Consider the following 56446-nt stretch of genomic DNA (forward strand, 5'->3'; position numbering starts at 1 on the left):
ACCAGGTGGCGGAGGCGTCACCGGAGGAGTCCTTCGAGCTGTTCCTGTCCGACGAGACCCAGAGCACGTCTACGACGAGCGGTTCGTCGCCGAGGACGGCAACGTCTACGCGATCGCCGCGTACGGCCCCGACGCGGACGGCCGCGAGGACGAACCGGAGCTGCTCACCACGGCGTTGTCCGGGTTCTGCCCGCCCTACGCCTGCGACCCGGCATCGATCGGCTGAGGCGGCCCCGGCGACCGGGGCACACGCTCTGCGGCTCCTCCCGGAGCTTGCCGATGCCGACCGCATGTTCAGTGACCCGCCCCACTTTCGTCGTGGATCGCGCATGCATCAGCGGGCCGAGGGCATGTGCTCACGGTCCCGAGGGTGACGCATGTGTGACTCAGGGGTACTGAACAGGAACGGAGGGCAATACCGGTCATGGCAAGGCAGCAGGCGCAACGGACGATCCACGTCGACGGCCAGTGGCGGGAAGCGGTCTCCGGCGCCACCCGCGAGATCCTCGACCCGGCGGACGCCCTGCCCTTCGCCGTGGTCGCGGAGGGGGACGGGAAGGACACCGATCTGGCGGTCGAGGCCGCGCGCCGCGCCTTCGACGCAGGCGCGGGGGACTGGCCGCGTACCCCCGTCGCCGAACGCGCCGCGCTGCTGCGTCGCGTCGCCGACCTCCTCGCCCGCGACCGTGAGCCGCTCGGGCTGCTGGAGAGCCGTGACGCGGGCAAGACCGTGGAAGAGGGCCGGATCGACATCGACTGCGTCGCCGACGCCTTCCGCTACTTCGCCGATCTGGTGGCGGCGGAGGGCGCGGGCCGGGTGGTCGACGCGGGCTCGCCCGACATCCACAGCGTCGTCGTGCACGAGCCGGCCGGCGTCTGCGCGCTGATCACGCCCTGGAACTACCCCCTGCTGCAGGCCAGCTGGAAGATCGCCCCGGCGCTGGCGGCCGGCAACACCTTCGTGATCAAGCCGAGCGAGATCACCCCGCTCACGACGATCGCCCTGATCGACCTGCTGGCCGAGGCCGGTCTGCCCGCCGGGGTCGCGAACATCGTCACCGGCCCCGGCCACACCGTCGGCGCCCGCCTCGCCGAGCACCCCGACGTCGACCTCGTGTCCTTCACCGGCGGCCTGACCAGCGGCACGAAGGTCGCGCAGGCCGCCGCCGTGACCGTCAAGAAGGTCGCCCTCGAACTCGGCGGCAAGAACCCCAATGTCGTGTTCGCCGACGCCTGTTCGACCGACGAGGCCTTCGACACGGCCGTCGACCAGGCCCTGAACGCCGCGTTCATCCACAGCGGGCAGGTGTGCTCCGCGGGCGCGAGGCTCATCGTCGAGGAGTCGGTCCGGGAGCGTTTCGTCGCCGAACTCGCCCACCGGGCCTCGAAGATCCGCCTCGGACGCGGCACCGAGGACGGCGTGGAGTGCGGTCCGCTCGTCTCCGAGCAGCAGCGCGCGAAGGTCGAGTCGTACGTCGCCTCCGCGCTGGAAGAGGGCGCGGTGCTGCGCTCCGGCGGCAAGCGCCCCGAGCCGAGCGCCGAACGCCCCGCCACCGGCTACTTCTACGAGCCGACGGTCCTCGACCAGTGCGACCGCGAGATGAAGGTCGTACGCGAAGAGGTCTTCGGTCCGGTGCTCACCGTCGAGACGTTCCGCACCGAGGACGAGGCGGTCGCGCTCGCCAACGACACGGAGTACGGGCTCGCGGGCGCCGTCTGGACCGCCGACGCCGCACGCGCCCGCCGGGTCGCCGCGCGGCTGCGGCACGGCACCGTCTGGATCAACGACTTCCACCCCTATCTCCCCCAGGCGGAGTGGGGCGGCTTCGGCAGGAGCGGGGTGGGCCGTGAGCTGGGTCCCGCCGGACTCGCCGAGTACCGGGAGAGCAAGCACGTCTACCAGAACCTGGCGCCGAGGCCGGTCCGCTGGTTCGCCGGCTGACATTGCGCTCGGCCGGGTGCCGCGATGTGCCGTCGGTTGTCTGCCGCGCCCCCATGGGGGCGCGTTCGGTCCCCCTTGAGCCTGATCCCCTTGGAGTAACCACCCATGTCCGAACTCCCCCACCTCTACGACTACGTTGTCATCGGCGGCGGCACCGCCGGCTCCGTCATCGCCTCTCGTCTCACCGAGAACCCGGACGTCACCGTCGCCGTCATCGAGGGCGGGCCGAGCGATGCCGGACGCGACGACGTGCTGACGCTGCGCCGCTGGATGGGCCTGCTCGGCGGCGAACTGGACTACGACTACCCGACCACCGAGCAGCCCCGCGGCAACTCCCACATCCGGCACAGCCGTGCCCGGGTCCTCGGCGGGTGTTCGAGCCACAACACCCTGATCGCGTTCAAGCCGCTGCCGTCCGACTGGGACGAGTGGGAGGCGGCCGGCGCGCAGGGGTGGGGCGCGGTGCCGATGGAGGCGTACTACGCCCGGCTGCTGAACAACATCGTCCCGGTCGACGAGAAGGACCGGAACGCCATCGCCCGCGACTTCGTCGACGCAGCCCAGGCCGCGCTGGGCGTCCCGCGCGTCGAGGGCTTCAACAAGAAGCCGTTCACCGAGGGCGTCGGCTTCTTCGACCTCGCCTACCACCCGGAGACCAACAAGCGGTCGAGCGCGTCGGTGGCGTACCTCCACCCCGTGATGGACGAGCGCCCGAACCTGACGATCCTGCTGGAGACCTGGGCGTACCGGCTGGAGCTGGACGGCACCCGGGCCGCGGGCGTGCACGTACGGGACAAGGACGGCGCGGAGTTCGTCGTACGGGCCCGAGGCGAGGTCCTGCTCTGCGCCGGCGCGGTGGACTCACCGCGACTGCTGCTGCACTCGGGCATCGGGCCCCGCGATGACCTGGAAGCGCTCGGCATTCCCGTCGTCCACGATCTGCCCGGCGTCGGTGAGAACCTGCTCGACCACCCCGAGTCGGTGATCGTCTGGGAGACCAACGGCCCCATCCCGGAGAACTCCGCGATGGACTCCGACGCGGGCCTGTTCGTGCGCCGCGATCCCGAACACGCGGGCCCGGACCTGATGTTCCACTTCTACCAGATCCCGTTCACGGACAACCCGGAACGACTGGGCTACGAGCGGCCGGAGTTCGGCGTCTCGATGACCCCGAACATCCCCAAGCCGAAGTCCCGTGGCCGCCTGTACCTGACGAGCCCGGATCCCTCGGTCAAGCCGGCCCTCGATTTCCGCTACTTCACGGACGAGGACGACCACGACGGCCGGACCCTGGTCGACGGCATCCGCATCGCCCGCGAGATCGCCGCGACCGAACCCCTCGCGGGCTGGCTGAAGCGCGAGGTGTGCCCCGGCCCGGAGATCCTCGGCGACGCCGAACTCAGCGAGTACGCCCGCAAGGTCGCGCACACCGTGTACCACCCGGCGGGCACCTGCCGTATGGGAGCGGCGAGCGACGAACAGGCCGTGGTGGACCCGCAGTTGAGGATCCGCGGCCTGGACGGAATCCGGATCGCCGACGCGTCGGTCTTCCCGGCGATGCCCGCCGTGAACCCGATGATCGGGGTGCTCATGGTCGGGGAGAAGGCCGTCGACCTGATCAGCGGTGATGCGTGACGAGTACGGCCCGAACACGTCCGTCGGTACGCCGAGCAGACGCGCACCGCCGATGGCGGTGGCAAGGGCCGGCAGTACAAGGAGGAACGAGGTCTCCATGATCATCGCCGACCTGATGACTGTCGCGACAGCACCGCACCGGGCGCCCTTGATCGGACGTGCACCCGATGCCGCCGCCGCACCCGCACCCGGAGTGTGACACTCTCGCGGACGCGGAAGGTGTCACACTTCCTCGGGGTGCACACGTGTCGTCACCCGTGATCCCCCGGCGTGTAGTGCCCCGGCACCATCCGGCAGGTCACACCGAACCGGTTCCATGCGTTGATCACCGTGATCGCGGCGATCGGCTGCGCCGGCTCCGCCTCCTCGAACTGCTTGGCGGCCGTCTCGTGCACCTCGTCCGGCACGAAGCCGTCGGTCAGGACGGTCACGGCGTCCGTCTGCTCCAGCGCCGCCAGTTCCTTCTCCGTGTAGAAGTGCCGGGACTCCTGCCAGGCGCCCAGCTGGATGATCCGCTCGACGCTCTCACCGGCCGGCTGCCCTCCTCCCGCACCCTCGCCGCCGACCTGGGCATCGCCCGCAACACGGTCGCCGACTCCCCCACGCTCGAATGCGCTCACGCGGGGGACCTCCCATCGCCGACCTCGTCGCGGAGGGCTGGCTCACCCACCGCCCAGTTGAAGACCCTCTGCCGGGCCGGGAAGGGCGCCGGCGCCACGACCCACGAGCCGGGCAAAGCGCTACGCCCCCAGCACGCCCCGCAGCTGCGCCAGCCCCCAGTCCAGGTCCTCCTTGCCGATCATCAGGGGCGGCGCGATGCGGATCGTCGCCCTGGGGGCACCGCCCGCGCCCTTAAGACTGTGGGGGAGGGTGTCCTTCACCAGCACACCCCGCTCCATCAGCTTCTCGGACACCTCCCGCCCCGTCCCGTACGCCCGGGCGATGTCGACGCCCGCCCACAGCCCGCGCCCCCGCACCTCCGTCACCCGCCCCGTGCCGACCAGCGCCGCCAGCTCCCGCCGCAGATGTTCGCCCAGCTCCGCGGCCCGCGCCTGGAACTCGCCCGTCCGCAGCATCGCCAGCACCTCCAGCGCCACCGCACAGGCCAGCGGATTCCCGCCGAACGTCGACCCGTGCTCCCCGGGCCGGAACACCCCCAGCACCTCGGCGCTCGACACCACCGCCGACACGGGCACGACACCACCGCCGAGGGCCTTGCCCAGCACGTACATGTCGGGCACCACCCCCTCGTGCTCGCACGCGAAGGTACGTCCCGTCCGCCCCAGCCCCGACTGGATCTCGTCGGCGACGAAGAGAACGTTCCGCTCCCGCGCCAGCTCCCGCACCGCCGGCAGATAACCCTCGGGCGGCACGATCACCCCCGACTCGCCCTGGATCGGCTCCAGCAGCACCGCCACCGTGTTCTCGGTCATCGCCTCCCGCATCGCCGTCAGATCCCCGTACGGCACGATCGCGAAGCCCGGCGTGTACGGACCGAAGTCCGCGCGCGCCTCGGGGTCCGTGGAGAAGCTGATGACCGTCGTCGTACGGCCGTGGAAATTACCGCCCGCGACCACGATCTTCGCCATCTCCGCCGGCACGCCCTTGACCCGGTACCCCCACTTCCGGGCCGTTTTCACGGCCGTCTCCACCGCCTCCGCGCCCGTGCTCATCGGCAGCACCATCTCCATGCCGCACAGCTCGGCCAGCTCCGCGCAGAACGCGGCGAACCGGTCGTGATGAAACGCCCGCGACGTCAGCGTCACCCGCTCCAGCTGCGCCTTAGCCGCATCGATCAGCCGCCGGTTGCGGTGACCGAAATTGAGCGCCGAGTACCCGGCCAGCAGATCCAGATACCGCCGGCCCTCGACATCCGTCATCCAGGCCCCGTCCGCCGTCGCCACGACGACCGGCAGCGGGTGGTAGTTGTGGGCGCTGTGGGCGTCGGCTGCTTCGATGAGGCTTTCCGTAGCGGTCACGGCAACTCCCGAACATGAGGCGGACCCCCTTCCTATCGTCGCTCGGATGCCGGACGCGGGAGCCAAGCCGACTCATGCGCCCGGTAGGCTGATCGCGGGCCGTGACTGGCGCGCTGGGATGGGACCGACCATCGGGGAGCGGCCCTCGACGGCCTGACCCCTGGGGCTGACGAGCGAGTGCCGTGCGCCTGGGCCGAACCGTGAACCGTGACCGCTTCAAGCCACGCCGCCGGAGGCCGACGAACATGTCAGAGCAGCAGCCCCTCTCCACCGAGTCCACCGCCTTCCGCGCCGCTCTCGACGTGATCCGCGCCGTCGAGCCGCGCGTCGCCGACGCCATCGGCCAGGAGGTCCACGATCAGCGCGAGATGCTCAAGCTGATCGCCTCCGAGAACTACGCCTCCCCGGCCACCCTGCTCGCCATGGGCAACTGGTTCAGCGACAAGTACGCCGAGGGCACCATCGGCCGCCGCTTCTACGCCGGCTGCCGCAACGTCGACACCGTCGAGTCCCTGGCCGCCGAGCACGCCCGCGAGCTCTTCGGCGCCCGCCACGCCTACGTCCAGCCGCACTCCGGTATCGACGCCAACCTCGTCGCCTTCTGGTCCGTCCTCGCCCAGCGCGTCGAGACCCCCGCCCTGGAGAAGGCCGGCGTCCGCCAGGTCAACGACCTCTCCGAGGCCGACTGGGCCGAGCTCCGCCAGGCCTTCGGCAACCAGCGCATGCTCGGCATGTCCCTGGACGCCGGCGGCCACCTCACCCACGGCTTCCGCCCGAACATCTCCGGCAAGATGTTCGAGTCCGCAGTATACGGAGCCGACCCGGTCACAGGCATGGTCGACTACGACGCCATGCGTGCCACGGCCCGCGAGTTCAAGCCGCTGATCCTCATCGGTGGCTACTCGGCGTACCCGCGTCTGGTGAACTTCCGGATCATGCGCGAGATCGCCGACGAGGTCGGCGCGACGCTCATGGTCGACATGGCGCACTTCGCCGGCCTGGTCGCGGGCAAGGTCCTCACCGGCGACTTCGACCCGGTCCCGCACGCCCAGATCGTGACGACGACCACCCACAAGTCCCTCCGCGGCCCCCGCGGCGGCATGGTCCTGTGCGACGACTCCCTCAAGGACCAGGTCGACCGCGGCTGCCCGATGGTCCTCGGCGGCCCGCTCCCGCACGTCATGGCCGCCAAGGCCGTCGCCCTCGCCGAGGCCCGTCAGCCCTCCTTCCGTGACTACGCCCAGCGCATCGTCGACAACTCCCGCGCCCTCGCCGACGGCCTGATGCGCCGGGGCGCGACCCTGGTGACCGGCGGCACCGACAACCACCTCAACCTGATCGACGTCGCCTCCTCCCACGGCCTCACCGGCCGCCAGGCCGAGGCCGCCCTGCTCGAATCCGGCATCGTCACCAACCGCAACTCCATCCCGGCCGACCCCAACGGCGCCTGGTACACCTCCGGCATCCGCATCGGCACCCCCGCGCTCACCACCCGCGGCCTGGGCACCGCCGAGATGGACGAGGTCGCCGCCCTCATCGACCGCGTCCTCACCACCACGGAGCCCGGCACCACCAAGTCGGGGGCCCCCTCCAAGGCCGCCCACGTCCTCGACCCCAAGGTCGCGGACGAGATCTCCCACCGCGCCACCGACCTGGTCGCCGGATTCCCGCTCTACCCGGAGATCGACCTCGGCTGAAGCGCCCTGTAAGGAGCGCGGGGCCGCATCGAATATGCGGCCCCGCGCGTGGGCGCGACCAGCCCCTGTGGCCCGCAGTTCCCCACGCACCGAACCACCCGAGCTCTCTGAGAGAATGGTGAGCATGGCCTCTGATCGACCTCGCGTGCTCTCCGGAATCCAGCCCACCGCAGGCTCGTTCCACCTCGGCAACTACCTCGGCGCCGTCCGCCAGTGGGTTGCGTTGCAGGAGACCCACGACGCGTTCTACATGGTCGTCGACCTGCACGCGATCACGATTCCGCAGGACCCGGAGGAACTGCGGGCCAACACCCGCCTCGCCGCCGCACAGCTCCTGGCCGCGGGGCTCGACCCGGAGCGCTGCACGCTCTTCGTCCAGAGCCATGTCCCCGAGCACGCCCAGCTCGCCTGGATCATGAACTGCCTCACCGGCTTCGGTGAGGCGTCCCGCATGACCCAGTTCAAGGACAAGTCCGCCAGGCAGGGCGCCGACCGCGCCAGCGTCGGCCTCTTCACGTACCCGGTCCTCCAGGTCGCGGACATCCTGCTCTACCAGGCGAACGAGGTGCCGGTCGGCGAGGACCAGCGCCAGCACATCGAGCTGACCCGTGACCTCGCCGAGCGCTTCAATGGCCGCTTCGGCGAGACGTTCACGATCCCGAAGCCGTACATCCTCAGGGAGACGGCGAAGATCTACGACCTCCAGGAACCGTCGATCAAGATGAGCAAGTCGGCATCGACCCCGAAGGGGTTGATCAACCTGCTCGACGATCCCAAGGCCACCGCCAAGAAGGTCAGGAGCGCGGTCACCGACACCGACACGGTCATCCGCTACGACGCCGAGAACAAACCGGGCGTCAGCAACCTGCTGACCATCTACTCGACCCTCACCGGCGCCGGAATCGCGGAACTGGAGCAGAGGTACGAGGGGAAGGGCTACGGTGCGCTCAAGACGGACCTCGCCGAGGTCATGGTCGAGTTCGTGACGCCGTTCCGCGAGCGCACCCAGCAGTATCTGGACGACCCGGAGACGCTCGACTCGATCCTGGCCAAGGGGGCGGAGAAGGCGCGTGCCGTCGCCGCGGAGACCCTCTCCCAGGCGTACGACAAGGTGGGCTTCCTGCCCGCCAAGCACTGACCGCTCCACGGCACAGCCGCAGGCACGAGAGCCGTACCACCGACAGCGCTGCACATCACTACGGTTGCGCCTGCCCGCAGGACAGCCGTGGCCGTACAGTCGATAGCCGGATGGCCGCACCAGCGGTCACCCCTGTTCACCGGACGAACCAGCAGCACGACAGAACGACAGGAGACGACGTGGGGACCGTAACGATCGGTGTGTCGATCGCGGTCCCGGAGCCTCACGGCAGCCTGCTCCAGGAGCGGCGCGCGGGCTTCGGCGACGCCGCGGCGTACGGCATCCCCACGCACGTCACCCTGGTGCCGCCGACGGAGGTCGACGCCAGCGAGCTGGCCGCGATCGAGGCCCACCTCGTTGGGGTCGCCGCGGCCGCGCGCCCCTTCCCGATGCGGCTGTCCGGCACGGGCACCTTCCGTCCCCTGTCCCCGGTCGTGTTCGTCCAGGTCGTCGAGGGCGCCGCAGCCTGCACCTGGCTGCAGAAGCAGGTCCGCGACGCCTCCGGGCCGGTGGCGCGCGAACTGCAGTTCCCGTACCACCCGCATGTCACCGTGGCGCACGGCATCGACGACGAGGCGATGGACCGCGCCTTCGAGGAACTCGCGGACTACACCGCCGCCTGGCCCTGCACCGGCTTCGCGCTCTACGAACAGGGCGCCGACGGCGTATGGCGCAAGCTGCGCGAGTTCACCTTCGGGGGCGCGGTGGTGCCCCCGCAGCCGGGCCATGTGGACCGGGGCTCCCTGCCGACCCGCTAGTTCCCCGGCACCCGAGCCTCCCCCCGCCGCCTCCCGGGGCGCCGACACTCGGCACTAGGCCGGCAGCCGCCGGAACACCGCCCGCGGTGCATGCCGCAGCGCCGACATCACCAGACGCAGTGCCCCCGGCACCCATACCGTCTCCGAGCGCCGCCTCAGGCCCAGCTCGATGGCGGTGGCGACCGCCTCGGGGGTCGTGGCGAGGGGGGCTTCTGCCAGGCCGGCGGTCATCTTCGAGCGTACGAAGCCGGGGCGTACGACCATGACGTGCACGCCGGTGCCGTGGAGGGCGTCGCCCAGGCCCTGGGCGAAGGCGTCGAGGCCGGCCTTGCTGGAGCCGTAGATGAAGTTGGCGCGGCGGGCGCGCTCGCCGGCGACGGAGGAGAGCACGACCAGGGAGCCGTGGCCCTGGGTCTGCAACGCGCGCGCGGCGACGAGCGCCGAGGACACCGCGCCCGTGTAGTTGGTCTGCGCGACCCGGACCGCGGCGGCCGGTTCGCGCTCGTCGTGCGCCTGGTCGCCGAGGATGGCGAAGGCGAGCAGCACCATGTCGATGTCGCCCTCGGCGAAGACCTTGCCGAGCACCGTTTCGTGGGAGCCGGGGTCGAGCGCGTCGAAGGGGACGGTGTGCACCTCGGCCCCGAGGGCGCGCAGTTCGGCGGCGGCCCCGTCGAGCGCGGGCGTCGGGCGGCCCGCCAGCCACACCGTGCGGGTGCGGCGGGCGATCAGGCGCCGCGCGGTGGCGAGCGCGATCTCGGACGTACCGCCGAGGACGAGCAGGGACTGGGGGAGGCCGAAGGCGTCCTTCACGACAACTCCTGGGGTGTGCCTAGAGGGTGAGGCGGCGCGACAGGTCCGACACGAACACCCCGCGGGGGTCCAGTTCCGCGCGCAGGGCGCGGAACTCGTCGAGCCGGGGGTACATCGAGGTGAGCAGCTCCGGACGCAGCCGGGCGTCCTTGGCCAGGTAGACCCGCCCGCCCGCCGCGGCCACCTCCCCGTCCAGTTCGTCGAGGAAGGCGCCGAGGCCGGGCAGTCCGGCAGGGATGTCCAGGGCCAGCGTCCAGCCGGGCACGGGGAAGGAGAGCCAGCCCGGGTCGGCGTCCCCGAAGCGCTTGAGGACGGCGAGGAACGACGGGCAGCGGCGGGCCGAGATGCGCCGCACGATCCGGCGCAGGGCGTCCTCCTGACCGTATCCGACGACGAACTGGTACTGCACGAAGCCGCCGCGGCCGTAGACGCGGTTCCAGTGGGGGACGCCGTCGAGGGGGTGGAAGAAGGCGGAGATCTTCTGCAGTTCGCCGGTACGCGCGCGTGGCGCCTTCCGGTACCAGAGTTCGTTGAACAGGCCCACGGTGGTGCGGCTGAGCAGTCCTTCCGGGAGGAAGGCGGGGGCGGGCGGCAACCGGGAGGGGCGGAAGGAGAGCGGGGCTCTGCGCACGCGTGCGGGCAGCGTGTCGAGCGGTGCGTGGTCGCCGCGGGTCAGCACCGCGCGGCCCGTCGCCGCGCCGCGGGCCAGGAGGTCGATCCAGGCCACCGAGTAGCGGTAGAGGTGGTCGGTCGCGGTCAGACGGGCCATCAGGTCGTCGAGGTCGGCGGCCCGTTCGGTGTCGACGGACATGAGGGAGGTCTGTACCGCCTGCAGCTGGACCGTCGCGGTCAGGATGACGCCGGTCAGGCCCATGCCGCCGGCCGTCGCGTCGAAGAGGGGGGTGCCGCGGCCGACGGTGCGGATCTCGCCGTCGGCGGTGAGGAGTTCCAGCGACAGGACGTGCCGGGAGAAGGCGCCGGACACATGGTGGTTCTTGCCGTGGATGTCGGCGCCGATCGCGCCGCCGACCGTCACCTGGCGGGTGCCGGGCGTCACGGGGACGAACCAGCCGAGCGGCAGCAGGACTTCCATCAGGCGGTGCAGCGAGACACCCGCGTCGCACAGGACGGTGCCGCCGGAGGCGTCGATGGCGTGGATGCGGTCCAGGCCCGTCATGTCGAGCACGGTCCCGCCGGCGTTCTGCGCCGCGTCCCCGTAGGCCCGCCCCAGCCCTCTGGGGATGCCGCCGCGGGCCCCGCAGCCCCGGACGGCGGCTGCGGCCTCCTCGTACGTCCGTGGCCGGATCAGCCGGGCGACGGTGGGAGCGGTGCGGCCCCATCCCGTGACGGAAACGGTGTCGGCAGACATGCGGTGACCGTATAGCCGGGGTTTGGCAGGCTGTTTCGTAACATTCCGTTACTCCCCGAAATGGGTGATTAATGGGATGTCGCTCAATATTGCCGTAATTCCGGCCGGGGTGACGTGAACAGTGAGTCCAGTGGACGACTTCGAGACCATGGACCACCGAATCCTTTCCGCGTTCCATGCCTACGGTGCGGACCCGCGCGTAGGGGCAGCCGCGCGGGCCCTGTCCTGGGCGGGCGAGCACGGTGCGCTGTGGATCGCGGCCGGACTCGCGGGCGCTGCCGTGGACGGCGGGCGACGTGGCGCCTGGTTGCGCGGTACAGCGCTCACGGTGGGCGCGCACGTCGCCAGCATGGGTGTGAAGCGCGTCGTACGCCGCAGGCGCCCCACGCATCTCGCCCCCCGTGTGCGCACCGCCGGCCGCCACTCCTTCCCGAGTTCGCACGCCACCTCGGCCGCCGCGGCAGCCGTCGCCTACGGCACACTCGGCGCCGCGTTCGTCCCCCCGCTCGCCGTCGCCATGTGCCTCTCCCGTCTGGTCGTCGGTGTGCACTATCCCTCCGACGTGGCAGCGGGCGCGGCCCTCGGGGTGCTCACGGTGCGGATCGGATCGCGCTGGATTCGAGGGGGCCCGCATGACTGAGACAGCGCCGCTCACGAACACCGCGCAGGCGGCCACAGGCGCGGCCCGCACCATCAGCGGTGCGCCCCGTAAACGCACCCTCCTGGGCGGCCTCCTCAAGACCGCACGCCCCAAGCAGTGGGTCAAGAACGCCCTGGTCGTCGCCGCGCCCGCCGCCGCCGGCCGGCTGCTCGCACCGGGCGCACCCACCCGCATCGCGCTGGTCTTCGCGCTGTTCACGGCCTGCGCCGCCGCCGTGTACCTGATCAACGACGCCCGCGACGCCGAGGCCGACCGCGCCCACCCCACCAAGTGCCACCGCCCGGTCGCCGCCGGCCAGGTCCCCGTACCGGTCGCGTACGCCGTCGGCGGCGCCCTCGCCGTCCTCGCGCCGGCCGCGGCGGCCTGGCTGACCACGCCCGCCCTCGCAGCGCTGCTGACCGCGTACCTCGGCATGCAACTGGCGTACTGCATCAGCCTCAAGCACGTCCTGGTCGTGGACCTCGTCGTCGTCACGACCGGGTTCCTGATGCGGGCCATGGCCGGCGGGCTCGCGCTAGGCATCCCCCTGTCGCGCTGGTTCCTGATCACCACCGGGTTCGGCGCGCTGTTCATGGTGTCGGCCAAGCGCTACTCCGAAGCCGTCCAGATGGCCGGCACAGCGGGCGCCACGCGCGCGTTGCTCACCGAATACACCACCGGCTACCTGCGTTTCGTATGGCAGCTGGCGGCCGGCGTCGCCGTCCTCGGCTACTGCCTGTGGGCCCTGGAGGAGGGCGGCGTCCCGAACACCGGCGTGCTGCCGTGGCGGCAGCTGTCCATGGTCGCCTTCATCGTGGCGATCCTCCGCTACGCCGTCTTCGCCGACCGCGGCACCGCGGGTGAACCCGAGGACGTCGTCCTCCACGACCGAGCCCTCGCACTCATCGCCTTGGCGTGGCTGGCGATGTACGGCTTGGCGGTGGCCAATTGGTGAATGTGCGGCCACCGCGGCGCCGCACCCGACCGACGACCCATCCCGGCACAATCCGCGAAGCGCTGGGGTTCGCCGCCGCCGGCCTCCTCGCCTACGCCGTCGACCTCGCCCTGTTCATGTGGCTGCGCGGTCCCGCCGGACTCGGACCGCTCACCGCCAAGGCGGTCTCCTTCGCGGCGGGCTGCTCGGTGGCCTACGTGGGCAACGCGTTCGGCACCTACCGCGACACCAGACCGCGGGGCCTGCGCCCGTACGCCATGTTCTTCGCGGTGAACGCCGCGGGGGCGCTCGTCCAGCTCCTGTGTCTCACCGTCAGCCACTACGGCCTCGGCTTCACCTCGCAGCGCGCGGACACCGTGTCCGGCGCGGGAATCGGCATGGCGCTCGCCACTGTCCTGCGTTTTTGGGGCACTCGGACACTGGTCTTCCGAGACGAGGGCAGAGTCGGATCATGGACTGGCTGAAAAAGCTCCCTGTCGTCGGGCCGCTGGTGGCCCGATTGATGTCCACGCACGCGTGGCGGTCGTACGAGCGTCTGGACCGGGTGAAGTGGACGCGGCTGGCCGCCGCGATGACCTTCATCAGCTTCGTGGCGCTCTTCCCGCTGCTGACGGTGGCCGCCGCCATCGCCGCCGCGACCCTCACCAGGTCCCAGCAGAACGAGCTGGAGGACAAGATCGCCGAGCAGGTGCCCGGCATCTCCCAGCAACTCGACATCGACGGCCTGGTCGCCAACGCCGGCACCGTCGGCCTCATCGCCGGCGTCGTCCTGCTGTTCACCGGCATCGGCTGGGTCGGCTCGATGCGCGACTGTCTGCGCGCGGTGTGGGAGCTGCCCGACAGCGAGGAGAACCCGGTCTTCAGCAAGGCCAAGGACGCGGGCATCCTCGTAGGGCTCGGCGGCGCGCTCCTGGTGACGCTCGCCGCCTCCACCGTGGCCTCCGCGATGGTCGGCTGGATCACCGAGCAGATCGGCATCGAGGAGGGCGGCTGGGGCGGGGTCCTGCTGCACATCGCCGCGTTCGCCGTCGCCGTACTCGCCGACTTCCTGGTGCTCCTGTACGTCCTCACCCTGCTGCCCGGCGTCGAACCGCCGCGCCGTCGGCTGATGGTGGCCGCGCTGATCGGCGCGATCGGGTTCGAACTGCTCAAGCTGATGCTCAGCGGCTATATGCAGGGGGTGGCCGGGAGGAGCATGTACGGCGCGTTCGGCGTCCCCGTCGCCCTGCTGCTGTGGATCAACTTCACCTCGAAGCTGGTCCTGTTCTGTGCCGCGTGGACGGCGACGGGGAGCAAGGAGACCGAGGAGACCGAGGAGACCGAGGTCAGGGACGAGTCCGGCGACGTACCAGGTCAGGCAGCGGCCACCGGCGGTTGACCAGGAACGAGCCCGCCGCGAGCAGCACCAGCACCCCGCCGGTGATCGCGAGCGCGACCCCCATCCCGCCGGAACCGCTCTCGGCCGCCGCGCCCGTCACCGGCTCCGCGGACACCTCGCTGTCGCCGGAACCACCGGCCTCACCGCCGTCGTCCGCCCCCGGCTGGGCGCTGGCCTGCGCGGCACTCTTCGGCGGCACCAGCTCGCCCACCGGCTCCACCTTGCCGGCCGCCTTGAACCCCCAGTCGAAGAGCGCGGCGGTCTCCTTGTAGACCTGGTTGTGCTCGTCCTTCTGCGGGTTCATGACGGTGACCAGCAGGACCCTGCCGTCGCGTTCGGCGACGCCGGTGAAGGTGGAGCCGGCGTTGGTCGTGTTGCCGTTCTTGACGCCCGCGATGCCCGGGTACTGGTCCAGGCCGCTGTCGCCGGTCAGCAGCCGGTTGGTGTTCTGGATCTCGAAGGACTCGCGGACCGTCCTGCCCTTGCTGTTCTTGGTCGTCTCGCCCGGGAACTCCGCGGATACCGTGGAGGAGTACTCGCGGAAGTCCTTCTTCTGCAGCCCGGAGCGGGCGATCAGCGTCAGGTCGTACGCGGACGAGACCTGCCCGGGGGCGTCGTAACCGTCGGGGCTGACGACGTTCGTGTCGAGGGCCTGGAGCTCCTCGGCGTGCTCGTTCATCTGCTCGACGGTGTCGGAGACGCCGCCGTTCATGGCGGACAGCACATGCACCGCGTCGTTGCCGGAGCGCAGGAAGACGCCGAGCCACAGGTCGTTGACCGTGTAGGTCTCGCCCTCCTTGATCCCGACCAGGCTGGACCCGGCGCCGATGTCGGCCAGGTCGCTGGGCGCCACGGTGTGCTTCATGGTCTTCGGGTACTTCGGCAGCAGGGTGTCCGCGAACAGCATCTTCAGCGTGCTCGCCGGGGGCAGCCGCCAGTGCGCGTTGTTCGCGGCCAGCACGTCACCCGACTCGGCGTCGGTGACGATCCACGACCGCGCGGACAGGTCCTTGGGGAGCACCGGCACCCCGCTCGCGAGATTGACTTGCGCCCCGGCCTCGCCGAGCCGGGCGCCGCCCACCGTCGACATGTTCGCCGGGGGAGTGACCGAGGGTGAGGGCGAGGGCGTTGGCTCGGGTGCCGCCAGAACCGGCGCGGCGGTCAGCGAGAAGGACAAGAACGTGGCGGAAGTGACCAGCAGGGATCGCCTGGCGGTCTTCATGGGTGCGGGCACGGTCGAGAACGTACCTGCCGCGGGCCGGGAAGTCCCGTCGCCCACCCCACCCCGGCGGCGGATCCGGACAGGCGGCGGTGATACTGAACGCATGAAGCTCAGCCGCCCCGTCTCCTGGTTCCTGCTCGCTTTCGGGGTGTGGAGCTGGATCATCTGGATCACTTTCGTCAACAACCTGGTCGAGGACGGCAGCGGGCTCGCGTTCGACGACGCGGGCGACCCGACGGGATACTTCTGGGTGCACCTGCTGCTGGCCGTCGTTTCCTTCGTACTGGGGACGGCCGTCGGGGGCATCGGGTTGCGCGGACTGCGCGCACTGCGCGGGAACTCATAGCCGTCCCCAAGGAGTTTGCATACCGTGATGATCGTTTTCGCGCTGCTGGCCGTGGCCCTCGCCGTGGCCGTCCTCGTGACGTCCAACTGGTACCTGTGGCGCCGTCTCTTCCGCGACACGACCACCGGCCCCGGCTGGGCCCGGCGCGCGGGCGCGGCGGTCGTCGCGGGCGGCTGGGTACTGGCGGTCGGCGCCCTCGTGGCAGAGCAGACCCATGCGCCCTTCTGGCTCCAGCAGGCGGTGGCATGGCCCGGCTTCATGTGGCTGGCCCTGTGGGTCTACCTGCTGCTGGGCGTGGTGGCGGGCGAGGTCGTACGACCCCTGCTGCGGCGTTTCCTCGACCGCCGGGACAGCCGGAAGGAACCGGCCCCGACCGCCGTACGGCAGCCGGAGGCGGTACCGGCCGCCGGGATACCGGCGCGGGAGCCGCAGGAGGCCGCGGCGCCAGCGGACCCGCAGCCGGACGGCACCTCCGGCGCGGAGCCGGAGCAGCCCGCTCACCCGCAGGCTGAGCCGCCCCGCCCGCCTTCCCCCGTGGCCGCCCCCAGCCGCCGTCTCTTCGTCTCCCGCGTCGCCGCCGGAGCCGCCGCCGTGGCCGCCGCGGGAACCGTCGGCTACGGCACCTACGGCGTCATGCGCGGACCGAAGGTCAAGCGGGTCACCGTGCCGCTGGCCAAGCTCCCGCGCGCGGCGCACGGTTACCGGATCGCGGTGGTCAGCGACATCCACCTGGGCCCGATACTGGGCCGGAGCTTCACGGAGAAGGTCGTCGACACCATCAACTCCACCCAGCCCGACCTCATCGCGGTCGTCGGCGACCTGGTGGACGGCAGCGTCGAGGACCTGGGCCCGGCCGCGGCGCCCCTCGCGCGGCTGAAGGCCCGCCACGGCAGCTTCTTCGTCACCGGCAACCACGAGTACTTCTCCGGTGCCGAGCAGTGGGTCGAGGAGGTACGCCGGCTCGGCCTGCGCCCGCTGGAGAACGCCCGTACGGAACTGCCCCACTTCTACCTCGCGGGCGTCAACGACGTATCGGGCGAGAGCGAGGGCGAGGGCCCCGACTACGAGAAGGCGCTCGGCGACCGGGACATGGCACGCGCGTGCGTGCTCCTCGCCCACCAGCCCGTCCAGATCCACGACGCCGTCGACCACGACGTCGACCTCCAGCTCTCCGGCCACACCCACGGCGGCCAGCTCTGGCCCGGCAACTACCTCGCCGAGCTGGCCAACCCGACCGTCGCGGGCCTGGAGCGCTACGGCGACACCCAGCTCTACGTCAGCCGCGGCGCGGGCGCCTGGGGACCGCCGACGCGGGTGGGGGCCCCGTCGGACATCACGGTGGTGGAACTGGCCTCGCGCCAGGCGTGACGGCCGCTCCGCGGGCCGTGCCGCGACAGGCCGTCGCCCTGGCAGACGTGCCGAGACGCGACTCCCTCCGACTGGGGACACGGCCCGCGGGACCCGGCGATGGGGCCACACGGAGGGAGCGAGCTGGCGGGCACCGGCGGCCTGGCGGCGGCCGTCGCCCTGGACGCCTTACGCCTTCATCGTGCGCACGGCGTCGGTCCCGGCCGCGACGCACCTGCCCGGCGACTCCGACTGCCGGCTCCCGGCAGGCCCGGAGAAGCGGCTCCCGCATCCGGCCGTGGTCGCTCGATGTCCCCTTCGAGCCCCTTCACCCGAAAGCGATCACCGGGCCCGCCCCGGCGCCCGCCCCAGCTCAGGCCGCTTGGTGTAGTCGGTGAACCCGATGACGTTCCCCCACGGATCGGCGATCTCGACGGTCCAGCCGGTGGCCGCGGAGAACGGCTCGTCGAGCGGGGCGATACCGGCACCGAGCAGTTCCCGGGCGGCGGTCCGGGCGTCCGGCACCTCCAGCCACACCCGGGGAGAGGGCCACAGCGGCGGCCGGTGCCCGAACTCCTCCTCGACCCGCAACAGGATCCCCGGCGTCTCACCCCCGACCCTCAGCAGCGCGATCCCGGCCTCGTCGAACCGGAACGCCACCGTGAACCCGGCCTGCGCGTAGAAGTCGACGGCCTCACCGAGGTCCCCGACCGGCAACAGCACGTTGTCGAACCCGAGCAGTTCGTACGACTCGTCATCTGACATGCGATCAGATTAGGTACGGCGGTTCGGACGGCCTCGGGGGCTTACCGTGGGGTCACTCGGCTGGACTCGGCTGGACGAGGTACCGGTGCGACCGCCGACGTGTGTCAGCCCCCGCAGCCCCCCACCCTCCCCGTACTCACCGCGATGTCATCCATCCGGATGTCGTACGACGAAGGGGCCGGGTCCGCCTGGTACAACTGCCAGCCCAGCCTCAGCGTGTCGAAGGTCGGGAAGGTGAAGGGGTCCGACGTGCCGCCGTGCCGGCTTGTGGACACCGTCAGATCGGGCTGCTCGACACCGTCGAAGTAGACCGTGACGCGATTGTCGGTGGCGTCCAGGTGGAACTCGACGCAACTCCACTCGCCGGCCGTCGCCGGAGCCGAGGTCCTCCAGGACGTCCAGTCGCCGGTGGGTCCGAGGTCGGAGCCGACGCCCCAGAAGTTGCCATTGTCGGTGGGGGCGTACTGGCCGCCGAGGGGACGGACCAGAGTGGGGGAGTCCGAGCCGGATGCTTCCGCGAGTGTCCAGTGGGCCCAGTCGGGGGCGGTGGGGAAGGCGTCCACGCGGAGGCGCAGGCGGGCCCAGTAGCTGTTGCCGGGGGCGGTCAGCTCGGGGAAGACGAGGAAGGCCCGGCCGTTGCCCTCGGTGTGGATGCGGAGTTCGCGACCGGGGCCGGTGGTGCTGGGGGCGATCGCCAGAGTGCCGCCCGCGGTGTCCGCGGTCCAGCCGTGCCCCTCGGAGACGGGGCCGAGGGGGAGACGGTCGAAGGTCTCCCGGGCCAGCGTTCCGGAGGAGGTGGAGGCTGCGGAAGCAGGGAGGGATGCCGAGAGCAGTACGGCCGCTGCGGCGGAGAGAGCGGCTGCGGCTTTCCTCAGGAGTGCCATGGGAGCAGTGTGCAACTGGAGCCACACAAGTAACAGACTGCGCAGGGGAGTTGGCTGGTGCGGGTACCTTGCGTGTCTTGATCCCCTGACCTCTCAACCAGTCGAGAGCATCATCGCAGGCCGGACGGCGCCCGTGCGGCCTACGCAGCCACGTTCGCCCAATGGCGTGGCCATATGCCCGAGGGCCCCGCTTCCAGCGGAAACGGGGCCCTCACAGCCGTACGGAAAGCCGTACTGGACACGACCTCAGAACCGGCGCGTGATCAGCGCCTTCTTCACCTCCGCGATCGCCTTCGTGACCTCGATGCCGCGCGGGCAGGCGTCCGTGCAGTTGAAGGTCGTGCGGCAGCGCCAGACGCCGTCCTTGTCGTTGAGGATCTCCAGGCGCTGTTCGCCCGCCTCGTCGCGCGAGTCGAAGATGAAGCGGTGGGCGTTGACGATGGCGGCCGGGCCGAAGTACTGGCCGTCGTTCCAGAAGACCGGGCAGGACGAGGTGCAGGCCGCGCAGAGGATGCACTTCGTCGTGTCGTCGAAGCGTTCGCGGTCCTCGGCCGTCTGGAAGCGTTCGCGCGTCGGCTCGTTCGTGTCCTTGGTGATCAGGAACGGCATGACGTCGCGGTACGCCTGGAAGAACGGCTCCATGTCGACGACCAGGTCCTTGAGGACCGTGAGGCCCTTGATGGGCTCTACCGTGATCGGCTTCTCGGGGTTGATGTCCTTGATCAGCGTCTTGCAGGCCAGGCGGTTCTTGCCGTTGATCCGCATGGCGTCCGAGCCGCAGATGCCGTGGGCGCAGGAACGGCGGAAGGTGAGCGTGCCGTCGACATCCCACTTGATCTTGTGGAGGCCGTCGAGGACGCGCTCCTTCGGGTCGATCTCCAGCTGGAAGTCTTCCCACACAGCCTCTGCGGAGACTTCCGGGTTGAAGCGGCGGACGCGGAAGGTGACCGTGATGTAGGGGGACGCGGCGGACTCCGCCTCCACCTTGTCCAGAACAGGGGTTGCCATCAGTACTTACGCTCCATCGGCTGGTAGCGGGTCTGGACGACCGGCTTGTAGTCGAGACGAATGGACTCCGTGCCGTCGTCGCCCACCGCGCGGTACGCCATGGTGTGGCGCATGAAGTTGACGTCGTCGCGGTTGGGGTAGTCCTCGCGGTAGTGACCGCCGCGGGACTCCTTGCGGGCCAGCGCCGACACCGCCATGACCTCGGCCAGGTCCAGCAGGTTGCCCAGCTCGATGGCCTCCAGCAGGTCCGTGTTGAACCGCTTGCCCTTGTCCTGGATCGAGACGTTCTTGTAGCGGGCGCGCAGCTCCGCGATCTTCTCGACCGCGGTCTTGATCGTCTGCTCGGTGCGGAACACCATGACGTTCGCGTCCATGGTCTCCTGCAGTTCGCGACGGAGGATCGACACCCGCTCGGTGCCCGTCGAGGAGCGCAGGTGCTCGATCTGGGAGGCCACCAGCTCCGCCGGGTTCTCCGGCAGCTCCACGAAGGCCGCCTTCTGGGAGTACTCGGCGGCTGCGATACCGGCCCGCCTGCCGAACACGTTGATGTCCAGGAGGGAGTTGGTGCCGAGACGGTTCGCTCCGTGCACCGACACGCAGGCGACCTCGCCCGCCGCGTACAGGCCGGGCACGACCGTCGTGTTGTCCGCCAGCACCTCACCCTCGACGTTCGTCGGGATGCCGCCCATCGCGTAGTGGGCCGTGGGCTGGATCGGGATCGGGTCCGTGTACGGCTCGATACCGAGGTAGGTACGCGCGAACTCCGTGATGTCGGGCAGTTTCGCGTCCAGCTGCTCCGGCGGGAGGTGAGTGAGGTCGAGGTAGACGTGGTCGCCCTCGGGGCCGCAGCCGCGGCCCTCGCGGATCTCGGTGTAGATGGAGCGGGACACGACGTCACGCGACGCCAGGTCCTTCATCACCGGCGCGTACTTCTCCATGAAGCGCTCGCCGTCCTTGTTGCGGAGGATGCCGCCCTCACCGCGGGCGCCCTCCGTCAGCAGGATGCCCATGCGCCAGATGCCGGTCGGGTGGAACTGGAAGAACTCCATGTCCTCCAGCGGCAGACCCCGGCGGTACACGGCCGCCTGGCCGTCACCGGTCAGCGTGTGCGCGTTCGACGTCACCTTGAAGAACTTGCCGCAGCCGCCGGACGCGTAGATCACGGCCTTCGCCTGGAAGACGTGGATCTCACCGGTCGCCAGCTCGTACGCCACCACGCCGGCCGAGCGCTTCACGCCGTCGACCTCGGTGATCAGCTGGTCGAGGACGTAGAACTCGTTGAAGAACTCCACGCCATGTTTCACGCAGTTCTGGTACAGCGTCTGGAGGATCATGTGGCCGGTGCGGTCGGCCGCGTAGCAGGAGCGGCGGACCGGCGCCTCGCCGTGGTTTCGGCTGTGCCCGCCGAAGCGGCGCTGGTCGATGGTGCCGTTCGGGGTGCGGTTGAACGGCAGGCCCATCTTCTCCAGGTCGAGGACCGAGTCGATGGCCTCCTTCGCCAGGATCTCCGCGGCGTCCTGGTCGACCAGGTAGTCACCGCCCTTGACCGTGTCGAAGGTGTGCCACTCCCAGTTGTCCTCCTCCACGTTGGCCAGCGCGGCGGCCATACCGCCCTGCGCGGCGCCCGTGTGGGAGCGGGTCGGGTAGAGCTTGGTCAGCACCGCGGTCCGGCTGCGCTTCGTCGACTCGATGGCGGCGCGCATGCCGGCGCCACCCGCGCCGACGATGACTGTGTCGTACTTGTGGATCTTCATTGGTCTCGTAGCCCCGGATCTAGCGGATGTTCGGGTCGAAGGTGAAGATCACCAGCGTGCCCAGCAGGATGGTGAACACCGTGGCGGTGTAGAGCAGGCCCTTCAGCCACAGCCGGGTGTTCGCGCGCTCCGCGTAGTCGTTGATGACCGTACGCAGGCCGTTGGCGCCGTGCAGCATCGCCAGCCACAGCATCAACAGGTCCCAGACCTGCCAGAAGGGGCTTGCCCAGCGGCCGGCCACGAAGGCGAAGCCGATCTTCGACACGCCGCCGTCCAGCACCAGCTGGATCAGCAGGTGGCCGAGGACCAGGACGACCAGCACCACCCCGGACAGGCGCATGAACAGCCAGGCGGCCATCTCGAAGTTGCCCCGCGTGGACTTCGGGGTCTTCTTGGTGCGCTTGCGCGGGGCCTCGATCAGCGGCGCCGGGTTGTCGACGGTGTAGAGGGGCGTGCCCTCCACGGGGCCGATCCCGGTAGCGGTGTTTTCGGTGATGGACATGCGCGTCAGCTCCCGAACAGTTCACGAGCGGCGTGACCGAGGACGGGGTAGACGGCCCCGATCATCAGCACGAGCCACAGGCCGACGACGGACCAGAGCATCTGCTTCTGGTAGCGCGGGCCCTTGGACCAGAAGTCGACGGCGATGACACGCAGGCCGTTGAGCGCGTGGAAGAGGATGGCGGCGACGAGGCCGTACTCCAGCAGCGCGACGACCGGCGTCTTGTACGTGGCTACGACGTCGTCGTAGGCCTCGGGGGAGACACGGACGAGAGCGGTGTCCAGCACGTGAACGAACAGGAAGAAGAAAATGAGGACGCCGGTGACTCGGTGAGCCACCCAGGACCACATTCCTTCCCGGCCGCGGTACAGCGTTCCAGCCGGCACGGAAGTTCCTCCGGGAGCGGGGATTGGGGCCGCGCCGGCTTGTGCTGTCGGTCGGGCCCGGCCGGGTACGGTCCACCGGCCCCCAGCATCGTAGCGATGCGCTGCCGCCGGGCTTAGCGGGGGGCTGGCGGTGTGATCAAAGTGGCACGCGGATGGGTGATCGGCGGCTTATGGGGTGATGTGTCCTGCTATTTGCCGGGTGCGGCGCCATGGGGGCTGGTCGAGCCCGCGCGGCGGCAGCCGCAAATCGACTACAGCCCCGCGCCCCTCAGGTGCGTCACCAGCCTGCCTCGTGCGAGGTGCCGGAGCTCCTCTGCTGCTACCACCCGTTCGTCTTCCGGATCGTTTGTCAATCGTGACCGGATTCCTGCCAGGACCTGGTCGAGGACTTCGGCGGGCGGCAGGTGGTCGACACAGATGACAAACGCATGCCCGAATCGCGCCTCGTATGCGGCATGCGCGGCACTGAGTGCTGTGTGCGCGGCTGAGTACGTTCCGCTGGGAAGCTCGGGAAGCGTTTCTTCTGACAGCGCCTTCGCCAGATCCGCCGCCGTCAGGTCGTACGCCGCCTCGTCGGACGCGGCCAGGAGGGATTCGAGGTCCGGGTACGGGCGGTGGTCGGCCACGCGGTGGGCCCAACGGGGGCTGTGGAGGCAGGTGAGGAGGGTGTGGCGGACGTCTTCGAGGGGGGCCGTGTTGAAGTGGTCCAGCGGGGAAGACGTGCTCCGGGTCTGCTCGGGTATGGCGACTTGGCCAGGAAGGTGTGTGGGCGTCACGTGATTCGGCAGGGGATGGTGTGCGAGATGTGGCATCACGTTATCGAGATCGGACATGACGTGTCCGACGGATGCCCGAATTTCACTCGCACGGGAGAGTTTCAGAACGCGTGGTGGACGGATGTCGCGTTGCTCAGGGCCTAGGTTGGCGCCGTGAGTCAGCACAGGCGCAGGATCTCGGCATGGACGGACAGGCGGCGGATGCTGGTCGCGTCGGCGACCGTGGTGGCGCTCGGGCTCGGTCTCGGGATCTGGGCCGCCGCGGGCGACGAGGGCGATCCGGGAGCGGGTACGGCGTCCCGGCTGCCCGCGGCCGGTACGACGACCACGTCGGCGGCGGCCCCGTCGCAGACTCCGAGTCCCCGTCCCCGCCCGAGCCGCACCTACCCGCTGTCGCAGACGCCCCGCACCGTCCCCGCCGTACGCGCGCACGCTCCCGCCCGTGGGCCGGGCTGGAAGCCGGCGCGTGGTCAGCGGGTGGTCGTGAACGACGCGGAACTCGTCGACGAGGGGCGGCTGCTCGCGGGTGAGCTGGGGCTGTCGTACGCGGGGGAGCGTGACGACGTGCGCGCCGGGGACGTACGGCTGGCGCTGAACGACGACGAGGGCGCGGATCCGGAGTCGTACGCCATGACCGTGCGGGGCGGGCGGGTGAACATCAGCGGGCCCGCCGACTCGGGCGTGTTCTACGGCACCCGGACGCTGAAGCAGGCGGTGCGCGGCGGTGGTGCGGCGCCGGAGGGCGTCGTACGCGACGAGCCGGCGAAGCCGCAGCGGGGGCTGATGCTCGACATCGCCCGCAAGCACTTCACGGCCGGCTGGATCGAGGACCAGGTGCGCCGGCTGGCGGACCTGAAGTTCAACCAGCTGGGGCTGCACTTCTCGGACGACCAGGGGTTCCGCATCGAGTCCGACACCCATCCGGAGGTCGTGTCCGAGCAGCATCTGACCAAGGCGCAGGTGAAGAGGATCGTCGAGCTGGGGGAGCGGCTGCATGTGACGGTCGTGCCCGAGATCGACTCTCCCGGGCACCTCGGGGCGGTGATCGCCGCCCATCCCGATCTGCAGTTGCGCAGCGCGCAGGGGACGGCGCCGCGGGGCGCGATCGACATCTCCAAGGACGAGGCCGCCACCATCGTCGACGATCTGCTGAACGAGTACGCCGACCTGTTCCCCGGCGCCTACTGGCATCTCGGCGGCGACGAGTACGCGGCGTTGACCTCGGACGATCCCGAGGCGGCCTATCCGCAGCTGGCCTCCGCCGCCACCGAGGCGTACGGCTCCGGCGCCACCGTCGCCGACCTGGCGACCGGCTGGCTCAACGACCGCGCGGACACCATCCGCACGCACGACCGGACGATGCGGGCCTGGAACGACGGCTTCTACGCGGGTACGTCCGTCGAGGCGGCCGAGGATCTCCAGGTCGCCTACTGGACGGGCAAGGAGATCGGGGCGCGGCTGCCGGTGGAGTATCTGAGCGCCGGGCGCGACGTCATCAACTACAACGACGAGTTTCTCTACTACGTCCTCGGGCAGCCGCAGACCTTCGTCTATCCGACGGGGCAGCGGATCTACGAGCAGTGGACCCCTCGGGTGGTGCGCGGCACCCAGGCGGTTGCGGCGCGGTACGAGGACCAGATCCTCGGCGGTTCCTTCGCCGTGTGGTGCGATCTCGCGAACTCCCAGACGCAGGACCAGGTCGCGGCCGGGATCCGGATGCCGCTGGCGGCGACCGTCCAGAAGCTGTGGTACCCGGGCCGGCCGCAGCTGTCCTGGGCGGAGTTCAAGGCGCTGGCCGAGCGGCTGGGGTGACGCGTGGAGTCGCGCCTGCCGTCGTGCCTGGAGTCGCGCCTGGAGTCGTGCCTGGAGTCGTGCCTGGAGTCGCACCGACACGCGTGAATTGTCCGGTACGGCTGCGAACTCGCGTACGGCTGTGGTGTATTCGGCGCGAGCCGAAGCCGAAAGGGGGGCCGGGATGGGCTACTGGGGGTACTTCGTCGTGGGTCGCAGCGAGCGGCCGCTCGCCGAGTTGGAGGCGCTGTCGGGGGCGGAGGGCATGCGGCTGACGACGTCCGCGCCCGGCGGCTGGCAGGTGTGGGAGTACCCGAGCGGGGACGGCGGCATCGGGAGCATGAACGCGCTGGCCCAGGAGAGCGGGGCGCCCGCGCTCTTCGGATACGTGATGGACAGCGACTGCGTGGTCGTCGAGGCGGCCGGGCCGGAGAGCGGGGCGTGGTCGACCTGTCTCGCGCGGGGTGCGATGGCCGGGTACCTCGGCGCCGGCCAGGAAGGGCTCACGCTGGAGGACTACTTCCTCGAACCGCGTGACGCCGCCGAGCGGGCCGTCGCCTGGGCCGCGGAGGCCGGGCGCGAGGTGTCCGACGGGCCGTTGCTGGACGTCCTCACCGCCGACGCCGACCCGTTGGCCGAAAATCTCTTCTTCCGCATGCTCGACCGGCTCGGCGTCGTGCCCCTGTGACACTCCCGTGCCATCGCACGCAGTAAGGGGAAGTGCGGGTTCCGTAAGGGAGGACCGCCTGGCGTGGGAGGCGTGGATGAGCCTGGTGGGACTGATCGCGCAGGCGGACGAATGCGGTCTGGCCGCCAGCGGGCTGGCTTGTTTGGATCGCTGTGTGCCGCTGCTGGGCGGTGACGACGACGAGGTCCTGCGGCCGCTGTGGGCCAGCCTCGCCGACGACGGCATCGACGACTGGGGCACGCGACTCGAACAGGCGCGCGGCAAGCTCGACAGCGCGGGACGAGAGGAGTACGCCGACGACGAGGCCGTGCTCCTCGCCCGCCGGATGCTGGCCGCCGCCCCCGCCGAGCGGGCCGCCGCCGAGGCACGGGTGTGGGCCGACGCCTGCTCCGTCGCCTCGCTGCAGATCCACCGGCTTCTCGACCTCACGGACGACGACGCCTCGCTCGACGCCCGCCGTGCGGGCCGTACGGAGGGCACGCCGCCGCTCGTCGCCGCCGAACTGCGCCGCCAGGTCGCCGTCCTGGAACTGCTCGCCGGGCATGGCGCGAGCGGGCTGCACCGTGCCCTTGAGGTGTCGACGGAGGGGCGGCGCGTGCTGCGCGCCGTCGTGTCGCGGCGGGCGCGGGCGCGGGGGCGGGCGCCAGCGCGGGGGCGTGGCTGAGGGTTCGGCTCAGGTGACCACCCACTTCACCACCGCGTCGCCGTATTCCGCCGTGCGGTGGTAGAACGCGGTCAGATCGCGGTGGGCCGCGGCGAAGGCGCCGTGCACCTCCGGTTCCGCGTCGGGTCCGCCGTACCGCGGCAGCAGCTTGTCGCGGACCGGCTGCCACAGGGCGTCGAAGTCGGCGCCCATGAGGAACGCGGCGACCCGCGTCACCTGTGCCGCGGTCAGCATCAGGAACGGGGCCCTGTCCGGCTCGGGATGGAGCACCGGCCGGCCGCCCAGGACCACAAGGGCCCACGGTCCCTCCTCGGTGTGGTGCGGGGGCGTGCAGGCGTAGAGGAGCTGGTGGTCGAGGTAGTGCTTGTCGAGTATTTCCTCGCGGTGCCGGTCGAGGCGCCGGCGCACGGTGTCCCAGTCGTCCTCGAAGAGCTTCTGCTGCCAGGTGGCGCTGTTGCGCAGAGCCGCGGGCGGCACCGCGCGCAGGTGGAAGTACATGCTCATCGGTGACAAGAGCGCATGGCCGCCCCGAATCGTCACTGCGGTGTCAACCCGTCCCGCTGAGCGAATCCTGTGCGGGTCGTGCAGGCGGTGAGGCGGTCCTGCACCCGTCTCGCGCAGTGGCCCGATCCGCGTGACGAAATATCCGCTGACCTCGCTCTTCCCTATGTGACGACACATCAGCAGACCAGGCCCCAGGCCGCGGCGAAGCCGGTGCGGTGGGCGGCGGACGCGGTGGCGACCATGCGCGAGGGCGCGCGACTGCGGCTCGACTACTCGGCGCAGAGCCTGTGGAGCGTCGACCGGATGATCGAGGAACTGCGCCGCGAGGACACGCCGTACAACGCCGTGCAGAGCATGCTGCGCGGCTTCGGCGCGTACGCCGGTGAGGTCGTCGTGCGGCAGACCGGCGCCGAGTGGTGGGCGGGCGGCGGCGACCACTGGGTCCGCACGCCCGACGGCCGGCTGTGGGACCCGATCGACGAGGCCCGGCGCTGCTTCGCCGGGGACGGCTCGCTGCGGCTGCTGTGCCGGGACGCGACCCGCGGAACGTCACACCACTGACCGGCCGGGGCCCTGCCCACTGCACAGGGCCCCGGCCGACCGAGGTGCGTTACGGCGCCAGCGTCTGACCCAGACGGCCGCCCGTCGGCGTGCCCAGCGTGGACTTGCTGAACACGGCCGTCGACGAGTACCCCAGGCCGGCGCTGTTGCTCGGGGTGTACATGAGGATGCCGTCGCCCGCGTCCTCGCCCGCCACGCCGACCGTGAGGTCGGCACGCCCGAACCCGGACAGGTCCGTCAGCGACACCGACGTACCGAACGCGTCGCTGCTCTCGGTGGAGCCCGGCACGCCCGTCGTGTCCTGCGAGATCCCGACCGTGCCGGAGCCGGTGAGGCCCGACGAGCCGCCCTTGATCAGGAGCACCTGGCCCGCGTTGACCCGGTTGACGCCGCCGCGGGTGAGGTCCTCGTTCGGGACGCCCGCGAGGGCGTCGGCGTACCCGTCGGCGTTGAAGTCGCCGACCGAGACGGAGGCGCCCATCGCGTCGTTCGTCTCGTTGGCTCCGGGAACTCCCGTGGTGTCCTGGTGGATCGTCGTCATCCCGGTGGTGGTGAAGCCGGTGGACGAGCCGGGGACCATCGTGACCTGGCCGCCGGTCCTGCCGCCGGACTCACCGGCGTACGGCTGGCCGATGACGATGTCGTCGTAGCCGTTGCCGTTGACGTCGCCCGCGGCGATGGAACGGCCGCCCTTGACGGAGATCACGCCGACCTTGGCCAGGCCGGTGGCCGAGCCGGCGAAGCGGACGACGCGTCCGATGCCGCCGGTGTCGCGGTAGTTGAGCGCGACGTCCGCGTAGCCGTCGCGGTTGAAGTCGCCGGTCGCGGCGTCGAGGTACGCGAGCGAACCCGAGGCGGTGGTGAGGGTGCCGTACTTGTAGCCGCCGCCGGTCTGCCGGACGTTCCAGTTGCCGCCCTTGCCGGTGCCGGCCGAGAAGACGTCCGCCCTGCCGTCGGCGTTGAAGTCGCCCACGGCGAGAGTCGAACCGAGCTTCGCGCCCGCCGCCGTGACCCCTGTCGTGGAGTAGGAGAAGCCGGTCGTGAGGGCGGGGCCGTACATCACCGTGACCTGGCCGCGGTCGGCGTGGCCGCTGGTGTCGTCCTCGCCGGGGGAACCGATCGCGAGGTCGGCGTAGCCGTCGCCGTTGACGTCGCCCCAGGCGGTCGCGGTGCCGAAGGCGTCACCGGTCTCGGAGGAGCCGGGGACACCGGCGCTGTTCTGGGTGAGGCCCAGCTTCGCCGCGCTGACCGGCCCGTCGACGCCGCCCGGGACCACGGTCACCCGGTTCGCCTTCGGGGTACCGGCGACCAGGTCGTCGATGCCGTCGCGGTTGAAGTCGGCGGTCGGGATCGCGGAGTTCTTGCCCGCGCTCGCGGCGAAGCGCCGGACCTCGCCCAGCTTGGCGTAGAGGTTCTTGCCCGGGCAGGCGGTGGCGAAGCCGTCGCGGTGACCGGAGATGGTGTTGAGCGTGGCCTGCTGGCCCTCCTCCCATACGCCCGTGTCGGCGCCAGCGGTCAGCGTGACCTTGCCGGTCGGGTTGCCGCCGTACTGGCCGAGCTTCCAGGCGGCGACGCGGGCCACGGACTCCAGGGTCGCCCGGGTCGGCCGGCCCGCGGGCTTCGCGGGGGTGGTGGCGGTGGCGGCTGCGCCCTCGAAGTCGCCGAGGACGGCGATGCCGGTCGAGTCACCGTTGAAGCCGTACGTGTGCGCGCCGCGCACCGGCAGGTCGACGCCGCCCGCGCGGCCCTCGAAGATCCGGCCGCACTTGTCGACCAGGAAGTTGTACCCGATGTCGTTCCACTTCTCGGTCTCGACGTGATACGCCATGATGCCGCGCACCAGCGACGCCGACTCGGCGCAGCTGTAGTCGTTCGTGCCGACCGTGTGGTGCACGAAGACCGCGCTGACCTTGTCTATGTACTCCGGCGGGTCGTCGACCATCGACTCGTCGGCACCCCACTGGGCGCGGGAGATGATCGGCGGCCGGTGGACGGTGGAGGGCGGGGCGGTCGGGACGGTCGCCGTGGGCGTCGGGCTCGCGCTCGCGCTCGGGCTCGGGCTCGAACTCCCGGTCGGGGACGGGCTGGTGCTCGCGCTCTCGCTGGTGCTGGGGGAGACCGAGTCCGACGGGGACGGTGACGGGGAGTCCGACGGGGACGGTGACCCCGAGTCGGACGGTGAGGTGCTCGGGTCCTCGACGACGAAGGCGGCGGCGTCCAGGTCGGAGTCTGTGCCGGAGCCGGAGCCGGAGCCGGAGCCGGAGCCGGAGCCGGAGCCGGAGCCGGAGCCGGAGTCGGAGCCGGAGTCTGTGCCGGAGCCGTCCAGCGCCTTGTTCTTCGCCTCCGCGGCGGTCACACCGGGGTCGACGAGGTTGATCTCCAGTCCCTTGGGCAGACCGGCACTCGCCGATCCGTCCGCGGCGACGACACGGGCCTCGACCCCGTCGGACGGCCCGACCCAGAGCGGCTCGGAGCCGCCCCGGGCGTCCTCTGCTCCGGGCTCGGCCCGGTCGACGGGGTGTGCCTCGTCGACGTCCAGGTCCTGCCAGCCGGACCACTCGCCGGTCTCGGCGCTCCGGGTCCGCACCTGCGCGGTCCCGTCGAGCGCCTGGGCGTCCTCCGCCCACGTGACGCCGAGCAGCGAGAACTGCTGGGTGCCGGTCCTGGCGAGTTCCCGCTTGCCGGTGCCGGCGGCCTTCAAGGCGAGGTCGTGGACCCGAACCGGCCGCTTGCTGCGGGCGACGTCGGCCGCATGGTCGGAACTCGGCTCGGCGACCGCGTAGGTGACGACACCCGCGCCCCCCAGTACCACCGCCCCGATGGTCAGCCACGCTCTTCGCTTGAGGCTCAGTGGCTTGTACGCATGGGTCGACTTGCGACTCAAATGTCCCACCCCTAGGAATCAACAAAAGGCCCACCCGTCACACGGGTCGGCGGTCGATCCTTACAGCGCCCGGCGATCGGTGAACGTCACGGTGTTGGGATGTGCCTCGCGTCACTCCCTTCACCGTCGGCACGGCGGCGGCACTGTGACACTTCTGTGAGGCCCGGCGCTGATGACCGTGGAGGGACGTCCGCACGGGCGGTGAAGGCACCGTGCGGATCCGCCACGGACTCGGTACGGACGAGGACAGTTCTTGGGCCAGGGAGGGGAACCCCGCCGCGTGCACGCGTACGACGGGGAACTGGGCGCGGCGGTCACGCGGGCCCAGGACGGTGACGAGGCCGCCTTCGCGGTCGCCTACCGGATCGTGCAGCCCGGACTGCTCGGCTATCTGCGCGGGATCGTCGGAGACGACGCCGAGGACGTGGCCTCGGACGCGTGGCTGGAGATCGCCCGGGACCTCGGGCGGTTCAAGGGCGACGGGGCCGGGTTCCGGGGCTGGACGGCGACCATCGCCCGGCACCGGGCGCTGGACCATCTGCGCCGGCAGAAGGTGCGGCCCCGGTCGACGGCGACGGAGCAGGACGTACTGGACCTGCCCTCCGCGCACAGCACGCACGACCAGGCGCTGGAGGCCATCTCCACCGAGCAGGCCCTGCAACTGGTCCGTGGGCTGCCGCGGGAGCAGGCCGAGGCCGTACTGCTGCGGGTGGTCGTCGGCCTCGACGGCCCCGCCGCCGCCCGCGTCCTGGGCAAGCGCCCCGGCGCGGTGCGTACCGCCGCGTACCGGGGGCTGAAGCGCCTGGCGCAGCAGCTGGGGGCCGAGGGTGTGACGGATGACGGCCCCCGGACGCTGGGGGAGTCGACATGAGCGAAGACGCCGGCGGACCGCCGGACAGGCCGGAGGGCCGGACGAGGAACGGATCGGACATGGGTGAACGGCAGCGCGGAGACCGGGCCGTATCCGGCCGCCGGGGTACGCGACCCGGCGGTGCCGTGTCCGGACCCGGGCGGGCGCACGACGGGGCCGGTCTGGAGGCGCTGCTGGCCGCCGCGATACGCGACAGCGACGGCCAGGTCGGTGCCGAGGGCGAGCAGCGGGCCGTGGCCGCGTTCCGGGCCGCCCGGGAGGCCGGCGAGCACCGGGCCCGCACCCGCCGCCGCGACGACTGGCGCCCCCGGGAGCAGCGCGGTGTCAAGCGTTCTCTGAAGGCCACGCTCTCCCTCTTCCTCGCGAGCCTCACCCTGGGCGGCGTCGCGGTCGCCGCGATCGGTACGGCGGGTACGTCCTCCGACGGCGCCGGCAGCGGGCAGCGCAGCCCGGACACCTCGGCCGGCCCGACCGGAGCACCGGCAGCGGAGCCTTCGGCGACAGCGTCCGCACGCCCGGACCGTCCCGCCACCGCCCAGGACACCGAGGCGCACTGCCGCGCCTACGAGCGTGTCAAGGGCAACGAAAAGGCCCTGGACTCGACCGCCTGGCAGCGGCTGATCACCGCCGCGGGCGGCGAGCGGAACGTCCCCGCTTACTGCGCCGCCCGGCTGACCGACAGCCAGAAGAGCAACGCCGGCAAGGCGGACGAAAACGCCAAGGGCGGCGCCCGGGCCGGGGTCGACAGGCCCAAGGCGACGAAGAAGTAGCTCGCCAGGCCTCTGACCAGGCATTTTGTCACCCAGGTGCGGTCCTCGTGTTACCGCCTGGATCGACCTTCATCTCCGCCCTCCTCCGGGACCGCCTCGAAATGAGACCGTCACGGAGGACGCCTCGGCGCTGCCGGGAGCGTCCTGGCCCATCTCAAATCGGCTGAAACCGCGGGGACTCCGGCGTCATGCGGATCCGGGGCAGCGCAGAGCGGGGTGGTCGAGATTGACACCGCCCTGCACGAGGCCGTGGTCGCCGCGGCCCACAACCTGGACACCGGTCACCTGCCGCTGATCATCCTCGGGCTTGGAGGCACTCTGCTGCTCATGGGCGTGACAGCCGAGTTCGGCTCGGCTTCGGTCGGCTGGTACGTGACCTTCATGGCCGTGCTGTCGCTGATCTGCCTGCTGTTTCTGCCCGAGACGCGAGAACGCGAGCCGATGAGGGTCTGAGTCTGGTCGGCGACGGTGAGCATTCCACAGGCCAGTCCTCTTGCACCGGGTGCCGGCGGATTGGCTTCGGTGACGAGTCCGCTCTCGGACCGGGGCGGGTCGTCGGCGCGGTCGGCAACAAGACTCTCCGGCGGGGCCTGGAGGTCTCCGCGAACACCTGGCGCCTGGCCCGTTGGTCACGCGTTGGGCACGTGAGTCGTGGAATCGACGTGAAATCCCAGGTCAGATCCCTAAACCGCGGAGACGACCGGGGCCGCCACCCCCCACAGGAGAGGCCCCGGCCGTCGCGCGGCACGGGCCGCGCGGCGACCCGTATCTCCTACAGCGCCGTGAGTGCGTTTTCTGTCACACCTCGCGCCGTCCCGCGGTGGTTGCATCTTGTACGGACATGGACGAGCAGCGGTTTCAGGTCGTAACGTGCCTTTCGCGCCGGACGGGGAAGGTGACTGATCACGGTGAGCCGCGGCTGAGAAGCCGCGGCAGCTACTGGCCATCTACCGAGGAATGCGGGTGCTGGGGGACGACGCGGAGCTGACCGCCGCGGTGCTTGCGGCACAGGACGGGGACGAGACCGCGTTCCGGACTGTGTACCGCGCGGTGCACCCGCGGCTCCTCGGGTACGTCCGGACGCTCGTCGGCGAGTACGACGCCGAGGACGTCGCCTCCGAGGCATGGCTGCAGATAGCCCGTGACCTGGAGCGGTTCAGCGGGGACGCGGACCGCTTCCGCGGCTGGGCCGCCCGGATCGCCCGCAACCGCGCGCTGGACCACATACGGATGCGCGGCCGGCGCCCGGCGATCGGCGGCGACGAGACCGAGCTGACCGGGAAGGCCGCCGAGTCCGACACGGCCGGCGAGGCGATCGAGGCGCTGGCCACCGACAGCACGCTCTCGCTCATCGCCCGGCTGCCGCAGGACCAGGCCGAGGCCGTCGTCCTGCGTGTGGTGGTGGGCCTCGACGCCAAGACCGCCGCGGAGACCCTCGGCAAGCGCCCGGGTGCCGTCCGGACGGCGGCGCACCGGGGCCTGAAGCGGCTCGCCGAACTGCTCGGCGCCCCTCCGGAGGCGGATCCGGAATCGATCGGCGGCCTCGATGCGCTGCCGCCTCAGCGAGAACCGCAGGACCGTGCGGTGACGTCCGCGAGTGTGACGCATACGCGTGCGCGGACGCAGAAGGACATGTGATGGCCGACGAGCAGTACAGATGGCTGGACCACGAAACGGCGGAACTCCTGCTGCGCGGTGAGTCACTGGAAGCTGTCGACCCCGCCGCCCGCGACCGGGCCGCCCGGCTCGCCGGAGCTCTCGGCGCGCTGGCCGCCGAGCCCTCGCAGACCGACGCCGAACTCCCCGGTGAGGCCGCCGCGCTGGCCGCGTTCCGCAAGGTGCGCGCCGAGAAAGGTGAGCCGGCCGTCGTCTTCGGCGGTGCCCGGCACGGGGTCGCCGACGCCGGCCTCGTCCAGCTCGGCGGCCCGCCCGCCCGCTCCGGCCGGCGACCCCGCTGGGCCCGCCCGTTGCGCCTGGGCCTGGCCGCCGCGCTGGCCGCCGTCATGGTCGGCGGCGTCGGCGCCGCGGCCGGAACGGGGCTCCTGCCGACCCCGTTCGGCGGCGACGACCCCGCGCCGGGCGCCTCGGTCTCGGCCGCCGTGACCCCCGACCGCCCCCTGATGTCGAAGCCGCCGCGGAACACCCCGGGCGGCGGAAGCGGAAGGCCCGAGCCGAGCGACTCCCCGAACGGCCCGTCCATGGACGCGCCGCCCCCGCGCAACGCACGGCCCGGCGGTGAGGCTCCCGCGGAGACCCCCGGCACCGAGCGCCGCGGGGGCGGCCCCGGCAACTCGTGGGACTCCGTCGCCCAGTCCTGCCGCGACGTGCGCGCCGGCCGGGAACTGCCCCCCGACCGCCGACGTGCGCTGGAGGGCAGGGCGGGCGGCTCCGGGCGTGTGCCGAGGTACTGCAAGTCCGTCTTGGACACGGCAGACGACGGCGAGGGCAGGTCCGACGGCTCCCCCGACGGCTCCGGCAGGGGCAGGGGCAGTGGCAAGGGCGACAACAGGGACGACGACGAGCACGACCGAGGCGGTGACGGCGCCGGCGGCGGTGGCGCGGCGCCCGGCCACGCCGGGGGCGGCGACCCGATCCCCTGACCTGATTCGCCTGATTAACCCGCCGACCTGCGATTTTGCCTGCGCTGGAACTGCGCTGGAACTGCGCTGGAATTTTTCTCGCGGTGCGTGTGACGTTTTCGGCCGCCCTGGCGCAGTAATGAATGAGCCGACTGGTCATCGGCCGTCGCACAGAGCCGGGGTTCCCCCCGTACCCACGGCTCGTGCACTGGCGCGGGCGGGACACGTTCCCCCGGTCCCGTCCGCGCCCCGCACACCTTGCTTCCCGGCAGTGAACGACATCACCGGTGAACGACATCACCAGTGGACGACGACCTTGTCGCCGTTCCTCACCTGCCCGAACAGATTCGCGATCGCCGCCTCGTCCCGTACGTTGACGCAGCCGTGCGAGGCACCGGCGTAACCGGTCGCCGCGAAGTCCGACGAGTAGTGCACCGCCTGGCCGCCGCTGAAGAACATCGCGTACGGCATGGGTGTGTCATAGAGCGTCGACACGTGATTCCTTGACTTCCAGTAGACGCTGAACACACCTTCCCGGGTGGGCGTGTACTGCGAGCCGAAACGCACCGGCACCGTCAGCAGGGTCCGCCCGTCGATCATCCAGCGCAGCGTCCGGCTCGACTTGCTGATGCACAGCACCCGGCCGGTCATGCAGCGCGCGTCGGGCGCGTCGGCCGGCTGGCCGCCCATCAGATACAGGTCCCAATAACCCGGCTCCCGCGTCATGTTCAGCAGCCGCTGCCAGGTGACGGCGTCGGTGTCACCGGTCTTCGGCAGCCCGCGCTTGCCCTGGAAGCCCTTGACCGCCTGCTCGGTCAGGTCGTCGTACGTCCCCGTCGGCCCGTCGAACAGCCAGGCGACCTGCCGCAGCCGGGCCTGCAGCTCACGCACGTCCCGCCCGCTGTCACCGGGCTTCCACAGGACCTTGGCAGGAGTGGGGGACGGCGTGGCCGCCTTGGACGGCGTGGACGCCTTGGACGGCGTGGACGCCTTGGCACCGGGCTCTGCACCAGGCCCCGCGCCGGGCTTGTCATCGGCCTTGTCGTCGGTATTGCCGTCGGCCTTGTCATCGGCCTTGTCATCGGCCGCCGGGGTACGGGAGAGCTCTATCCGCGAGGGCGGCGGCTGCTGTACGCCCTCCGTGCCCGCGGCCTGCACCGTGCACCCGGTCAGCACGCACACGCCGGCGAGCGCGCCCGCCCACGATCTCTCCATGCCTCTGTTACGCATCCAGCTCCCCGTCGTCTCACCGTGCCCGAGCCGTATGTCACCTGAGATGCTTCCCCGCGGGTGACGGGTTGCGAACTTGGCGGCATGGTGGTGATCGGGGCCGAGCAACGCGGGAGGCATACGCATGACGCGCGAGTCGGAGTCCGGACTGCCCATCGAGCCGGTGTACGGGCCGGCGGCGCTCGACGGCTGGGACCCGGCGCGGCAGCTGGGCGAGCCGGGGGCGTACCCCTTCACCCGCGGTGTGTACCCGTCCATGTACACGGGTCGCCCGTGGACGATGCGCCAGTACGCCGGTTTCGGCACTGCGGCCGAGTCCAACGCCCGCTACCGGGACCTGATCGCGCACGGCACGACCGGCCTCTCGGTCGCCTTCGACCTGCCCACCCAGATGGGCCACGACTCCGATGCGCCGATCGCGCACGGCGAGGTCGGCAAGGTGGGCGTGGCGATCGACTCGGTCGACGACATGCGGGTGCTGTTCGGCGGGATCCCGCTGGACCAGGTCTCCACATCCATGACGATCAACGCGCCCGCGGCTCTGCTGCTGCTCCTGTACCAGCTGGTGGCGGAGGAGCAGGGGATCGGGGCCGAACGGCTCGCCGGCACCGTCCAGAACGACGTACTGAAGGAGTACATCGCGCGCGGGACGTACATCTTCCCGCCGAAGCCCTCCCTGCGTCTGATCGCCGACATCTTCAAGTACTGCCGGGCCGAGATCCCCAAGTGGAACACCATCTCGATCTCCGGCTACCACATGGCGGAGGCGGGCGCCTCACCCGCGCAGGAGATCGCTTTCACCCTGGCGGACGGTATCGAGTACGTCCGTACGGCGGTCGCGGCCGGCATGGACGTCGACGACTTCGCACCCCGCCTGTCCTTCTTCTTCGTCGCCCGTACGACGATCCTGGAGGAGGTCGCCAAGTTCCGGGCGGCGCGCAGGATCTGGGCGCGGGTCATGCGGGAGGAGTTCGGCGCGCGCGACCCGAAGTCGCTGATGCTGCGCTTCCACACCCAGACCGCGGGGGTGCAACTGACCGCGCAGCAGCCGGAGGTGAACCTGGTCCGCGTCGCCGTCCAGGCCCTGTCCGCGGTGCTCGGCGGCACCCAGTCCCTGCACACCAACTCCTTCGACGAGGCGATCGCGCTGCCGACCGACAAGAGCGCGCGCCTGGCCCTCCGTACCCAGCAGGTGCTGGCCTACGAGACGGACGTGACGGCGACGGTCGACCCCTTCGCCGGGTCGTACGTCATCGAGTCGATGACCGACGATGTCGAGGCCGCGGCGGTCGAGCTGATGACGAAGGTCGAGGAACTCGGCGGCGCGGTCGCGGCGATCGAGCGGGGCTTCCAGAAGGGCGAGATCGAACGCAACGCGTATCGCATCGCCCAGGAGACGGACTCCGGCGAACGGGTCGTCGTCGGGGTCAACCGCTTCCGCCTCGACGAGGAGGATCCGTACGAGCCCCTCCGCGTCGACCCGGCCATCGAGCGCCGGCAGGTGGAACGGCTCGCGAAGCTGCGGGCGGAACGGGAGCAGGGGGCGGTGGACGCCGCCCTGGCCGCGCTGAAGAAGACGGCCGAGGGGGAGGAGAACGTCCTGTACCCGATGAAGGAGGCGCTGCGCGCGCGGGCGACGGTGGGGGAGGTGTGCGGGGCGTTGCGGGAGGTTTGGGGGGTGTACGTTCCCTCGGATGCCTTCTGAGCTGGGCGATTCCCTCGAATGGGTGATCGAGGGCGGAAATTACCCGCTCCCGGTTACGCTCGTGGAGGGTGTTCCCGAAAGGAGGGTGCCGTGGCTGTGATGCTGCACGAGTCGTCGCTTTCTGAGGCTGCCGACCGGCTCTGGGAGGAGCTGCCCGGACACCGGGTGGAGATCCTCAACGGGAGCATTGTTGTGACACCGCCGCCGGATGGTTCGCACCAGGACGTGTTGACTTGGCTTATCGAAGAGTTCGCAAGCGTCGGAACCAGGCGGGCAGGGCTCCGGTACGTTGCTGGAATCGGCTTGTGGTTGCCGACTGGACCCGACGACTACGCAGTGCCGGACTTCTCGCTGGTCGATGCCGACTACAAGGACGCGCTCGTTGAGAAGAACTGCTACGCGCCGCACGTTTTCCATCTGGTACTGGAGGTGACCTCCTCCAACTGGACGAACGACACGGCGACCAAGGTGGATATCTACGCTCGGGCTGGCATCCCGGCGTACCTCATCGCTGACCGTAAACACGATGAGGTCCTCCACTACCAGAATCCGATCGACGGCAAATACCCTGACCCCGTCCGCTACAAGCGAGGCCAGACCGTGCCCGTATGCGTCCCCGAATCCGTCGGTATCACCCTCGGCCTCTCCGTCGACACCCTCCTCGACGGCGACGACTAGCGAAGCCCGAACCGGCCCAGGTAGCCCATGACCCCGGCCGCCTGGTCCCCGGCCCACCCCACATAACTGTCCGGCCGTACGAGAAAGAGCCCGCTCCCGTACGTCCCCAGCCCCGCCCCGCCGACGACCCGCACCGACTCCGGGACCCGAGGGAGCCGCGTGCCGATGGCCACCAGCGTCCAGTGCGGCCCCCGAAACGCGTCAAACAGCCGCACGCCGTCCAGCGTGCCGTCGGGTGCCCGGTCGCCCGCCCGCACCGGGCCCGGCGCGTCACGGGTCTCCCTCGTCAGCGTCGACCCCCGGTACCCCAGCCCCAGTTGCCGGGTCGCCTCCCCGCGCCGCACCTCCCCCCGGTGCACGCTCGTCGACAACCCCAGCATGTCCACCGCGACGGCCCGCCGCTCCTCCTCATACGTGTCCAGCAGCGCCTCGCCCGCCCCGTCCCGCAGCACCGCCCCCAGCTTCCACCCCAGGTTGTACGCGTCCTGCACGCTGGTGTTGAGCCCCTGCCCGCCGGCCGGCGAGTGCACATGCGCGGCATCCCCAGCCAGGAACACCCGCCGGTCCCGGAACCGGTCCGCGAGCGCCGCCCGTGGCCGGAAGTCCGAGGCCCATCGCACCTCGGTCACGTCCTCCGGCGCCAGATGCGAGCGCGCGGCGACGACCTTGCGGATGCCCTCCGGGGAAACGTCCACCGAAGCACCCTCCGCGAACTGCGCGACGAACCTGGAAGTCCTCCGTACCGGCGAGCGGGCAGACGGCGAGGAAACCCTCGCTCATACCCTCCCCGCGCGGCGGGAAGATGTGCCAGTTCTCCCGGTCCAGGCCGGCCATCCGCACGTCCGCGACCAGCATCGGACTCGGGTCGACGGTCTCTCCGGTCATGCCGATGCCCAGGGCCCGCCGTACGGCCGAACGGCCACCGTCCGCGGCGACGACATAGCGCGCGCGGACACTCTCCCCGGCCGCGCATCCCACTGTCACCCCGTCCGCGTCCTGCGTCAGCCCCACGACCTCTCGGCCGAACGCGACGCGCCCACCCAGCTCCGCGAGCCGCGCGAACAAGATCTCCTGCGTCCGCCACTGCGGCACCATCCACGGCTCGGCGTAGGGCGAGTCCTCCGTCGCCTCCGCCGGGTCGAACATCTGGTGCTCGCCCACCCGCCGGCCGTCCTGCCAGATCATCCCGGCCGGATAGCTGCCGCCGGCCGCCCGGATGGCGTCCAGTACGCCGAGGTCGTCGAAGACCTCCATCGTGCGCGGCTGGATGCCCTTGCCGCGCGAGCCGGGGAACAGACCGTCAGCCCGCTCCACCACCAGGGCGTCCACGCCGCGCCGGGCCAGGTCCACGCCGAGGGCCAGTCCGGTGGGGCCCGCGCCGACGATCAGCACGTCGGTGGAAACAGTCATGATCCATTCTCCTTAACGCTGTTAAATTCCGCTGGCGACGAGGGTGCCCTTAACGCTGTTAAGCTGTCAAGCGTGAGTACGGAACGCCGAGCGCCCCTCGATCGCAAGCGGGTCGCGGACACCGCCCTGAAGCTCCTGAACGAGGTCGGTCTGGACGGCCTGACCCTGCGCACCATCGCCAGGGAGCTGGACGTCAAGGCGCCGGCCCTGTACTGGCACTTCAAGGACAAGCAGGCGCTGCTCGACGAGATGGCGACGGAGATGTACCGCCGGATGGTCGCCGGGACGCCGCTCGACGCCGGGGACACCTGGCAGGAGCGGCTGCTGACGTCCAACCGTGCGCTGCGCACGGAGCTGCTCGGCTACCGCGACGGCGCCAAGGTGTTCAGCGGTTCACGCTTCACCGGCCTTGAGCATGCCGGGCAGATGGAGGAGAGCCTGCGCCTGTTCACGGCCGCCGGATTCACCCTCGCCCAGGCGGTCCGCGCGACCTCGACGACGTACCTCTACACCCTCGGTTTCGTCACCGAGGAACAGGGCGTCGAGCCGCTGCCGGGTGAGCGCCGCGAGGGCTTCGACGTAGCGGAACGCGCCCGCCTGATGGCCGACTTCCCGCTGTCGGCCGAGGCGGGCGCGGAGCTTTTCCGGGATTACGGCCGGCACTTCGAGGAGGGGCTGGCCTTGGTCGTTTCGGGGATCGAGGTGCGTTACGGGGTCGCCTGAGCGCCTTTCGCCCGGCCGGCCAGTGCCCTGCGTGCCGCCCGTGTGAGGATCGGCGGCAGCAGGTCCCGGCCGATGCGCCGGGCGGTGCGCCGGGCGAGTGAGGGGCGGGGCTTCGGGGCGGAGGGGGCGGCCACCGGTTCCGGCTCGGGCTCGTTCTCGGGCTCGTTCTCGGGCTCCTCGTAGTGGCGGGAGCGCGGGAAGTCCGGCGGCTGCATCCCCTTCTTGGCGCGCGTGCGCACCAGCCGGTGCCCCGCGGCCTGCTGGACGCTCAGCCCGACGTCCGCGCGCTCCCGGAGCATGGTGAGCAGTTCCTCCTGGACGGGTCCGGGGTCGCCCCAGGTGCCGTACAGCTTCTGCGTGCTGAGGCAGACCGGGCGCAGCCCGCGGTTGAGGACGGCCTCCCAGGTGGCCACCGAGACGCCCGGGGTGTGCTCGGAGCGGAAGTCGTCGAGGACGACGATGCCGTCGGGCAGCAGCAGGTCGTGCGCGGCGCCGATGTCGTCGCGGACGTGCTCGTACAGGTGCGAGGCGTCGATGTGGAGGAAGCGGCAGCTGCCGGGGTCGACCTCCTGCGCGATCAGGGAGCTGGGGCCCTGGACCACCTTCGGGAGGCTGTCGTGGAAGGCGAGGTAGTTCCGCTCGAAGGCCTGCCGGGTGAGGGATCCGTACGACTTGTTGTGCTCGGCCCGGTTCGCCCCGTCGGGAGCGTCGCTCTCGAACAGGTCGCACACGGTGAACTTCTCGCCGTCCTGAAGGTGCTCGCCCAGCAGGATCGCGCTCTTGCCCATGTAGACGCCGAGTTCCACCAGGTCTCCGGGCTGCCCCAGTCTTTCCTGCCGGTCCAGGAACCAGGTGAAGAGCACCTGGTCCAGTGGGGGGAACCAGCCGGGGACGTCCTTGAGTTCTCCGGGGTCCGCGGAGATCTGCTGTGGATTTGCCATGAAACGAGCCTGCTCATTCGGTGCCGGTCAATCTGTCCGCGGACTGAACGTCAGGTGAACAAATCCCCTCAAACGGACAACCCGCGGCCACCAGCGTAAGGCGAACCCCGTCAGCGAACCCCGTCAGCGAACCCGTCAGCGAACCCGTCAGCGCGCCTTGGCGAGCGCGGCCCGCAGCCGCGGAGTGAGCGGCTTCTCGACGAAGCGGTGCAGCAGCCAGGCCAGCACCAGCATGGAGGCGACCGTCAGGGCGAACGTCAGTCCGGAAGATTTTCGCCGACCCGCGCCCCGGGCGAGCGCAAGGGTGGGACACGGTCGCCGGGCAGGCGCCTGGAAACCGCCTGTGACCGGCATGCCCTGCTTGCGCTACATGTCGTCAGGGAGCAGCCGGAACGCGTCGTGCCCGGTCAGTGGACGGATCATACGGAAATGCTGGTCCGAGGTGAACACGACGTCAGTTCGATACGTCGCGGCCAGGGCGACGTTCATGGCGTCAGCCATTCCGACGCCTTTGCCGCCGTCCGCGTCCGCATACCCTTCCGCGACAGCGATGGCGGAGCTGAGGTGGGGGCCGACTGGCGGCACTTCGAATCGGCGAGTGGCGACGTTGCGTTCGATGAATCGCGCAGCTGCCAGAGCCTTGCGGGCTCCGGCTCTCGATGTGATCAAGTAGTCCAACTCGGCCAGCACCAGCGGGGAGATGATGAGGTGGCTGGTTGTGGCGAGAGCCTTCTTGTGCGCCTCGTGGCCGGTGAGCTTCGGATCGAGGAGCCGGTAGAGAGCGTTGGTGTCGGCTACGGCGACCAGGCTCAAGATCCCATCCCCCTGAGCGTGTCCTCGATTTCCTCATCGGTCAGGTCGGGAAGCCCGAGGTCGGGGAGCTCGATCTCGCCCATCGGGTCGGTGGGGTACGGAGGGATGTCGTCCTCGGAGATTGGTACGACCCGTGCGACGGCCACGCCATTCTTGGTGACTGTGACCGTCTCGCCGCGAGCCGCCGCGGCGAGGATCTGCGAGGACTTCTGGTTGAAGTCACGTGCGGTAGCTTCCATGTATTACATGTTACTACATGGGGAGTGGCGAACGCCGGAACCTCGCCCGAGCCCAGCAGGTCCCGCAGGAGGGGCTTTGGTGGAGGGCGGCGATGGGGGCATACCGGCACGCTGAAGGCGTGAGAGTTCGACGTCGGCCGGACCGTCCCGCGGTCCGCCCATTACACCCTGGGCGGACCGCCGAAACCTTTCGTGATCATCGCATCACCTGAACGGCTGTCGTGGCGTCGATCAGGTCGCGTCGGGAACACCGGCAGGGGCATGCTTCAGCACCTCACAGGAGGGGGAATCCATTGCATCAGGAATCCATTTCTGCCCTGGCCGACGTTTTCGACCGGGCGGCCGAGGATTACGACCGGACCGGCGCGGCTTTCTTCACGCCCCTGGGCCGGCGACTGGTGGAAAGGGCCCGTATCGCGCCGGGAAGCAGGATTCTGGACGTGGGGTGCGGCAGCGGTGCCTGCCTCTTCCCGGCCGCCCGCGCGACGGGGCCGGACGGACGGGTCATGGGGATCGACCTGGCCCCGGCCATGGTCGACAGGGCCCGCGAGGAGGCGAAGTCACTCGGTCTGGGCCATGTCTCGGTGGAGATCATGGACGCCCTGCACCCCGCTTTCCCGACCGCCCATTTCGACGTAGTCCTCAGCAGCATGGTGCTCGTCTGGCTGCCCGATTCGGTGAATGTCCTGGAACGCTATCGACCTCTGCTGAAACCGGGCGGCAAACTCGTCTACTGCAATCCGAAGCTGACGGCGGGGGACGGGATTCCCTTCGTTCCGAAGGTTTTCGAGACCGTGATGGAATCGGCCGGCGTACGCCCCAAATCGTTCTTCGAGGGACTGGACAACGGCTGGCTCGGCGACCCGGAGGAAGCGCTCCTCAAGGCCGGGTACCACTCGGTCGACGTCTGCGACGAGCCGTACGCCCTGGAACTGCGCTCCGGCGACGACTGGGTCCGCTGGTCCTGGAGCCATGGTTTCCGGTCCTTCTGGGAGCAGATCCCGCAGGACCGGCTCGCCGGCCTGGAGGCCCAGGTCGCCGTCGGCACGGAAGCGCTGCGCGACGCCGACGGAGTGATCCGTGTCGCCGGGACTGTGCGCCATGTGTCGGCGACCGCTTGAACTGGCCGTCGTGGGAGGCGGAGCCTCCACGGTGTGCCTGCTGGAAGCACTCGCATTCGCACGCGCACGCGCCCGGACACCGGCGGCCGTGCGGCTCACCGTGTTCGAGCCGTCGCCGCACCTCTGGCGCGGACGTCCCTACCGGCCGGACACCGACGTCCTGCGCCTCAACTCCGGTACCGGCGACATGTCGGTGCGGCACGGCGACCCGGGGCACTTCGACCGCTGGCTGGAGAGTGGTGACCGTACCGCCGTACCGCTCGACCCGTACATCGGCATCCGCTTCGCCCCACGGGCGGTCTACGGCTCGTACCTGGAGGATTCGGCACGAGCGAGCCTGCGCGACCTCACGGCACGCGGCTGGCGGACGGCCGTCGTCCGCGAGAGGGTCGTCTCCGCCGCACCGACCACCCGCGGCGGCGCCTTCCTCCGTACCGACCGCGGCCGCCGCGTCCGGGCCGACCACGTGGTGCTGTGCGTGGGGCGCGGGGCACCGGAGGACAGCTACGGGCTCCAGGGCACCCCGGGCTTCGTGGCCGACCCCTATCCGGTGTCCGAGACCCTCGCCGCCTTCGATCCGGACGACGAGATCGGCATCGTAGGAAGCGGGCTCACCGCCGTCGACACGGTGCTCGCGCTTGCCGCCTTCGGGCATCGGGGCCGGATCACCCTCCTGTCCCGTCAGGGCGTACTGCCCGCGGTGCGCCAACGCCCGCTGACATCTTCGCTCCGGCACTTGACGGTCGACACCCGCCAACCCCTCGGCCTCGACACCGTCGTCGACGCCCTGTCCAAGGAACTCGCCCACGCCGGCGAGGACTTGACGACCGTGACGGCGGAGATCGCGGCCCTCTCCCAGGAGGACCCGACCGCCCGGCTGCGCCGCCAGCTCGCCGAGGTCGACTCCGGCAGCCGTGCCCTGCGCATCGTCCAGTCGGCGGTGCCGGACGCCGGCCCCGCCCTCTGGTCCGCGCTGCCCGACGGCCACAAGGCCGACCTGCTGCATCGGCATCACCGCAGCCTGCACGCCCTGTGCTGCCCGATGGCACCGGCCGGCGCCGCCGCGCTGCTCTGGCTGCTCGACTCGGGACGGCTGCGCATCGTCAAGGGCGTACGGCACATCATGCCCAAGGGGAGGGGAGATGACGGCTTCGTCGCCGTCACGGATTCGCGGCGGCGGCTGCGGTTCGACCGTCTCGTCAACGCGGTGAACTCCCCCGCGCACAAGATCCCGCCCGCGGCGGCGCCGCTGATCGACTCCCTGGTCACGGCGGGCGTGGCCGTCCGCGATCCCTTCGGCGGCCTGTCGGTGGAGCGCCCCACCAGCCGGCTCGTCGTCGAGGAGGAAGCCGACCCGCGCTTCCAGGTCCTCGGCGACCTCGCCTTCGGCACGTTCTTCTTCACCTTCGGGATCCCCGCGATGGTCAACCGCGCCCGGGAGATTGCGACTTCCCTGCTCGACCACATCAACGCGACCGCCGTACCACCTCACGACCCACCCCACGACCCACCCCACGACCCACCCCACGACCCACCCCACGACCCACCCCACGACCCACCCCACGACCCACCTCACTACGGAGACCACGTGATCAACCAGCGGACCGCCGCACCGACTGCCTTCCTCGCCGACACCGCCACCGGCCTCCCCCTGCCCGCCGCCCGCACCTTCGACTCCGTGGCCGGCGAACGTCGCCACCGCAAGCAGCGGCTCGCCGTCGCACTGCGCGTGTTCGGCAAGTACGGCTTCGGCGAGGGCATCTCGGGCCATCTCTCGGTCCGCGATCCCGAACGCCCCGACCACTTCTGGGTCAACCCCTTCGGCGTCTCCTTCAACCGCGTCAAGGTGCGCGACCTCATCCTCGTCGACAGCGAGGGACGGGTGGTGGACGGCACCCGACATGTCAACCCGAGCGCGTTCGTCATCCATTCCAAGATCCACGAACTGCGCCCGGACGCCACGGCCATCGCCCACGCCCACACCGTGCACTCCCGCGCGCTCGGCTCGCTGGGTCGCCTCCTCGACCCCCTCGACCAGGAATCCGCGGCCTTCTACCAGGACCAGGTCCTCTACGACGACTACCAGGGCCCGTCGGTCAAGCTGGACCTGGGCGAGGAGATCGCCAAGACGCTCGCCGGCAACAAGGCGCTGCTCCTCAAATACCACGGCCTGATCACCGTCGGCGGCTCGCTGGAGGAGGCCGTCCACTGGTTCCTCACGTACGACAGCGCCGCCCAGGTCCAGCTCCTCGCCCACGCGGCCGGCACCCCCCAGCCCCTCACCGACGAACAGGCGCGCTCCGCCCGCAGCGGCTTCGGCGACACCGAACTCGCCCGGTTCAGCTTCGAGTTGCTCTGGGACGAGACCATCCACGAGCAGCCGGACGTACTGGAGGAGCACTGACGTCCCCCGCGAGCCCCGTACAGGCCGCTCCCGGCGTTCGGGTACGGGGCTCCCGCAGGACGTGTCCGGTACGAAGTCAGCCCAGCGGCAGCGGGGTCGGAGCCCCCGGCGCGAGGCCTGCGACCCGGATGTTGCCGGCGTGCTCAAGCCCGGCTGACCCTGGGAGCTCCCCGCGGTCTACTCATCCGCGGCAACGACTACACGACCGAGGCGGACTTGACGGTCGGCGACGAGCAGCAGACGTACGGCATCGCCGAGAACACCTGGACCCCCGTGGGCGACGGTGCGGACGGACAAGCCGGTAAGTGGACGCTCCTGGAGTTTCGGACCTCCGAGCAGCGCACCGCCGAGCCCAGAACTCCCCGTTCCTTCGCACCACCCTCCGGCGCAAACCCAGTTGAGGGAAGACTCTGGCAGCGTCTCTCGCATCTGCCCGCCCCTTCAGGGCTTGACGGACATCCAGAACGCGTCGCCCTGGTGCAACGTCGCCGGTCAGCGGCGGCGATAGATCGTGATCGAGTGCCCCACCTCGTCGATCGCCCTGCTGCTGTCGATCAGCCGGGCCAGGGGCGCCTCCGCCGTGGCCGCCGCCGAGTCCGACACCACCAGGAGTCCGCGCACCTCGTCCGGAGCGACCGTGAGCGGGTCCGAAGCATGGATGCCGTAGTACGACGGCTCGCCGCTGCCCTTGTAGACCAGCCAGACCGTGTCGTCCGGGTAGCGTTCCCGCAGCCGGTCGGCGAGCCGCCCGAGGTCCTGGCCCCAGTCCACGTTCGAGTCGTGCAGCCACCGGTGGGTGTTCGCGGGCCCGCCGAACGCCTCGTTCGCGTACGGCAGGTAGTACGGGAACGTGCTGAGCGAGCTGCCGGCGACGAACGCCACGAGGGCGCCCGTCACCGCGTATGCCCACCGCCACCGGACCGAGAGCACGGCCGCCGCGGCGACGGCGAGGAACAGCGGCACGAAGATCGCGTACCGGGTGCCGTAGTCGCGGGTGCCGGTCATGGCCGTCACCAGCAGCACGGCCGTGGGCACGAGCACGTACGGTGCCGCGGGCCGCAGCCGCCGGACCGCGCACAGCGCCACGGCACCGGCCGCCCACAGGACGAGCATGCCGAGCGGCGTCTTCACCAGGAAGGCGGCCGGCAGGTAGTACCAGAGCGAGCCGTAGTACACCCGGCCGTACAGGAAGCCGGTCCGGACGACCTCCTCCTTGCCGAACTGGATCAGCATCCCGTCCCGGTACTCGCGGGGCAGCGGCAGCATCTCGGTGGCCAGGGCGCGCAGCCCGTGCACCTTCTGCATGTCGGCGGGCGGGGTCCAGTGCAGCCGCGGGTCGACGACGAGGTAGGAGGCCCACACCACGGCGATCGCGAGCAGCGTCATCGCGGCGGCCCACCCGACGGTGCCCAGCGCGAGCGTCCGGGCCGTGCGGCGCCGCCGGTCGCCGCCGGCCGGGCGCCGGGCGGCCAGGACGGACGGCACGGCGAGCAGGAGCACCACGGGAACGGCCACCAGGGTGTTCATCTTGGTGGCCAGGGCCGCGCCGAGCGCCAGCCCGGCCAGTGGGAGGTACAGGCCCGGCCGCCGGCGTGCCCGCCAGGTCAGCCAGACCGATGTCAGCACGAAGCCCGCGGCGGGCATGTCGAGGGTGGCCAGTGACCCGTGGGCGATGACGTCGGGAGAGAAGGTGTACAGCGCGAGCGCCACCAGGGCACCCACGCGGCCGGTGAGATCGCGGGCGAACGCGCAGATGACCAGCCCGAACAGCAGCGTCAGCACGATCACCGGGATCCGGGCCCAGAACATCAGCCGCCCCGGGTCGTTGCCCAGCTCGTACAGCAGTTTGCGGCCGAGCCTGCTCTGGTGTTCGGGGACCTCGTCCCCGAGGTGCGGGTCGGCGACAAGCACGCCGGTCGCGATGATGAGCTTGCCCAGCGGCGGGTGTTCCGGGTTGTACCGGAGGCTGCGCTCTTTGAGATAGACCGTGGCCGTGCCGACGTACACCGGCTCGTCGATGGTCGGCGACTGCTCCCTGGCCGTGATGACCATCGCCACCGCCATCTGGGCGAGGAGCGCCACGACGGCGAGCACGAACACCAATTGCCGGTGCCGGCGCAGCGCGGCGAAGCGCTCCCCGGGTCTTCGGGGCCGCTCCTCGCTCTCTGCGAGAGTTTCCGTCTGCACGATCCCAGACCCTAGCCCGGCGCCGCGCTCGCCCACCGCCGGTCCCCGGACTGCCCGGGTGGGTCTCACCCCTTGCGGACCAGCTTCTTCAGCCTCGACATCGTCGACACCTTCGGCGCGTTGTCGTACGCCTTCTTCAGCTGCGCGAAGTGGTCGGCGCGGGTGCGGCTGAGGTACTCGTCGTTCTGCAGCGGCTTGGCGATGGACCAGGCCCGCTTGTGCTGGCCGTTGTAGTGGCAGACGAACGCCTTGGACAGCTCCAGGACGGACTTGAAGGGGATGCCGCCGGTGTGGTCGCGGTCGATGCGGTCCTGGACGGCGGAGATCAGCTTCAGCTTCTCGTCGACCGTGTAGGCGTTTTCGGTGATCCGGCGCATCACGTCCTCGGGGATCGGCTTCGTCACCTCGAAGGCGAGCGTGGAGCGGATCGGCGGGCCCGCGATCTCGATATACGGCAGCAGGGCGCCCGTGCTGTGGTGCAGCCAGGGCAGCCGCGGTCCGGCGAAGTCCTGGTGGAGGACGACAGTGCCGGGCCCCATGCGGGTCAGGAACCGTTCCGACACGCACTTGAAGACGTTGGCCGTCTTGGCTATGTCGATGTGCAGGAACTCGACCGGGCTCTTGTCCTCCGGGTCCGAGGTCTGCCAGAGGTCGCCGGCGTGGATCTCCAGGAAGGGCAGGAAGGGGCCCAGCCGGCGTTTGAAGTCGTCCAGGAACGAGTTGTCGTCCGGCCGGCTTGTGCCCGGAGTCGAAGAACTTCTCCGTGGCGAACGTGCCCTTGCCGACCCGGAAGAAGTCGTACGCGTGCAGTCGCCCCGTCTTCTCGTCGAAGGCCGGGTTCTCCTGCAGGCCCATCGCGAGCGCGTACGTGGATCCGCCGCCGCCGGAGCCGAGCTCGACGATCCGGTCCTTGCCGGTGAGGCGGTGGCGCCCCACGAGGTACAGGAACTGCAGCTCCCACTGGCTGCACTGGGTGTAGGGCAGGTCGTCCGGCAGCTTCACGCTGTCGAACATCGAGTAGAGCCGGCCGAGCGTCGTCATGAGTTCCTCGCGGTGTTCGAATCAGACGGTGCCCGTGATCCTAGGGTTCACGGGCACCGCCCCACCATGAAAACCACGGAGTACGTCGGTGACCTAAGGGCGTTCGACTGTCCTTCTCTCCGTGTTCACTCCTGATTCGCTCAGCGCTTCACGGCCTTCTTCAACGACCGCGCCTTGCGCACCACCCGCCGTGCCGTCGCGTTGTGCGGCAGGAACGACAGGCGCTCCGGGATGCCGCCGGGCAGGCCCAGTGAGGTGAGTCGCTTGCGCTTGAAGTAGCGCTGGGTGCGCGGGCCGTAGTGCTCGGCGAGGTAGCGCTCGGCCGCCGGGCGCAGGCTCGCGTAGATCTGCGGCTGCATGGTGAAGCCGAGGGCGGTGACCAGGGCCCACAGCGTGTCCGCCGGGACGGTCTCCTCGCCCTTGCGCTTCTCCAGGTCCGGCAGCACCGCGTCGGCCAGCACCGCCGGGACGCGGTTGCTGTTCTGGTACGGCGTCAGCCGCTCCAAGAGCGGCTCGGTGCCGATGCGGGCGACGGGGAGGTCGTAGAAGACGGAGGCGGTGAACAGCGCCGTCGAGAAGCAGCCGACGACCAGTCCGGGCCGGGACTTCTCGAACAGCACCTCGGCGAGGACGGGCGTGTCCAGGACGGTGAGGTCGACGCCGAGCTTCTCGGCCTCGGCCTCCAGGACGCGGCTGTAGCGGGCCGGTGCGGTGGGGTGCGGCTTGAAGACGACCGAACGGTGCCCGCGCTGCACGGCTCCGCGCATCATCCGCACATGCAGATCCTCCTCCTCCTCGAAGGAGAGGATGTTCAGCGCGGACAGGTACTGGCCGAGCAGCAGCGCCGCGTTGTCCGGCAGGACCGGCAGCTCCGGTGCGACGGCGCCGAGTTCGCCGAGCACCTTCAGGAACGCCCCCGCCGGCACGATCTGCGCCGGGACATCGAACTCGGTCAGCAGTATCGGCGTCAGACCGGGCACCAGGTCCAGGTGCAGCAGCCGCCGTACGCGCGTGCCGACCAGCGGGTCCAGCTTGTTGCGGGTGGGGCCGTAGCTCATCAGGCCGTCGGCGTAGACGTCGATCGGGGCGCCGGTGAACAGCTGGGCCAGTGTGAGCGCCGGGCTGACCTGGATGGACTCCAGGACCAGCTCCACCCGGTCCTCGCCCAGGCCCCACAGCAGCCGCAGATACCGCTCGAACAACGGGATGTCGTCCGGGCGCGGCACCCAGGCACCGGGGTGGAAGGGCCTGATGGCCTCGTTGAAGGACAGCACGCCGTCGAAGTGGTCGCGCAGCGACTCGAAGCCCGGCATCTCGTCGACGGCCGGCGTAGTCTCCGGTGTCGTGGCGTTGTTGAACACCAGCAGCAGCCGGCGGTCCGCCTCGGCGAAGCAGTCCGAGTCGATCGCCGCGGCCAGCGTCGCCGCTCCGTACAGCGTCGAGGCGCAGAAGATCTGGGTCGTACGAGAGGTCGTACGGGAGGTCGTACGGGAGGGCATCAGGCGGCCGCCTTCGCAGTGGTGGCCCGGCGCCGCAGCCGCCGCAGCTTGCTGGCCCGGCGCAGGTCCATGGTGTCGAGCACATCGCCGAGCTGGTCCTGCGGCATGCGCTTGATCGCCGCCGCGGACCGGATCCGCAGCTGCTTGGCCACCTCCGGCTCGAACTTCTCGATCTCGGACAGGTGGTGGGCGATGATCGCGCAGTAGGTCCGCATGGCCTTCGGCAGCAGACGGTCGGCGTCCCGGTCTGCCGCCGTCTCCTCGATCACCTGGTCGAAGGCGCGGATGAAGTCGAGTTGACGGACGTCACCGATCTGAGTGAGAGAGGAGGCGACCCCACGCCGGTAGAAGACGCCCAGCAGGCTGACCACGGCGAACGACTCCGCCTCGCGGTGCAGCTTCCAGATCCACGGCCGGTCCTCGGCGGTGCGCAGCCCGTGGGTGAAGTGCAGCAGCCCCTTGTCCAGCAGGCGGCGGTGGTAGGCGCCGGCCCAGGCGTAGGCGTAGTCCACCGAGGTCGAGCGGTGGGCGGGGAGGATCGCGTCGCGCGGGTCGAGCACCTCGTCCCGGCGGCCGAGCGGGTGTCTGTGCACCGAGCGGGCGCGGGCGGTGGTCTGGACGTGATCCGTTCGGATGAAGTCGCAGCCGAGATCCTCGATGGCGGAAACCAAGTCGGAGAGGTAGCCCGGGGCGATCCAGTCGTCGCCGTCGAGGAAGGTCAGATACTCGCCGGTGGCCGCGTCGAGGCCCGTATTGCGCGCGGTGGCCAGCCCTCCGTTCTCCTCGTGGCGGATGAGGCGGACCTGGGCGACATCCGAGAGTTCCTCGGCCGCCCGCTCCAGGATCGCCGGAGTTTCGTCCTTGGACTTGTCGTCTACCAGGACGAACTCGAAGTCGCGCCTGGCATTCACGCGAAGGCTTCTGAGCATGTCGGGGGCGTATTGCTGCACGTTGTAGAACGGCACGATCACGGAGAGCTTTGGCACCTGGGAAAGCCTAGAGGGCGCTCCGGCGGCAGAACTTTCTGGTGATCGTACTACAGGTGAACTCGGTGTGTCGGAACGGTGCATGCCGTGTACTTCCGCAGGTTCGACGGGCCAATTCGGCTGCCGTGGGGCTGTTGTTAACCTTCTGTTGCGTCGCGATTGGGCTATACATAGGAAATGCTTCCTAGCGTCTTCGGCGTGCCAGCAAGTACCAGCAAGCCCCCACGGATCGCCGTGCTCGCGGACTCCGACACCCGCTGGAAATGGGGTGCTTTGACCGCGAGCCGTATCGCTCCGGGCCCGTCCATGGAAACCGGACCGCGAGGCGACACGCAAGTCGCCCCGGCTGTGAGTGGGTTTCTGCTACGCGGCCGGGCCACTCCCACCCCTCGCCAGCTCGCGGAGGTCGGCGTGCCGGCCGACTCCCTGCGGGAGGTGACAGCGGTCGAGTTCCTGCGCGCCATGGCCCAGGAGGAGTACGACATCGTCGTGCTCTCCCTCGTCGGCGGCGGCGTCCAGGCGATGCTGCACGGCCTGAAGCGGGTCTGGGAGGGCCGCCCCAAGCGTCCCGTCGTCGTCACCGGCTATGTCGGCGTCGTCTACGAGAAGCTCGCCGACGGCCTGCTGCTGCGGCACGGCGCGGACCTCGTCCTCGCCAACTCCCGCCAGGACGCGGACCGTTTCCGGGAGGTGTACGACGGTGTGGGCGCCGACTCCTCGTCGGTCACCGAAGTCGCCCTGCCGTTCCTGGGCGGTGCCGCCTACACCGGTGAACACGAGCCGTACACCGTGGTGTTCGCCGCGCAGCCCTCGGTCCCCGAGAGCCGCAAGGACCGTGCGTACCTGCTGGACCGGCTGATACGGCACGCCCGCAAGCACCCCGAGCGTGAGGTGCTGCTCAAGCTGCGCTCCAAGCCGGGCGAACACACCACGCACATCGAGGAGCTGCCCTACCAGAAGCTGGCGCAGAAGATCGATCCGCCCGCCAACTTCCGTCTGGTGTACGGGCACATGGGCGAAGTCCTCGACCGCACCGACCTGCTGGTCACCGTCAGCTCCACGGCGGCACTGGAATCCCTGCACCGACGCATCCCCACGGTGATCCTCACCGACCTGGGGGTACGCGAGACGCTCGGTAACCACCATTTCGTGGGGTCCGGCTGTCTCGCCTCCTGGGACCAGCTCGACGAGGGGCACCGGCCCGCCCCGGACGAGGAGTGGGTGTCCCGGCAGGGCGTCGCGGCTGGGGGAGGGGCGTACGAGACCGCGTTCGACGCCGCCCGCAAGCGGATCGCCAAGCTGCTCGCCTCGCCCCAACTGCCGCCCCTCACCCCGTACTACACACCGGCGACCGCGCCCGGCTATCTGCCCGGCATCCTCGCCCGCCACCACCTCGGCCCGGACGGCAGCCCGCTGCCCGGGGCGCCCGCCGCCGACAAGGCGCCCGGACCGGTCCGCCAGATCGTGCGCCAGGCGGCGCGCGGCGCCTACCGGCACGGTGTCCAGCGGGTCGCCCCCGTGATCCGGCGCATGGGAGAACTGTGAGTGACCCGACCGGGGCGCCGGGACGCGCCCCGCATCCCTCGCGAGAAGCCTTGTGGCTTTCGCCGCACAACCAAGGCCCGTCGCAAGGAGTCCAAGGAGTATATGTCCATGACCAACGTGCCAGCAGACCAGAGCGCTTCGGTGCGCCGGGTGCTCGCTGTGATTCCCGCGCGCGGCGGCTCCAAGGGGGTGCCCGCGAAGAACCTCGCCCCCGTCGGGGGCGTGCCGCTGGTGGCCCGGGCGGTGCGCGAGTGCCGGGCTTCGAGGCTCGTCACGGATGTCGTCGTCTCCACCGACGACCAGGGCATCGCGGCCGCCGCCCGCCAGGCGGGCGCCGAGGTCGTGCTGCGCCCCGCCGCCATCGCCGGTGACACCGCCACGTCCGAGGCCGCCGTACTGCACGCCCTGGACGCGCACGAGGCGCTGCACGGCTCGCCGGTGGACGTGGTCCTGCTCGTGCAGTGCACCAGCCCGTTCATCGTCCGTGAGGACATCGACGGCGTGGTCAAGGCGATTGTCGCCAACGGTGCCGACACCTCCCTGACCGTCGCGCCCTTCCACGGCTTCGTGTGGCGCCACGGCGGCGACGAGCCCACTGCCGTGGACGCCGAGCGCGAGGCGGCCGAGGGCGTTGCCGACACCGCCGCGACCCGCACCTCCGCCACCAGCGGCGGCTACGGCGTCAACCACGACAAGTCGTTCCGCCCGCGCCGCCAGGACCGCCCCCAGGACTTCCTGGAGACCGGCGCCGCCTACGCCATGGACGCGGCCGGCTTCCGCAAGCACCAGCACCGCTTCTTCGGCCGTACCGAGCTGGTCCGCACGGACCCCGCCCGCGTGCTGGAGATCGACGACCACCACGAGTTGGCGCGGGCCCGGGCACTGGCCCCCCTCTTCGACGCGGACCGACCCGGTTCGCTGCCGGCCGCCGCCGACATCGACGCGGTCGTCCTCGACTTCGACGGCACCCAGACCGACGACCGGGTGCTGATCGACGCCGATGGAAAGGAGTTCGTCTCCGTGCACCGCGGAGACGGCCTCGGCATCGCGGCCCTGCGCAAGAGCGGGCTGAAGATGCTGATCCTGTCCACGGAGCAGAACCCGGTCGTCGCCGCCCGGGCCCGGAAGCTGCAGATTCCGGTCCTGCACGGCATCGACCGGAAAGACCTCGCCCTGAAGCAGTGGTGCGAGGAGCAGGGCATCGCGCCTGAGCGCGTGCTCTACGTCGGCAACGACGTCAACGACCTCCCGTGCTTCGCCCTCGTGGGCTGGCCCGTGGCGGTCGCGAGCGCCCACGACGTCGTGCGCGGCGCCGCACGCGCGGTTACCACCGTCCCCGGCGGCGACGGCGCGATCCGAGAGATCGCCAGCTGGATCCTCGGCCCCTCTCTCGATTCCCTCACCAAATAAGGAAATTTCCTGCCATGAGCACCAACACCCGCATCCGCTCGTTCGGTTCGCGTGAAGTCGGCCCGGGTAAGCCCGTCTACGTCTGCGGCGAGATCGGCATCAACCACAACGGTGAGCTGGAGAACGCCTTCAAGCTCATCGACGTCGCCGCCGAGGCCGGCTGTGACGCGGTGAAGTTCCAGAAGCGCACCCCGGAGATCTGCACCCCGCGCGACCAGTGGGACATCGAGCGCGACACCCCCTGGGGCCGGATGCCGTACATCGACTACCGCCACCGCGTGGAGTTCGGCGAGGACGAGTACCGCCAGATCGACGAGTACTGCAAGTCCAAGAACATCGCCTGGTTCGCCTCCCCGTGGGACACCGAGGCCGTCGCCTTCCTGGAGAAGTTCGACGTCCCCGCCCACAAGGTCGCCTCCGCGTCCCTCACCGACGACGAGCTGCTGAAGGCGCTGCGCGCCACCGGCCGCGCGGTCATCCTCTCCACCGGCATGTCGAGCCCGAAGCAGATCCGCCACGCGGTCGAGGTCCTCGGCTCGGACAACATCCTCATGTGCCACGCCACGTCGACCTACCCGGCGAAGGCCGAGGAGCTCAACCTCCGCGTGATCAACACGCTGGAGAAGGAGTACCCGAACGTCCCGATCGGCTACTCCGGTCACGAGACCGGCCTGCAGACCACCCTCGCCGCGGTCGCCCTCGGCGCCGTGTTCGTCGAGCGTCACATCACCCTGGACCGCGCGATGTGGGGCTCCGACCAGGCCGCGTCCGTCGAGCCGCAGGGCCTCACGCGCCTCGTCCGCGACATCCGCACCATCGAGGCCTCCCTCGGTGACGGTGTCAAGAAGGTCTACGAGTCCGAGCTGGGCCCGATGAAGAAGCTGCGCCGCGTCACCGGCGTCGTCGCCGAGGCGGAGATCGCCGCCGCCGCGGGTGAGCCGGTCCAGGTCTGACCTCACGTCTCACCTCACGTCTGACCTCACTCGGACACCGATTCGGGGCGGACACCGGTGGGTGTCCGCCCCGAATCCCCCCGAATCCCCCGAATGCCCAGAACGCCTATGGTTCGCAGCGCGCAGACAGCGCCTTACGACGGGACGGTCGTACGCCGATGAGCCCCCGTGCCGGGTCAGCCGGCCTGAAGACTCTCGCCTTCGTCGAGAGTCCGGTACAGCTCCTGAACGTGCTGGAGTGGGCGCATGCCCACACTCCACACACCAGGGAGGCCCCCGACGCGGGGCTCACCCTGGTGGTCCTGTCCCCGATCGACCCGATGACCCGCGGTCAGCTGCGGCGGATGTCCGAGCTGGCCCGCCAGGAGGGCCACGAGGTCCGCTGGGAGGAGGCGCGGGGCGGCGCCATGGCACCGTTCCAGACCATCGGCGGCCTCACGGGCATGCTCCGCCGGGCCGACCGGATCGTCCTGGGCGACCCGTTCTCCCGCTACGTACAGCTGCTGCTGACCATCACCCGGGCACGTGACCTGGTGGTCGTCGACGACGGCACGGCGACGATGGAGTTCGTCGCCCAGCTGGCCAGCGGTGAGCGCCTGGTGCGCTGGCACCGCAAGGGCGGCCGTCCAGGGCCCAGAGACCTGGTCTTCGCCCCCGTGTCCTCCTCGGCCCGCCGCCGCCTCACGCCCAGCGAGAAGCGCCGGGTGGAGATCTTCTCCTCCATGCCGATGAAGGAGCCCCCGGCCGGAGTGACGGTCACCGCGAACACCTTCGCCTGGACCCGCTTCCGCTTCGGGCCGCCCCGGATCGCCAAGGGCGCGGACATGGTCGGCACCTCGCTGGTGGAGACCGGCGTGGTGGACGGCGACCGCTATCTGGAGGCCGTCCGCACCCTCGCCAAGGCGCACGGCGCCACCCGCTACTTCGCCCATCGCCGGGAGGGTGCGGAGAAGCTGCA

At 70.6% G+C, this 56446-nt stretch carries 51 protein-coding genes, 4 pseudogenes and 1 riboswitch (1 of these 56 cut by a window edge); of the genes and pseudogenes, 31 read left to right on the plus strand and 24 right to left on the minus strand.

What is annotated here, in order from left to right; translation table 11 throughout:
- The 3 genes and pseudogenes from GFH49_RS39255 to GFH49_RS03860 all read left to right on the plus strand — a co-directional run.
- A pseudogene (locus tag GFH49_RS39255) lies at nucleotides 1-226 on the plus strand (hypothetical protein); the annotation flags it as partial.
- Between the two features lie 198 nt (nucleotides 227-424).
- Nucleotides 425-1942 (plus strand): aldehyde dehydrogenase family protein, encoded by a 1518-nt coding sequence (locus GFH49_RS03855; protein WP_155054319.1) that lies wholly within the window; start codon nucleotides 425-427, stop codon nucleotides 1940-1942.
- Between the two features lie 105 nt (nucleotides 1943-2047).
- Complete coding sequence (locus tag GFH49_RS03860) at nucleotides 2048-3577, plus strand: GMC family oxidoreductase (protein ID WP_155054320.1); 1530 nt, start codon at nucleotides 2048-2050, stop codon at nucleotides 3575-3577.
- A 251-nt stretch (nucleotides 3578-3828) separates the two neighbouring features.
- Here GFH49_RS03860 and GFH49_RS03865 read toward each other — a convergent pair.
- Together GFH49_RS03865 and rocD are read right to left on the minus strand one after the other, a co-directional pair.
- Nucleotides 3829-4110 (minus strand): annotated as a pseudogene (locus tag GFH49_RS03865) (carboxymuconolactone decarboxylase family protein); the annotation flags it as partial.
- 207 nt (nucleotides 4111-4317) lie between these two features.
- Complete coding sequence (rocD, locus tag GFH49_RS03870; protein ID WP_155054321.1) at nucleotides 4318-5556, minus strand: ornithine--oxo-acid transaminase; 1239 nt, start codon at nucleotides 5554-5556, stop codon at nucleotides 4318-4320.
- Nucleotides 5557-5647: 91 nt separating this feature from the next.
- A riboswitch (ZMP/ZTP riboswitch) is annotated at nucleotides 5648-5757 on the plus strand.
- 44 nt (nucleotides 5758-5801) lie between these two features.
- Here rocD and GFH49_RS03875 point away from each other — a divergent pair.
- The 3 genes from GFH49_RS03875 (at nucleotide 5802) to GFH49_RS03885 (ending at nucleotide 9149) form a co-directional block, all read left to right on the plus strand.
- Nucleotides 5802-7253 (plus strand): glycine hydroxymethyltransferase, encoded by a 1452-nt coding sequence (locus GFH49_RS03875; protein ID WP_155054322.1) that lies wholly within the window; start codon nucleotides 5802-5804, stop codon nucleotides 7251-7253.
- Between the two features lie 124 nt (nucleotides 7254-7377).
- Complete coding sequence (gene trpS, locus GFH49_RS03880) at nucleotides 7378-8391, plus strand: tryptophan--tRNA ligase (RefSeq protein WP_155054323.1); 1014 nt, start codon at nucleotides 7378-7380, stop codon at nucleotides 8389-8391.
- A gap of 179 nt (nucleotides 8392-8570) precedes the next feature.
- Nucleotides 8571-9149, plus strand: a complete 579-nt coding sequence (locus tag GFH49_RS03885; RefSeq protein WP_155054324.1) for a 2'-5' RNA ligase family protein — start codon at nucleotides 8571-8573, stop codon at nucleotides 9147-9149.
- A 54-nt stretch (nucleotides 9150-9203) separates the two neighbouring features.
- On the opposite strand, the gene dprE2 is transcribed toward GFH49_RS03885, so the two are convergent.
- The gene (gene dprE2 / locus GFH49_RS03890; RefSeq protein ID WP_155054325.1) at nucleotides 9204-9959 is read right to left on the minus strand and encodes a decaprenylphospho-beta-D-erythro-pentofuranosid-2-ulose 2-reductase; all 756 of its coding nucleotides are present in this window, start codon (nucleotides 9957-9959) and stop codon (nucleotides 9204-9206) included.
- 19 nt (nucleotides 9960-9978) lie between these two features.
- Entirely contained in the window at nucleotides 9979-11328 is a 1350-nt protein-coding gene (gene dprE1 / locus GFH49_RS03895) for a decaprenylphosphoryl-beta-D-ribose oxidase (RefSeq protein WP_155054326.1), read from the minus strand.
- Between the two features lie 148 nt (nucleotides 11329-11476).
- On the opposite strand from dprE1, the gene GFH49_RS03900 reads away from it, so the two are divergent.
- The 4 genes from GFH49_RS03900 to GFH49_RS03915 are packed head-to-tail and all read left to right on the plus strand — an operon-like array spanning nucleotide 11477 to nucleotide 14301.
- Nucleotides 11477-11968: a phosphatase PAP2 family protein gene (locus GFH49_RS03900; RefSeq protein ID WP_196217844.1), complete on the plus strand. Its 492-nt coding sequence runs from the start codon at nucleotides 11477-11479 to the stop codon at nucleotides 11966-11968.
- On the plus strand, nucleotides 11961-12923 hold the full coding sequence (locus tag GFH49_RS03905; protein WP_155054328.1) for a decaprenyl-phosphate phosphoribosyltransferase: 963 nt from the start codon (nucleotides 11961-11963) through the stop codon (nucleotides 12921-12923). The genes GFH49_RS03900 and GFH49_RS03905 overlap by 8 nt, the downstream gene beginning before the upstream one ends.
- A complete protein-coding gene (locus GFH49_RS03910; protein WP_230396145.1) occupies nucleotides 12920-13387 on the plus strand; it encodes a GtrA family protein in 468 nt (155 codons plus the stop codon). Before GFH49_RS03905 ends, GFH49_RS03910 begins: the two co-directional genes overlap by 4 nt.
- On the plus strand, nucleotides 13375-14301 hold the full coding sequence (locus GFH49_RS03915; protein ID WP_155054329.1) for a YihY/virulence factor BrkB family protein: 927 nt from the start codon (nucleotides 13375-13377) through the stop codon (nucleotides 14299-14301). Before GFH49_RS03910 ends, GFH49_RS03915 begins: the two co-directional genes overlap by 13 nt.
- Here the strand turns inward: GFH49_RS03915 and GFH49_RS03920 are convergent.
- A complete protein-coding gene (locus tag GFH49_RS03920; RefSeq protein ID WP_230396146.1) occupies nucleotides 14249-15535 on the minus strand; it encodes a D-alanyl-D-alanine carboxypeptidase family protein in 1287 nt (428 codons plus the stop codon). The two genes, GFH49_RS03915 and GFH49_RS03920, sit on opposite strands and share 53 nt — an antisense overlap.
- Nucleotides 15536-15626: 91 nt before the next feature.
- Here GFH49_RS03920 and GFH49_RS39840 point away from each other — a divergent pair, with 91 nt between their 5' ends.
- Nucleotides 15627-15869, plus strand: coding sequence for an SCO4848 family membrane protein (locus tag GFH49_RS39840; protein WP_230396147.1), 243 nt, complete (start codon nucleotides 15627-15629; stop codon nucleotides 15867-15869).
- Between the two features lie 27 nt (nucleotides 15870-15896).
- Nucleotides 15897-17237, plus strand: a complete 1341-nt coding sequence (locus tag GFH49_RS03925; protein WP_408055883.1) for a metallophosphoesterase — start codon at nucleotides 15897-15899, stop codon at nucleotides 17235-17237.
- Nucleotides 17238-17558: 321 nt separating this feature from the next.
- On the opposite strand, the gene GFH49_RS03930 is transcribed toward GFH49_RS03925, so the two are convergent.
- From GFH49_RS03930 to GFH49_RS03960, 7 genes are all read right to left on the minus strand, one after another.
- Nucleotides 17559-17981, minus strand: coding sequence for a VOC family protein (locus GFH49_RS03930; protein WP_155054332.1), 423 nt, complete (start codon nucleotides 17979-17981; stop codon nucleotides 17559-17561).
- A 104-nt stretch (nucleotides 17982-18085) separates the two neighbouring features.
- Complete coding sequence (locus GFH49_RS03935) at nucleotides 18086-18865, minus strand: LamG-like jellyroll fold domain-containing protein (protein WP_155054333.1); 780 nt, start codon at nucleotides 18863-18865, stop codon at nucleotides 18086-18088.
- A gap of 246 nt (nucleotides 18866-19111) precedes the next feature.
- A complete protein-coding gene (locus tag GFH49_RS03940; protein ID WP_155054334.1) occupies nucleotides 19112-19873 on the minus strand; it encodes a succinate dehydrogenase iron-sulfur subunit in 762 nt (253 codons plus the stop codon).
- Nucleotides 19873-21627, minus strand: coding sequence for a succinate dehydrogenase flavoprotein subunit (gene sdhA / locus GFH49_RS03945; protein WP_155054335.1), 1755 nt, complete (start codon nucleotides 21625-21627; stop codon nucleotides 19873-19875). The genes GFH49_RS03940 and sdhA overlap by 1 nt, the downstream gene beginning before the upstream one ends.
- 19 nt (nucleotides 21628-21646) lie before the next feature.
- The gene (locus tag GFH49_RS03950; protein WP_155054336.1) at nucleotides 21647-22129 is read right to left on the minus strand and encodes a succinate dehydrogenase hydrophobic membrane anchor subunit; all 483 of its coding nucleotides are present in this window, start codon (nucleotides 22127-22129) and stop codon (nucleotides 21647-21649) included.
- A 5-nt stretch (nucleotides 22130-22134) separates the two neighbouring features.
- A complete protein-coding gene (sdhC, locus tag GFH49_RS03955) occupies nucleotides 22135-22515 on the minus strand; it encodes a succinate dehydrogenase, cytochrome b556 subunit (protein WP_155054337.1) in 381 nt (126 codons plus the stop codon).
- A 251-nt stretch (nucleotides 22516-22766) separates the two neighbouring features.
- Entirely contained in the window at nucleotides 22767-23291 is a 525-nt protein-coding gene (locus tag GFH49_RS03960) for a 2-oxo-4-hydroxy-4-carboxy-5-ureidoimidazoline decarboxylase (protein WP_230396151.1), read from the minus strand.
- Between the two features lie 201 nt (nucleotides 23292-23492).
- Between GFH49_RS03960 and GFH49_RS03965 the strand changes: the two genes are divergently transcribed.
- The 3 genes from GFH49_RS03965 to GFH49_RS03975 all read left to right on the plus strand — a co-directional run bounded on the left by GFH49_RS03965 (nucleotide 23493) and on the right by GFH49_RS03975 (nucleotide 26434).
- Nucleotides 23493-25103, plus strand: coding sequence for a beta-N-acetylhexosaminidase (locus GFH49_RS03965; protein WP_155054367.1), 1611 nt, complete (start codon nucleotides 23493-23495; stop codon nucleotides 25101-25103).
- Nucleotides 25104-25266: 163 nt separating this feature from the next.
- Nucleotides 25267-25770, plus strand: coding sequence for a hypothetical protein (locus GFH49_RS03970; protein WP_155054338.1), 504 nt, complete (start codon nucleotides 25267-25269; stop codon nucleotides 25768-25770).
- A gap of 76 nt (nucleotides 25771-25846) precedes the next feature.
- Nucleotides 25847-26434 (plus strand): hypothetical protein, encoded by a 588-nt coding sequence (locus GFH49_RS03975; RefSeq protein WP_155054339.1) that lies wholly within the window; start codon nucleotides 25847-25849, stop codon nucleotides 26432-26434.
- 9 nt (nucleotides 26435-26443) lie between these two features.
- Here the strand turns inward: GFH49_RS03975 and GFH49_RS03980 are convergent, their stop codons facing one another.
- Nucleotides 26444-26938, minus strand: a complete 495-nt coding sequence (locus GFH49_RS03980; protein ID WP_155054340.1) for a DUF1877 family protein — start codon at nucleotides 26936-26938, stop codon at nucleotides 26444-26446.
- Between the two features lie 165 nt (nucleotides 26939-27103).
- Here GFH49_RS03980 and GFH49_RS03985 point away from each other — a divergent pair, with 165 nt between their 5' ends.
- Nucleotides 27104-27499: a hypothetical protein gene (locus GFH49_RS03985; protein WP_196217838.1), complete on the plus strand. Its 396-nt coding sequence runs from the start codon at nucleotides 27104-27106 to the stop codon at nucleotides 27497-27499.
- 49 nt (nucleotides 27500-27548) lie between these two features.
- On the opposite strand, the gene GFH49_RS03990 is transcribed toward GFH49_RS03985, so the two are convergent.
- Nucleotides 27549-30311: an FG-GAP-like repeat-containing protein gene (locus tag GFH49_RS03990; protein WP_230396148.1), complete on the minus strand. Its 2763-nt coding sequence runs from the start codon at nucleotides 30309-30311 to the stop codon at nucleotides 27549-27551.
- A 325-nt stretch (nucleotides 30312-30636) separates the two neighbouring features.
- Here GFH49_RS03990 and GFH49_RS03995 point away from each other — a divergent pair, with 325 nt between their 5' ends.
- The 5 genes from GFH49_RS03995 (at nucleotide 30637) to GFH49_RS04015 (ending at nucleotide 34624) form a co-directional block, all read left to right on the plus strand.
- Nucleotides 30637-31254: an RNA polymerase sigma factor gene (locus tag GFH49_RS03995; RefSeq protein ID WP_155054342.1), complete on the plus strand. Its 618-nt coding sequence runs from the start codon at nucleotides 30637-30639 to the stop codon at nucleotides 31252-31254.
- The gene (locus GFH49_RS04000; protein ID WP_155054343.1) at nucleotides 31251-32024 is read left to right on the plus strand and encodes a hypothetical protein; all 774 of its coding nucleotides are present in this window, start codon (nucleotides 31251-31253) and stop codon (nucleotides 32022-32024) included. The genes GFH49_RS03995 and GFH49_RS04000 overlap by 4 nt, the downstream gene beginning before the upstream one ends.
- 216 nt (nucleotides 32025-32240) lie before the next feature.
- Nucleotides 32241-32477 carry a hypothetical protein gene (locus GFH49_RS04005; protein WP_155054344.1) on the plus strand — a complete coding sequence of 79 codons (237 nt, stop codon included), beginning with the start codon at nucleotides 32241-32243 and terminating at the stop codon, nucleotides 32475-32477.
- A 510-nt stretch (nucleotides 32478-32987) separates the two neighbouring features.
- Nucleotides 32988-33662 carry an RNA polymerase sigma factor gene (locus GFH49_RS04010; protein WP_155054345.1) on the plus strand — a complete coding sequence of 225 codons (675 nt, stop codon included), beginning with the start codon at nucleotides 32988-32990 and terminating at the stop codon, nucleotides 33660-33662.
- The gene (locus tag GFH49_RS04015) at nucleotides 33662-34624 is read left to right on the plus strand and encodes a hypothetical protein (RefSeq protein WP_155054346.1); all 963 of its coding nucleotides are present in this window, start codon (nucleotides 33662-33664) and stop codon (nucleotides 34622-34624) included. The genes GFH49_RS04010 and GFH49_RS04015 overlap by 1 nt, the downstream gene beginning before the upstream one ends.
- 276 nt (nucleotides 34625-34900) lie before the next feature.
- Here GFH49_RS04015 and GFH49_RS04020 read toward each other — a convergent pair whose 3' ends face one another.
- Nucleotides 34901-35818: a L,D-transpeptidase family protein gene (locus tag GFH49_RS04020; RefSeq protein ID WP_155054347.1), complete on the minus strand. Its 918-nt coding sequence runs from the start codon at nucleotides 35816-35818 to the stop codon at nucleotides 34901-34903.
- 139 nt (nucleotides 35819-35957) lie between these two features.
- Here GFH49_RS04020 and GFH49_RS04025 point away from each other — a divergent pair, with 139 nt between their 5' ends.
- Both GFH49_RS04025 and GFH49_RS04030 read left to right on the plus strand, forming a co-directional pair.
- Nucleotides 35958-37538, plus strand: coding sequence for an acyl-CoA mutase large subunit family protein (locus GFH49_RS04025; protein WP_155054348.1), 1581 nt, complete (start codon nucleotides 35958-35960; stop codon nucleotides 37536-37538).
- 99 nt (nucleotides 37539-37637) lie between these two features.
- Nucleotides 37638-38216, plus strand: coding sequence for a Uma2 family endonuclease (locus tag GFH49_RS04030; RefSeq protein ID WP_155054369.1), 579 nt, complete (start codon nucleotides 37638-37640; stop codon nucleotides 38214-38216).
- Here GFH49_RS04030 and GFH49_RS04035 read toward each other — a convergent pair.
- Nucleotides 38213-39626: pseudogene (locus GFH49_RS04035) on the minus strand (FAD-dependent oxidoreductase). The gene GFH49_RS04030 and the pseudogene GFH49_RS04035 sit on opposite strands and share 4 nt — an antisense overlap.
- Nucleotides 39627-39698: 72 nt before the next feature.
- Between GFH49_RS04035 and GFH49_RS04040 the strand changes: the two are divergent.
- Nucleotides 39699-40349: a TetR/AcrR family transcriptional regulator C-terminal domain-containing protein gene (locus GFH49_RS04040; RefSeq protein ID WP_155054349.1), complete on the plus strand. Its 651-nt coding sequence runs from the start codon at nucleotides 39699-39701 to the stop codon at nucleotides 40347-40349.
- On the opposite strand, the gene GFH49_RS04045 is transcribed toward GFH49_RS04040, so the two are convergent.
- The 4 genes and pseudogenes from GFH49_RS04045 to GFH49_RS04060 all read right to left on the minus strand — a co-directional run bounded on the left by GFH49_RS04045 (nucleotide 40334) and on the right by GFH49_RS04060 (nucleotide 42342).
- On the minus strand, nucleotides 40334-41290 hold the full coding sequence (locus GFH49_RS04045) for a class I SAM-dependent methyltransferase (RefSeq protein ID WP_155054350.1): 957 nt from the start codon (nucleotides 41288-41290) through the stop codon (nucleotides 40334-40336). The genes GFH49_RS04040 and GFH49_RS04045 overlap by 16 nt on opposite strands.
- 147 nt (nucleotides 41291-41437) lie before the next feature.
- Nucleotides 41438-41557 (minus strand): annotated as a pseudogene (locus GFH49_RS04050) (acyltransferase family protein); the annotation flags it as partial.
- A 99-nt stretch (nucleotides 41558-41656) separates the two neighbouring features.
- Nucleotides 41657-42103 (minus strand): PIN domain-containing protein, encoded by a 447-nt coding sequence (locus GFH49_RS04055; protein WP_155054351.1) that lies wholly within the window; start codon nucleotides 42101-42103, stop codon nucleotides 41657-41659.
- Entirely contained in the window at nucleotides 42100-42342 is a 243-nt protein-coding gene (locus GFH49_RS04060; protein WP_155054352.1) for a type II toxin-antitoxin system Phd/YefM family antitoxin, read from the minus strand. Before GFH49_RS04060 ends, GFH49_RS04055 begins: the two co-directional genes overlap by 4 nt.
- Before the next feature lie 293 nt (nucleotides 42343-42635).
- Here GFH49_RS04060 and GFH49_RS04065 point away from each other — a divergent pair, with 293 nt between their 5' ends.
- Both GFH49_RS04065 and GFH49_RS04070 read left to right on the plus strand, forming a co-directional pair.
- Entirely contained in the window at nucleotides 42636-43463 is an 828-nt protein-coding gene (locus tag GFH49_RS04065; RefSeq protein WP_196217841.1) for a class I SAM-dependent methyltransferase, read from the plus strand.
- A gap of 10 nt (nucleotides 43464-43473) precedes the next feature.
- The gene (locus GFH49_RS04070) at nucleotides 43474-45867 is read left to right on the plus strand and encodes a class II aldolase/adducin family protein (RefSeq protein WP_196217842.1); all 2394 of its coding nucleotides are present in this window, start codon (nucleotides 43474-43476) and stop codon (nucleotides 45865-45867) included.
- 492 nt (nucleotides 45868-46359) lie between these two features.
- Here GFH49_RS04070 and GFH49_RS04075 read toward each other — a convergent pair whose 3' ends face one another.
- Together GFH49_RS04075 and GFH49_RS04080 are read right to left on the minus strand one after the other, a co-directional pair.
- A complete protein-coding gene (locus tag GFH49_RS04075; RefSeq protein ID WP_408055882.1) occupies nucleotides 46360-48054 on the minus strand; it encodes a phospholipid carrier-dependent glycosyltransferase in 1695 nt (564 codons plus the stop codon).
- Nucleotides 48055-48119: 65 nt separating this feature from the next.
- Nucleotides 48120-48593: a hypothetical protein gene (locus tag GFH49_RS04080; protein WP_155054355.1), complete on the minus strand. Its 474-nt coding sequence runs from the start codon at nucleotides 48591-48593 to the stop codon at nucleotides 48120-48122.
- Between GFH49_RS04080 and GFH49_RS04085 the strand changes: the two genes are divergently transcribed.
- Complete coding sequence (locus GFH49_RS04085; RefSeq protein WP_155054356.1) at nucleotides 48592-49230, plus strand: hypothetical protein; 639 nt, start codon at nucleotides 48592-48594, stop codon at nucleotides 49228-49230. The two genes, GFH49_RS04080 and GFH49_RS04085, sit on opposite strands and share 2 nt — an antisense overlap.
- A 5-nt stretch (nucleotides 49231-49235) precedes the next feature.
- Here the strand turns inward: GFH49_RS04085 and GFH49_RS04090 are convergent, their stop codons facing one another.
- Both GFH49_RS04090 and GFH49_RS04095 read right to left on the minus strand, forming a co-directional pair.
- Entirely contained in the window at nucleotides 49236-50594 is a 1359-nt protein-coding gene (locus tag GFH49_RS04090; protein ID WP_155054357.1) for an alpha-2,8-polysialyltransferase family protein, read from the minus strand.
- Nucleotides 50594-51580 (minus strand): glycosyltransferase family 2 protein, encoded by a 987-nt coding sequence (locus tag GFH49_RS04095; RefSeq protein WP_155054358.1) that lies wholly within the window; start codon nucleotides 51578-51580, stop codon nucleotides 50594-50596. Before GFH49_RS04095 ends, GFH49_RS04090 begins: the two co-directional genes overlap by 1 nt.
- A gap of 198 nt (nucleotides 51581-51778) precedes the next feature.
- Here GFH49_RS04095 and GFH49_RS04100 point away from each other — a divergent pair, with 198 nt between their 5' ends.
- The 4 genes from GFH49_RS04100 to GFH49_RS04115 form a co-directional block, all read left to right on the plus strand.
- On the plus strand, nucleotides 51779-53125 hold the full coding sequence (locus GFH49_RS04100) for a DUF6716 putative glycosyltransferase (RefSeq protein ID WP_155054359.1): 1347 nt from the start codon (nucleotides 51779-51781) through the stop codon (nucleotides 53123-53125).
- 108 nt (nucleotides 53126-53233) lie between these two features.
- Complete coding sequence (locus tag GFH49_RS04105; protein ID WP_155054360.1) at nucleotides 53234-54535, plus strand: N-acylneuraminate cytidylyltransferase; 1302 nt, start codon at nucleotides 53234-53236, stop codon at nucleotides 54533-54535.
- 14 nt (nucleotides 54536-54549) lie between these two features.
- A complete protein-coding gene (locus tag GFH49_RS04110; protein WP_155054361.1) occupies nucleotides 54550-55488 on the plus strand; it encodes an N-acetylneuraminate synthase family protein in 939 nt (312 codons plus the stop codon).
- A 158-nt stretch (nucleotides 55489-55646) separates the two neighbouring features.
- Nucleotides 55647-56446 carry the 5' portion of a hypothetical protein gene (locus GFH49_RS04115; protein WP_155054362.1) on the plus strand. The gene runs 292 nt beyond the window's last position, so only the first 800 of its 1092 coding nucleotides appear in the window; the start codon lies at nucleotides 55647-55649; its stop codon lies off the right edge, out of view.

Source organism: Streptomyces blattellae (assembly GCF_009709555.1).
In the GTDB taxonomy this organism is placed as follows: domain Bacteria; phylum Actinomycetota; class Actinomycetes; order Streptomycetales; family Streptomycetaceae; genus Streptomyces; species Streptomyces blattellae.

Bases quoted from the DNA above. Each gene is read 5' to 3' on its own strand.
- GFH49_RS03855 (WP_155054319.1), top strand. From the start codon at position 425: ATGGCAAGGCAGCAGGCGCAACGGACGATCCACGTCGACGGCCAGTGG.
- GFH49_RS03860 (WP_155054320.1), top strand. From the start codon at position 2,048: ATGTCCGAACTCCCCCACCTCTACGACTACGTTGTCATCGGCGGCGGC.
- GFH49_RS03875 (WP_155054322.1), top strand. From the start codon at position 5,802: ATGTCAGAGCAGCAGCCCCTCTCCACCGAGTCCACCGCCTTCCGCGCC.
- trpS (WP_155054323.1), top strand. From the start codon at position 7,378: ATGGCCTCTGATCGACCTCGCGTGCTCTCCGGAATCCAGCCCACCGCA.
- dprE1 (WP_155054326.1), bottom strand. From the start codon at position 11,328: ATGTCTGCCGACACCGTTTCCGTCACGGGATGGGGCCGCACCGCTCCC.
- GFH49_RS03900 (WP_196217844.1), top strand. From the start codon at position 11,477: ATGGACCACCGAATCCTTTCCGCGTTCCATGCCTACGGTGCGGACCCG.
- GFH49_RS03905 (WP_155054328.1), top strand. From the start codon at position 11,961: ATGACTGAGACAGCGCCGCTCACGAACACCGCGCAGGCGGCCACAGGC.
- GFH49_RS03915 (WP_155054329.1), top strand. From the start codon at position 13,375: ATGGACTGGCTGAAAAAGCTCCCTGTCGTCGGGCCGCTGGTGGCCCGA.
- GFH49_RS39840 (WP_230396147.1), top strand. From the start codon at position 15,627: ATGAAGCTCAGCCGCCCCGTCTCCTGGTTCCTGCTCGCTTTCGGGGTG.
- GFH49_RS03925 (WP_408055883.1), top strand. From the start codon at position 15,897: ATGATCGTTTTCGCGCTGCTGGCCGTGGCCCTCGCCGTGGCCGTCCTC.
- GFH49_RS03930 (WP_155054332.1), bottom strand. From the start codon at position 17,981: ATGTCAGATGACGAGTCGTACGAACTGCTCGGGTTCGACAACGTGCTG.
- GFH49_RS03935 (WP_155054333.1), bottom strand. From the start codon at position 18,865: ATGGCACTCCTGAGGAAAGCCGCAGCCGCTCTCTCCGCCGCAGCGGCC.
- GFH49_RS03940 (WP_155054334.1), bottom strand. From the start codon at position 19,873: ATGGCAACCCCTGTTCTGGACAAGGTGGAGGCGGAGTCCGCCGCGTCC.
- sdhA (WP_155054335.1), bottom strand. From the start codon at position 21,627: ATGAAGATCCACAAGTACGACACAGTCATCGTCGGCGCGGGTGGCGCC.
- GFH49_RS03950 (WP_155054336.1), bottom strand. From the start codon at position 22,129: ATGTCCATCACCGAAAACACCGCTACCGGGATCGGCCCCGTGGAGGGC.
- GFH49_RS03965 (WP_155054367.1), top strand. From the start codon at position 23,493: ATGCTGGTCGCGTCGGCGACCGTGGTGGCGCTCGGGCTCGGTCTCGGG.
- GFH49_RS03970 (WP_155054338.1), top strand. From the start codon at position 25,267: ATGGGCTACTGGGGGTACTTCGTCGTGGGTCGCAGCGAGCGGCCGCTC.
- GFH49_RS03975 (WP_155054339.1), top strand. From the start codon at position 25,847: ATGAGCCTGGTGGGACTGATCGCGCAGGCGGACGAATGCGGTCTGGCC.
- GFH49_RS03980 (WP_155054340.1), bottom strand. From the start codon at position 26,938: ATGAGCATGTACTTCCACCTGCGCGCGGTGCCGCCCGCGGCTCTGCGC.
- GFH49_RS04000 (WP_155054343.1), top strand. From the start codon at position 31,251: ATGAGCGAAGACGCCGGCGGACCGCCGGACAGGCCGGAGGGCCGGACG.
- GFH49_RS04015 (WP_155054346.1), top strand. From the start codon at position 33,662: ATGGCCGACGAGCAGTACAGATGGCTGGACCACGAAACGGCGGAACTC.
- GFH49_RS04020 (WP_155054347.1), bottom strand. From the start codon at position 35,818: ATGGAGAGATCGTGGGCGGGCGCGCTCGCCGGCGTGTGCGTGCTGACC.
- GFH49_RS04025 (WP_155054348.1), top strand. From the start codon at position 35,958: ATGACGCGCGAGTCGGAGTCCGGACTGCCCATCGAGCCGGTGTACGGG.
- GFH49_RS04030 (WP_155054369.1), top strand. From the start codon at position 37,638: ATGCTGCACGAGTCGTCGCTTTCTGAGGCTGCCGACCGGCTCTGGGAG.
- GFH49_RS04045 (WP_155054350.1), bottom strand. From the start codon at position 41,290: ATGGCAAATCCACAGCAGATCTCCGCGGACCCCGGAGAACTCAAGGAC.
- GFH49_RS04060 (WP_155054352.1), bottom strand. From the start codon at position 42,342: ATGGAAGCTACCGCACGTGACTTCAACCAGAAGTCCTCGCAGATCCTC.
- GFH49_RS04085 (WP_155054356.1), top strand. From the start codon at position 48,592: ATGCGGGTCAGGAACCGTTCCGACACGCACTTGAAGACGTTGGCCGTC.
- GFH49_RS04080 (WP_155054355.1), bottom strand. From the start codon at position 48,593: ATGGGGCCCGGCACTGTCGTCCTCCACCAGGACTTCGCCGGACCGCGG.
- GFH49_RS04090 (WP_155054357.1), bottom strand. From the start codon at position 50,594: ATGCCCTCCCGTACGACCTCCCGTACGACCTCTCGTACGACCCAGATC.
- GFH49_RS04105 (WP_155054360.1), top strand. From the start codon at position 53,234: ATGACCAACGTGCCAGCAGACCAGAGCGCTTCGGTGCGCCGGGTGCTC.
- GFH49_RS04110 (WP_155054361.1), top strand. From the start codon at position 54,550: ATGAGCACCAACACCCGCATCCGCTCGTTCGGTTCGCGTGAAGTCGGC.